Here is a 52,965-nt window from a genome sequence, read left to right on the forward strand (position 1 = left end):
GAGCGCGGCAATGTGAGAGCGATCCGCCGTCCCAAGCGCGGCTAAAGCATGATCCGGAAAAGTGCGAAGCGGTTTTCCGGAAAGATCATGCCTAAACAACAACCTAAAGCGCGATGACGATTTGTCCAAATCTCATCGCGCTTTAGTCTGACAAGATGGCCCGAACACGCGGCAACGGCACGATCGCGGCCGTTAACACATTCGCCCCAATTCCACCCCATCGGTGCGCTCTAGCGCCCTCCTCGCCCGCCCTGTAAAATCCCCGCCGGGGCGGCTTGGGGGATTGATGCGTCTGACATGGAATCTGAAGATTATCCTGATCGCCGTGGCGGTGCTCGCGGCGTCGTTCTTCATCAGCCTGAAGGCGATGGATTGGCTTTCGCCGCGCGCGACGAATTCGGCGCCGCCGGTCGCGCAGCTGCCGCCGCTGCCGCCGGTCGCGAAGAGCTCGATCGTCGTGGCCCCGGTCGCGATTGCGCTGTCGGCGATCCGCGAGCAGGCCGAGAAGGCCGCGCCGCGCAATTTTGCCGGCAAGGCCGACAACCCGATCTCGCAAATCCTGGAGAACGCCGACATCGGCTGGTCCGCCGTGCGTGGGCCGATGGCGGCCACCGGCGACAAGGACGTGCTGACGATCTCGACGCCGCTCAGCGGCAAGCTGAACGTGACGGGCTCGCTGTCGTCCAAGGCCACCGGCGCGCTCGGCGATGCGCTCGGCAGCGTGCTCGGCGGTGACGCGGCGAAACGGATCGGCGCGGTCAACATCAAGAACCTGAACGCCAGCGCCGAGATCAAGGGCAACGTGGTCGTCACCTCGCGCCCGAAGCTTGCCGCCGCCTGGCACCTCGAACCCAATCTCGGCGCCCAGGTCAATCTCGGCGACACCAACCTCAACGTCGCCGGCGCCAAGGTCAACGTGCCGGCGCAGGTGAAGCCGCTGATCGACAAGACCGTCGGCGAGCAGATCAACGCCGTCTCCGAGCGCATCCGCAACGATGGCTCGCTGCGGGAGAATGCGAAGCTGCAATGGGCCAAGGCCTGCCGCTCGATCCCGCTGCAGGGTTCGGGCAGCTCGGCTGCGCTGCCGCCGCTGTGGCTGGAGATGAAGCCGACCCGCGCCATCGCGGCGCAGCCGCGCGTCGATGCTCAGAACGTGACACTGCTGCTCGGCCTCGAGCTCGAGACGCGCGTCACCTCGACCTCGTCCAAGCCGGACTGCCCGTTCCCTGAGAAGATCTCGATCGTGCCGCCGACCGGCACCGGCGTGAACATCGGCGTGCCGATCGACGTGCCCTTCACCGAGATCAACAAGCTGATCGCGGCGCAGATGGTCGGTCACACCTATCCCGAGGACGGCTCGGGCCCGGTCGACGTCACCGTCAAAAGCGTCAACGTGATCCCGTCGGGCGACCGGCTGCTGATCTCGCTGCTGGTTCGCGCCAAGGAAAAGAAGAGCTGGTTCGGCCTCGGCGCCGAGGCGACCGTGCACATCTGGGGCCGGCCGATGCTCGACCAGGCGCAGCAGACGCTGCGGCTCGCCGACATCCAGCTCGCGGTGGAATCCGAAGCGGCCTTCGGCCTGCTCGGGGCCGCGGCGCGCGCGGTGGTGCCGCAGATGCAGCAGGCACTGGTGCAGAAGGCGACGCTCGATTTGAAGCCGATCGCCGCCAACGCCCGCGAGAAGATTGCAGCCGCGATCGCCGACTACCAGAAGAGCGAGGACGGCCTCAAGGTCGACGCCAAGATCGACAGCCTGACCCTCGCCGACATCGCCTTCGATGCCAAGACGCTGCGCGTGGTTGCGGAAGCCGGCGGCTCGCTCAACGTGTACGTGACCAAGCTGTCGGGGATGTAGCGCGCTGTGCGCGCCGGTCCCGCGCGCCTCCTCGTCGCTTGCGCCGCTGGCATTCTCGCCGGAGGATGCTAGTCTCGCAGCACTGTAGGGGACAACGCGAGGACAACATGGAAGCCGGCATGGTCACGCCCGCGCCGGCACTGGTGCGGTTTTCCGGCATTCAGAAGACCTATGATGGCGAGCATCTCGTGGTGAAGAACCTCGATCTCGACATCAAGAAGGGCGAGTTCCTCACGCTGCTCGGCCCATCGGGTTCGGGCAAGACGACCACGCTGATGATGCTGGCCGGCTTCGAGGTTCCGACCCAGGGCGAGATCTACCTCGCGGACCGGCCGATCAAGAATGTGCCGCCCCACAAGCGCGACATCGGCATGGTGTTCCAGAACTATGCCCTGTTTCCGCACCTGACGATCGCGGAGAACATCGCCTTTCCGCTCTCCGTTCGCAAAACCGGCAAGGCCGAAGCGCAGGAACGCGTCGGCGCGGCGTTGCGCATGATCAAGATGGAAACCATGGCGCAGCGGCGGCCCGGACAGCTGTCCGGCGGTCAGCAGCAGCGCGTGGCGCTGGCCCGCGCGCTGGTTTTCAATCCGCAACTCGTGCTGATGGACGAGCCGCTCGGCGCCCTGGACAAGCGCCTGCGCGAGCAGATGCAGCTCGAGATCAAGCAACTGCACGAGACGATGGGCATCACCATCGTCTACGTCACCCACGACCAGAGCGAAGCGCTCACCATGTCGGACCGCATCGCCGTGTTCAACGACGGCATCGTGCAGCAGATCGACAGGCCCGACGCGCTGTATGAGCGTCCGGTGAACAGTTTTGTCGCCCACTTCATCGGCGAGAACAATGTGCTCGCCGGTACCGTCGAGACGATCGACCAGACCTATTGCAGGGTTGCGCTGACTGGTGGCGGCGCCGTGACCGCACGCGCGGTCAACGTCTCAGGTGCGGGCGCATCGACCTCCCTGTCGGTGCGGCCGGAGCGGATCGCCATTGTCGCGGATGGCGCCGCCAACGACGGACCGAATCGACTGCCGGCCAGGGTGCAGAACACGATCTATCTCGGCGACCATGCGCTCGCCGTGCTCGATGTCTCAGGGAACGCCGAGTTCATGGTCAAGCTTCAGCCGGGTGCGCATGACAGCCTGACACAAGGCGAAAACGTCTTCGTCACCTTCCGCCCGGAGGACTGCCTCGCCCTCGATCCCGTCTGATCAGACGATCAACACTCGACGCAATGCACATGAAGAAGGAACAAGGACCATGCTGAAGCGCAAGACTGGCAAGATTGCTCTGGGGTTCGCGGCAGCGTTCAGCGCCAGCGCGGCACTGGCGACCGTCGCGCAGGCGCGTGACCTCACCGTTGTGTCGTGGGGCGGCGCGTATCAGGATGCGCAGAAGAAAGTCTATTTCGAGCCCTTCAAAAAGGCCACCGGCATTGCCATGAACGACGAGTCCTGGGACGGCGGCATCGGCGTATTGCGCGCCAAGGTGCAGGGTGGCGCGGCCACCTGGGACGTCGTTCAGGTCGAGAGCGACGAACTCGCGGTCGGCTGCGAGGAAGGCCTGTTCGAGAAGATGGACTATTCCCGGATAGGCGGCGAGGCCGCCTATATCCCGCCGTCGGTCAACGCTTGCGGCGTCGGCGCCATCCTCTACGATTTCGTGCTCGGCTACGACAAGGACAAGCTGAAGGAAGCCCCTAGCGGCTGGGCCGATTTCTTCGACACCAAGAAGATCCCCGGCAAACGCGCTTTGCGTCAGGGCCCCAAGACCACGCTCGAGATCGCGCTGATGGCCGACGGCGTCCCGCCGAACGACGTCTACAAGGTGCTGGCGACCGACGAAGGCATCGAGCGCGCCTTCAAGAAGCTCGACACCATTAAGGGCGACATCGTCTGGTGGAAGGCCGGCGCCCAGCCGCCGCAACTGCTTGCTTCCGGCGAGGTGGTGATGACCTCGGTCTACAATGGCCGCATCGACACCGCGAACAAGAACGAGAAGAAGAACTTCGGCATCGTGTGGAACGGTGCGCTCTTCACCCTCGATAGCTGGGTCATCCTGAAGGGCAGCCCGAACAAGGATGCCGCCTACAAGTTCCTGGATTTTGCCGGCAAGGCGGAGAACCAGTCAAAGCTGTCGGAGAACATTGCCTATGGCACCTCGAACAAGGACGCCGCCGGACGCCTTGCGCCCGCCGTCCTGAAGGACCTGCCGACGGCGCCTGACAACATCAAGAACGCGGTCGAGATCAACGTCGGCTTCTGGCTCGAGAACATCGACCGCCTCACCGAGCGCTTCAACAAATGGGCCGCGAAATAGCACCCGGCCGAGCCGGCATGCGGCGCGTGGAAAAACGTGGTGAATGGCGCCCCCGCGGCGCATCCTTCGAGACGCCCGCCTACGGAGGGCCCTCAGGATGAGGTCTGAGTTTGTGGCAGCGACTCTACAAGCACCGGTGTCGATGAGCCTCCTCCTGAGGAGACCGCCACCGGGTCCGCGCAAGGCGCGGCCCGATGACAGGCTCCGCGATCGTCTCGAAGGACAAGGCGCTTGCTCTGGCCGCTGCAAGGGGCTTCTCCCATGACGGTAGTCTCCCTGACCGGCGCCAATGCCGAGACCAACGTGCCGCTCAAGCGCCGATTGCGGCGGGCGGAGCGCGCACGACAGATCAAGGCGCTGGCGCTGATCCTGCCGCTGCTGCTGTTTCTGCTCTTCACCTTCGCCGGACCCATCATCGGCATGCTGTGGCGCGCGGTCGATGACCGGGAGGTGCGCCAGGTTCTGCCGCAAACCATCGCTGCCCTCGCCGACTGGGACGGCAAGGGCCTGCCTGACGAAAAGGCCTATGCGGCGCTGGCAAGCGACCTCCAGGCAGCGCGCGCCGCCGGCTCCACCGCCATCGCGGCCAAGCGGCTCAATTATGCCCTGAACGGCTTTCGCACGATCCTGACAAGCACGGCACGCAATCTCAAAGCCGTGCCCGAGCCAGGCACGGCAAAGGAGACGCTGAGCAAGCTCAACCCGGCCTGGCGCGAGCGCAGCACATGGACGACGATCAAGGATGCTGGCGGCCCGGTGACCGGCTTCTACCTTCTTGCGGCGCTCGACCTGACGCGGAACGCGGACGGCGCCATCATCGCGGCCCCACCGGATCAGGCGATCTATCGCGACATCTTTCTCCGTACCTTTCTCATCAGCCTCGGTGTCACCGCGCTCTGCCTGATCCTCGGCTTCCCGGTCGCATACCTCTTGGCGGTGCTGCCGCCGGGCCGATCGAACCTGCTGATGATCTTCGTGCTGCTGCCGTTCTGGACCTCGCTGCTGGTCCGCACCTGCGCCTGGATCGTGCTGTTGCAGAGCAAGGGTGTCGTGAACGACAGCCTGCACTGGCTCGGCATCATCGACGAGCCGCTCCGCCTGATCTACAATCGCTTCGGCGTCTGCGTGGCCATGACCCACGTGCTGCTGCCGTTCATGATCCTGCCGCTCTACAGCAGCATGAAGGCGATCTCGCCCGCTTACATGCGGGCCGCCGCCTCGCTTGGCGCGCCACCGAGCACCGCGTTCCTGCGGATCTATTTGCCGCAAACCCTGCCCGGCATCGGCGCGGGAAGCCTCCTCGTCTTCATCCTGGCGCTTGGCTACTACATCACGCCGGCCCTCGTCGGCGGAGCTGCCGATCAGATGATCAGCTATTTCATCGCGCTTTACACCACCGAGACGGCCAATTGGGGCCTTGCATCGGCGTTGGGCGCGGTGCTGCTGCTCGCCACGGTTCTGCTCGCGCTCGTCTATGGTAAGCTGGTGCAGGGCCAGCAGGTCACGGGAGGCATGAAGAATTGAGCGACACGCCCTCCCTCCGCACCGCCAGCCAGCGCATCGCATGGATCGCGACCATCGCCATCTCGACGATGGTGTTCATCTTCCTGATCGCGCCGATCCTCGCCATCATGCCGCTGTCCTTCAGCTCCGGCTCGTACCTCACTTATCCGCTGCCGGGCCTCTCCTTGCGCTGGTACGACGACTTCATCAATTCGCCGCGCTGGATGAATTCGCTGAAGAACAGCATGATCATCGGCTTCGCCTCGACGCTGCTGTCGATGGTGCTCGGCACGCTGGCAGCTCTTGGGCTCGCGCAGTGGAAGAGCCGGCTCAAACCGCTGGTCCTGGCTTTCGTGCTGTCGCCGGTCGTCGTGCCCGGCGTCATCACCGCGGTCGGCCTGTACTTCTTCTTCGCACCCATCGGGCTAACCGGCAGCTATCTCGGCCTGATCCTGGCCCACACCGCGCTGGCGACGCCTTTTGTGGTGATCACGGTCGGCGCGACGCTGCAAAGCTTCGACACCAACCTCGCACGCGCCGCCGCCTCGCTGGGTGCCTCGCCGCTTCAAGCGTTCCGCCGCGTGATCCTGCCATTGATCCTGCCGGGGCTCGCGTCGGGCGCACTGTTCGCCTTCGCGACCAGTTTTGATGAAGTGGTGATCGTGCTGTTCATGGCAGGGCCCGAGCAGCGCACCCTGCCGCGCGAGATGTTCAGCGGCATCCGCGAGAACATCAGTCCGACCATCACAGCCGCGGCCGTGGTCCTGACGACAGTCTCGATCATCCTGCTCGCTACCCTGGAAGGCCTGCGCCGGCGCAACGAGCGGCTCAAGGCCGGCCGCGCCTGATAACTTCTCCCTCTCCCCGCCCGCGGGGGGAGGCGAACGGAACACCGACCGCCCCTTCTGATTTTGCATCCCGCTATGGCGCGCACCGCTTAGCTGCCGCGATCGTTTGTCGCTACAACCGTGCCGCAACAAAACCCAAACAACAACGCTGAGGGAGAAACATATGCACAAACTCGTCGCCGCCACAGCAGTCGGTCTCGCGCTTGCCGCCACGTCAGGCCCTGCACAGGCGCAGATTTCCGACGACGTCGTCAAGATCGGCGTGCTCACGGATATGTCGAGCCTCTATGCGGACGCGACCGGCAAGGGCTCGCTCGCCGCGGTCGAGATGGCGGTTGCCGACTACGGCGCCAAGGTCGCCGGCAAACAGGTCGCGGTGGTCGCCGCCGATCACCAGAACAAGCCCGACGTCGGCGTCAACATCGCCCGCAACTGGTATGACAACGACAAGGTCGATGCGATCTTCGACGTGCCGACGTCCTCGGTCGCGTTGCCGGTCTCGGCGCTGACGCGCGAGAAGAACAAGATCCACGTCAATTCCGGCGGCGGCTCCTCCGACATCACCGGCCCCGCCTGCTCGCCGAACACGGTGCACTGGACCTACGACACCTATGCGCTGTCGAACGTCGCCGGCAAGGCGATGGTGAAGCGCGGCGAGGACACCTGGTTCTTCGTCACCGCCGACTACGCCTTCGGCATGGCGCTCGAGCGCGATGCCGCCAATGTCGTCAAGGAAAGCGGCGGCAAGGTGCTCGGCGACGTCCGCCATCCGCTCAACTCCTCGGACTTCTCCTCCTTCCTGCTCCAGGCGCAGGCCTCCAAGGCCAAGGTGGTCGCGCTCGCCAATGCGGGCGGCGACACCACCAATGCGCTGAAGCAGGCGGCCGAGTTCGGCCTGACCCAGAGCGGCCAGAAGATGATCGCGCTGCTCCAGGAGATCACCGACACGCATTCGCTCGGCATCAAGGCGACGCAGGGCCTGATCGTCACCGACGCCTTCTACTGGGACATGAACGAGGAGACGCGCGCCTTCTCAAAACGCTTCAACGAGAAGGTCGGGCACATGCCGACCATGATCCAGGCCGGCCTCTATTCGGCGACGATGCACTATCTCAAGGCGATCGACGCCATCAAGACCGACGAGGCGCCGAAGGTGATGGAGCAGATGCGCAAGATGCCCGTCAACGACTTCTTCGCCAAGAACGGCAAGATACGCATCGACGGCCGCATGGTCCACGACATGTATCTGTTCGAGGTCAAGAAGCCCGAGGACTCCAAGGGCGAGTGGGACCTCTACAAGCTGATCGCCACCGTGCCCGGCGAGGAGGCCTTCCGTCCGCTCGACAAGGGCGGCTGCCCGCTGGTGACGCACTGAGCGTCTCGTTCGATAGGAGCGGAGCCACCGCATCAGGAGGACGCCGAAGCTTCCACGACGTCACGGCATGCGGTGAAAAGACACGACAGCGCGCCCGGTGAAAACCGGGCGCGCTTCGTTTAGGCCATCACGCGAGCTGCGTTACTCCGAATACTTGAACTCGGGCATGTTCTTCAGCTCGTCCTTGCTGGCGTTGAACACGGCGTGGTCGGGATACCACTTCGACGAGGACGACGAGGACGTGGTCGTCGCGGTCTTGTCGGTGCCGGTCGCAGCGCCGGTGGTGGTGGTGGTCGACTTGTTCATCGTGCCGCCCGCGCCACTGGTGCCGGTATAGGCCACGGCCTCGTTGACGAACTTCAGCTTCTCATAGGGCACCGCGACCAGATGCTCACCCATGCCGAGGAAGCCGCCGACGCCGATCACGGCGATCTTGATGGCGCCGCTCTTGTCCATCAGGAGATCGTTGATCGAGCCGATGTTCTCGTTGGCCTCGTTATAGACCTTCAGGCCCGACATCTTCGAGGCACGCCACTCACCCGACGCGGTCGTCGTGGTGGCCGTGGCTGCAGGGGCCGCCTTGTCGGTGGTGGCGGTCGGCGATTGCGCGAACGCAACGGTCGCAAGAAGTGCCGTGCCGGCGAGGCCGGCGGCGATCGATTTCATCAGCATGTTGTCCTCTCCTTCCACAGAAAACTCGTGCGAAGAAAACAGCGCTGCTCACTCCCAGTTCCGTGCGCGCGGCAATTTCGTCGCGGGATGCGAGCACAAGAACGGCGACGGATTGTTCCTGCGTCACCCAGGAACAATTTTTTGCGGCGCACGGTTCCCCGCCGATGATCATGCGCCCCCGGCGGAAAGCACGATCGCGGCGAGGAACGCGCGGAGCTGCGTCGCTTTAGGTCGGCTCTTGCAGTCGATCGGAAGCGCGGAGAATCCGAATTGCAACCCTCGTCCAGAACGCGGTGCGGTTCGGCTCCGAGGTCACGATCCGCCTCGATGCATCGTCCAGCATGCGCGTCATCGACGTCGAGGACGACGGCTCCGGCATTTCGGACGCGCGCAAGCAGGAGATGCTGGAGCCGTTCGTGCGCGGCGACGAGGCGCGCACCATGGACGACTTCACCTCTCCCCGGCGGGGAGAGATGGGGACGAAGCGATCCGCAGCGATGCGCGTCAGGCCGCGAGCGGCGGGTGCTCGACTGCCATCTCGCCGTAGATCGCCACTGCCTCGAAGCGATATCCGCAGGCGCGGCAATTCCAGAGATAGGAGACGCGCCCCTCGCCCGGCTCGATCCAGTCCGGCTGGGGGATTGGCGTGCCGCACTGGGCACAGGGGTTGTGTCTAGGAACGTCGCCGATGTGTGCCTTGTTTGATTTTGTCATGGCACCCTCCCACTTCGCAGGCGTCTTCATACTCGCTTTCGCAAGCCGATGCCAATAGACAGGCGTGCTGTCGCGAGCCGGGGGTCGTTCGCCCCAAGGCGTCAGTTACGCCAGCTTTGCGTCATCACGGCGGCTCGGCGCCGCAAAAAACACGCGTGGCGGCGTTTGGTCACATCATCGCCGCGTTCCGCGCCTAACCGCGGCCGGGCGCAGGTCACTTCAAGGACCTCAGGAATATCTCATGAAGATTTTACGCATTGCCGTGCTGCTCGCGGCCGGACTGATCGTGCCGCAGGCCGCATTCGCGGGCGAAGCCGACTATGCCGAGATGGTCGCGACGCATGCGCGCGCCAACGGCGTGCCGGAGGCGCTGGTGCACCGCGTCATCATGCGCGAGAGCCGCTACCAGCCCGGCCTCATCGGCCGCGGCGGCACCATCGGCCTGATGCAGATCAAGCTCGCGACCGCGCGCGGGCTCGGCTACACCGGCGATGCCGCCGGCCTGCGCGATCCCAACACCAATCTCACCTACGCAGTCAAATACCTCGCCGGCGCCTATCACGCCGCCAATGGCGACCACGCGCGAGCCGTGCGTTATTTCGCGGGCGGCTACTACTACGTCGCAAAGCGGCAGCGCCAGGAGCAGCAGCAGGCGATGGTGCGTGAGGCCAGCACCGAAACCTGGCTGGAGCCCAATGGCAACCCGCAGCCGATGTTCGGCACCGCGCCGCCCAGGAAGCTGGCGCAAGGCGTCCGCAATGCGCGGGCGCAGGTTCTGTCATTCCGGGGCGACGCGCAGCGTCGAACCCGGAATCTCGAGATTCCGCGTTCGGCTCTTCGAGCCGCCCCGGAATGACTGGCCTGTGGCTAACGCGTTGACACCAGCTCCCACTGGCATACATTAGAGCCGTTCCGAGGGGTGCTCCGAGGAGGAGCTGAGATACCGCTAAATGGACAGGCCTGCACTTCAGCAAGCCGGCCCAGGACCGCGGTGACCCTTTGAACCTGATCCGGGTCATGCCGGCGAAGGGACAGGGATGTTGCAGACGACCAAGCGACCGGATTCACCGGTATCCATCATCGGCGCAGGCATTGCCGGCGCCTGGCAGGCGCTCCTGTTCGCGCAGGCCGGCCACGCCGTAACCCTACACGAGCGCGGTGACGCGGCGATGACCGAATCCACCAGCCACTGGGCCGGCGGCATGCTGGCGCCGTGGTGCGAGGCCGAGGTCGCCGAACCCGTCATCTCCAGGCTCGGCCAGCGCTCCCTCGACATCTGGCGCCGTGAGCTGCCCGACACACCCTTCAACGGCTCGCTGGTCGTCGCCCATCCGCGCGAGCGCAACGATTTCGAGCGCTTTGCCCGCATGACCGAGGGCCACCGACGGCTTGATGCCGCCGCGCTCGCCGAGCTCGAGCCGTCGCTGGAGGGCCGTTTTCGCGATGCGCTGTTCTTCGCGGCCGAGGGCCATGTCGAGCCGCGCCGCGTGCTGCCGAAGCTGCACGCGCGCATCAAAGCGGCCGGCGGCACCATCAAATTCGACAGCGACGTCAGCGCGAAAGATCTCGCAAACCTTAATCCTGGAGGCATCGTGATCGACTGCCGCGGCCTCGCCGCACGGGAGGACCAGCCCGAGCTGCGCGGCGTCAAGGGCGAGATGATCCTGATCGAGACGGACGAGGTGCAGCTGGCGCGCCCGGTGCGGCTGATCCATCCGCGCTGGCCGCTCTACGTGATCCCGCGCGAGAACAATCTGTTCATGCTGGGCGCGACCTCGATCGAGGCCGAGGACACCGGCGTCAGCGTCCGCTCCGCGCTGGAGCTTTTGGGCGCAGCCTATGCCGTGCATCCCGCCTTCGGCGAAGCGCGCATCGCCGAATTCGGCTCGGGCCTGCGCCCCGCCTTTCCCGACAATCTCCCCCGCATCGGCATTCGCGGCGAAGAGATCAGCGTCAACGGGCTTTACCGCCACGGCTTCCTGATCGCGCCGGCGCTCGCCGAGCTGACGCTTGCTTACGTCGAGCGCGGCCAGATCGACAATGAGGTGATGCAATGCGCTTGATCGTCAACGGCGAGCAGCGCGAGGTGAACGCGGCCAGCGTCGATGCGCTGCTCTCTGAGCTCGACTACGAGGGCACCCATTTCGCGATCGCGCTCAACTACGACGTCGTGCCGAAAAGCCGCTGGGCCGAGACCGTGCTGAAGGCCGGCGACGAGATCGAGATCATCACGCCGCGGCAGGGAGGGTGACAGCGATGGCACGCTCTCTTCGCGACGACGGCTGCATTGGCCCGTCATTCCGGGGCACGCGAAGCGTGAACCCGGAATCGCGCCGCAACTTCGAGATTCCGGATCGGTCCGCGTTCCGCGGCCCGTCCGGAATGACGGGGAATTCAAGATGGTGACCTTCTACGGCAAATCCTTCCCCTCCCGCCTCCTGATCGGCAGCGCGCTCTATCCCTCGCCCGCGATCATGCAGGCGGCGATCCGCGCCTCCGGCTCGAACATCGTCACGGTGTCGCTGCGCCGCGAATCCGCCGGCGGCAAGACCGGGGACGCGTTCTGGAAGCTGATCCGCGAGCTCGACGTCACCGTGCTGCCCAACACCGCCGGCTGCCGCAGCGTGCGAGAAGCCGTGACAACCGCAAAGCTCGCGCGCGAATTGTTCGGGACGTCCTGGATCAAGCTGGAGGTCATCGCCGACAACGACACGCTGCAGCCCGACGTCGTCGGCCTCGTCGAAGCCGCGACCATCCTGATCAAGGACGGTTTTGAGGTGTTCCCCTATTGCACCGAGGACCTCTCGGTCGCGAACCGCCTGGTCGATGCCGGCTGCAAGGTGGTGATGCCATGGGCCGCGCCGATCGGCAGCGCCAAGGGCATCACCAATCGCGATGCCTTGAGGCTGCTGCGCGAGCGGCTGCCCGACATCACGCTGGTGGTCGACGCCGGCATCGGGGCGCCGAGCCACGCGGCGCAGGCGCTCGAGCTCGGTTACGACGCCGTGTTGCTCAACACGGCGATCGCAAAAGCCGCCGATCCCGTCGCGATGGCCAACGCCTTTCGCCTCGGAATCGAGGCCGGCCGCACCGCTTTCGAAGCCGGGCTGATGAACGCCCGCGACTTCGCCTCCCCATCCACCCCTGTCGTTGGGACCCCGTTCTGGCATGCCGTATCCTGATCGCTTCTATCCCGTCGTCGACAGCCTCAAATGGATCGAGCGGCTGACCAAGCTCGGCGTCGGCACCATCCAGCTGCGCGCCAAAGAGCTGAATGACGCCGAGGCGCTGCAGATCGTCACCGACGCACTGGCGATCACGAACGGCACGCAAGCCAAGCTGGTCGTGAACGACTATTGGCGCGCCGCGATCGTCGCCGGCGCGAAATATCTGCATCTCGGCCAGGAGGATCTCGCCGAGGCCGACCTCAAGGCGATCCGCGAGGCCGGCCTGTCGCTCGGCATCTCCACACACGACGACGCCGAGCTTGCCACCGCGCTCGCCGCCAAGCCCGATTATGTCGCGCTGGGACCGATCTTCTTCACCACGCTGAAATCGATGCGCTTCGCGCCGCAGGGCATTCCGAAGATCACGGAATGGAAGAAGCGCATCGGCAACATCCCGCTGGTCGCGATCGGCGGCATCAAGTTCGAGCACGCCGCGGAGATCTTTGCCGCGGGCGCGGATTCGATTGCTGTCGTTTCCGACGTCACCCAGAACGCCGACCCCGATGCCCGCGTGCGGCAATGGCTCGGCCAGTCCGAGGAGGCGGCATGATGCTCACTCTCTCACCACGCCCTCAACTGTCATCGCCCGGCTTGACCGGGCGATCCAGTACGCCGCGGCCTAGCCACATCTCACCACCGCCTCTGGAATACTGGATCCCCGCCTTCGCGGGGATGACAGCGGTATTTGTCGCTCGCGCAGCGATGCCAACGAACTGAAGGAGGATCCCATGAACATCCGCTCCAATCCGCAACAGACCGTCCCCGCCGTCACCACCGGTCCCCTTCCCTCCTCGCGAAAGATCTTCGCGAGCCCCAACGCCGCACCGGACATCCGCGTGCCCTTGCGTGAGATCATCCTCTCTGAAGGCGCCGGCGAGCCGAACCTGCTGGTCTACGACACTTCGGGCCCCTACACCGACCCTTCCGTCACCATCGACGTCAATGCCGGCCTTGCCCGCAACCGCAAGCAGTGGGTGCTGGAGCGCGGCGGCGTCGAGGAATATGAGGGCCGGCAGATCAAGCCGGAGGACAATGGCAGCGTCTCCACCGACAAGGCCGCGCGCGCCTTCAGCGCCTATCACAAACCCTTGCGCGGCCTCGACGGCCACAAGGTGACGCAGCTCGAATTCGCCCGCGCCGGCATCATCACCAAGGAGATGATCTACGTCGCCGAGCGCGAGAATCTCGGCCGCAAGCAGCAGCTCGAGCGCGCGGAGGCAGCGCTGGCCGACGGCGAAAGCTTCGGCGCCTCGGTGCCCGCCTTCATCACACCGGAGTTCGTGCGCAGCGAGATCGCGCGCGGCCGCGCCATCATCCCCTCCAACATCAACCATTCCGAGCTCGAGCCGATGATCATCGGCCGCAACTTCCTCACCAAGATCAACGCCAATATCGGCAACTCGGCGGTGACCTCGTCGGTCGAGGAGGAGGTCGAGAAGATGGTGTGGGCGATCCGCTGGGGCGCCGACACCGTGATGGACCTCTCGACGGGCCGCAACATCCACACCACGCGTGAGTGGATCCTGCGCAACTCGCCGGTGCCGATCGGCACCGTGCCGATCTACCAGGCGCTGGAGAAGTGCAACGGCGATCCCGTGAAGCTCACCTGGGAGCTCTACAAGGACACGCTGATCGAGCAGTGCGAGCAGGGCGTCGACTATTTCACCATCCACGCCGGCGTGCGGCTGCAATACATCCACCTCACCGCCAACCGCGTCACCGGCATCGTCTCGCGCGGCGGCTCGATCATGGCGAAGTGGTGCCTCGCGCATCACAAGGAGAGCTTCCTCTACACGCATTTCGACGAGATCTGCGACCTGATGCGCAAGTATGACGTCTCGTTCTCGCTCGGCGACGGCCTGCGTCCGGGCTCGATCGCGGACGCCAACGACCGCGCGCAGTTCGCCGAGCTCGAGACGCTCGGCGAGCTCACGAAGATCGCGTGGGACAAGGGTTGCCAGGTCATGATCGAGGGCCCCGGCCATGTGCCGATGCACAAGATCAAGATCAACATGGATAAGCAGCTCAAGGAATGCGGCGAGGCGCCGTTCTACACGCTTGGACCGCTGACCACCGACATCGCGCCGGGCTATGACCACATCACCTCAGGCATCGGCGCGGCCATGATCGGCTGGTTCGGCTGCGCCATGCTCTGCTACGTCACGCCGAAGGAGCATCTCGGCCTGCCCGATCGCAACGACGTCAAGACCGGCGTCATCACCTACAAGATCGCCGCCCATGCCGCCGACCTCGCCAAGGGCCACCCCGCAGCCCAGCTGCGCGACGACGCCCTCTCCCGCGCGCGGTTCGAATTCCGCTGGACCGACCAGTTCAACCTCGGCCTCGATCCGGACACCGCGAAAAACTTCCACGACGAGACCCTGCCGAAGGAAGCCCACAAGGTCGCCCATTTCTGCTCGATGTGCGGCCCAAAATTCTGCTCGATGAAGATCACGCAGGACGTGCGGGACTACGCGGCGACGCTGAACGATCCGAACAGCGTGGGCATGTCGCTGAGCGGCACCGTCGAGGACGGCATGGCGAAGATGAGCGCGAAGTTCAAGGAGATGGGCTCGAGCGTTTATCTGGATGCGGAGAAGGTGAAGGAGAGCAACAAGGTATTGTGAGCGCCCTCCTGCTCGCCCGAGTTCACCTGCACCATTCAGAAAGTCGGGCAATTCGCCCGGCTTTCTTGCAGAAGCGTCGCTTCAAGAAACGGTCTTCTTCAGCAATGGCTGATCCGCTTTGACGGAGGACGAGCATTCCGGCTCCCAAGGGAACCGCCTGTTGACGTCCTGCCAAATGATCTGCAGGCAGGGGAAGGCAAGCCGCGATTTCCTGTAGAACCACATCGCGGTGCCGAGGTATTCGGGATAGGCCGCGAACGGAACATGCCAGAAGCCGAGCTTGTAGCCGTTCTCCAGCAACTCGTCGGCGATATCGCCGTCGACGAATTTATGCCCCGCCACGACACGATCGCGGACAAGGTTGATGATGGCCTGCGCGTTGGCGGCGCTTTGGCCGAAGATGATGAGTTCGGGGTGGCCATAGTTCAGAAACAGGCCGATTGAAAATGCAAATCGCGGATGGGCGTCGGGTATGCCCGTGATGTGGCAGCCATGGTTGCGGACGTTGCGCAACATGACCTTGTCGGCTTCGTGCTCGGGCTCCGGCCACTCGAAATGGTCCTGCATTCCTCCCCCCGACGGGTGCACGGCGTTCACCCCTCACAATAATCGACGGCAGATTCAGGCAAGAAGCAAGTCATTAGTCGCATCGACGATGTCCAAGATCGTTCACCGCCTTCCCGATCAGCTCCGCGCAAATCTCCGCCTCGTCTTCGTCGGCACCGCCGCGTCGACGCGCTCGGCCGAGCTCGGGCATTACTACGCCCATCCCGGCAACCGCTTCTGGCGCGCGATCCATGAGGCCGGGATCACGCCGCGGCGGTATCAGCCGGAGGAGTTCGCTTTGCTGATCGCGCTCGGGATCGGCTTCACCGATCTCTCCAAGTCGGGCGCCGGGATGGATCACCAGATCGCGGCGGAGATGATCGACGTGCCCGGCTTCAGGGCCAAGATGGAAGAGTACCGGCCGCGCACGATTGCGTTCACGAGCAAGAAGGCGGCGAGCCTGTTTTACGGCAGGCCGTCGAGCGCGATCGCACTGGGGCGGCAGGTGCGCGATGCGAGCCTGCCGGAGATTTTCGTGCTGCCGTCGCCGTCCGGCGCGGCGTCCGGGCATTGGACGATCGAGCCGTGGCGGGAGCTTGCGGCGTGGATTGCTAGCACGAGCTAAAGCATGAGCCGGAAAAGTGCGCAGCGGTTGTCCGAAAAGATCATGCTCAAACAACGACCCAAAGCGCGATAACGATTCGTCCCTATCTCATCGCGCTTTGGGCGGCTCAGGCTCGGATCGGTTCTGCTCTCGTGTCCCGGGCAAGCGCAGCGCAACCCGGGACCCAGGGGCTCCGGCACGGATGCAGCATGGGCCCCGGCTCTGCAGCGCATCACGCCGCAAGCGGCGCGCTGCACTGCGTCCGGGGCACATCCGTCCTCATCCCGTATACGCCCGAGCTTGGCGAATTCCGTGGGCCATTGCATCCATCTCGGCGCCCCTGCATGCTGGCCCGCCATCACAGGGGAGCCGCGCCATGCTGACCCTTTACTCCTACCCAGAACTGTTTGGCGTCGCCGACAACAACGGCTACGGCCTCAAGGTCTACGCCTTCCTCAAGCTCGCGGGCGTGCCGTTCGTGCACGAGCACATCTTCGATGCCGCCGCGGCGCCGCGCGGACAGCTGCCTTACATCGTCGACGAGGGCGAGACCATCGGCGACAGCGAGACCATCATCGCGCATGCGATCGCGAAATATCACCTGACGATCGATGCGGCGCTGTCAGCCGAGCAACGGCGGACCGATCATCTCGTCACGCGCATGCTGGATGATCTCTACTGGGTGATGTCCTATTCGCGCTGGAAGGACGAGCGGTTCTATCCGGCGTTCCGCGACGGCTTCATTGCTCAGCATCCGCAGATCAATGCCGAAGGATTCGAGAAGGCCAAGGCGTACAACGCGCAGCGCTATCATTTCCAGGGCATCGGCCGCTACGCGCCCGAGCAGGCCTACGCGCGAGGGCTCGCGGATCTGCAGGTGCTGGCCGAGATCGTGCCGGCGCACGGCTTCGTGCACGGCGCGGCGCCTGCCAGCATCGATGCCGGCATCTACGGCTTTGTCGCCGACATCTATTATTTTCCGATCGCGACGCCGCTGAAGGCGTTCGTCGATGCGCACGCAAATCTCGTCGCGCATTGCGAGCGGGTGCATGCGATGGTGAGTGGGTGGTCCGCGGTCCCGTAGGGTGGCAAAGCGAAAGCGTGCCCACCATCGATCGGCGATCGCGGCGTACAACCCTCATGGTGAGGAGGCGCGAAGCGCCGTCTCGAACCACGCAGGCCCGCGTCTTTCCGCAGTCATCCCTTCGAGACGGCTGCTTCGCAGCCTCCTCAGGATGAGGTCTGTATTTGCGGCGAGAGAGACGGTGGGCACGGCGCAAGTGCGCCTTTGCCCACCCTACGGCACCGAGCCCTGCCGCACGGCACCGAGCCCCCTACCGCATCGTGATCGCGAGCCCGCTGAGATCCGCATTCGCCATCAAGCCAACCTGCGTGCCGGTCAGCTCCAGCACCGCGCCCTTCTGGTTGGTCAGCACGATGGCGCGGGCGCCGCGGCCGAGGGCCAGCCCGGCACCGGCGGCGCCATAGACGCCGGCGACGTCGGAGGGGCGGTTGATGTTGGAGACGCGGCCGCGCAGCACGGTCTTGGAGCCGCCGAAGACGAGGCCGTAGTCGAGCCCGCCGGTGGAGAGCGGATAGGCGCGGCCGTGGAAGTTGAGGACCCCGGAGCCGCCCGAGCCGCCAATGATCCAGCCCGCCTTGTAGATCGTCAGCACCACGGTGCCGCCGTCGGCCCGTGCGACGGTCGAGAGGCCGGCCAGCGCGGCAACGGCAACCAGCGCGGCGCGGAAGGTGGATGCGATCTTCATGCGGAATCTCCGGGGGCTATTTTTCAAAGGGAAAGCGAATCAGAGGCGACGAATCTATCCGACCGATCGCGGCGGCAACATGATCGGGTGGGCGTGGGTTGCGAGCGATGTTGTCTCCGCTTGCACGGTCTGCTCCCTCCGCCCGTTCTTACGGGTAGAGGCGAACCATCGTGCACCGAGGCCGCCGCGATCATGCCATTCTGCCAGTGTTTTGCCCGACGCGTCAAGTTGAATTGCTGTATTTCCGAAACGCACTGACAAGTCGGGGCCTTTTCTACTGTGCATGGGGTTGTTTTCGAATTTTTGTTTTCGCCCTCTCACGCAATGCCGATTGCAACTGCCCCGCATGTCGCTAGGCTCATGCGACGACACGACTTTGAGGTGACCCATGCCGATCCAGCATTTCGCGCCCCCGCCGCACGTCAAGGCGCCGCCGCTGTCCTTTGCGACGCGGATCGGTGACCTCCTGTTCATTTCCGGCATTCCCGGCTTCGATGCTAATGGCGCGCTGCCCGAGGGCTTCGATGCGCAGTTCGCCAATGTCGTCGTCAACATCCGTCGCGTGCTCGACGAGGCCGGCGCAACGTTCCGCGACCTCGTCAAGGTCAACGTGCTGCTGACCCGCGCCTCAGATGTCGCCGCGATGAATGCGCTCTATGCCGGCGCGTTCGGCCCGCCGCCCTATCCGGCCCGCACCACTTGCGTGGTGCAGGCCCTGCCCGATCCGAAGATGCTGATCGAGATCGAGGCGGTGGCCTCGCTGGCGAAGTGAGACAGGCCTAAGGGCGTGTGGCTTGACGGGCACGCCGACAAACCAAGTAAGCCGCTGCGTCTGACATGTCCGTGAACGGCCGCTCTGCCCGGCTTGCAAAGGACCTGCTTTTACCGCACGAATTTTCCGCTCACTCTTCCCCACAAGGAGATACTTCATGCGTCGCGTTCTCGCCCTCTGTGCGATTGCCGGCATCGCCAGTTCCGTATTCGCCGTGCCCGCATCGGCGAAGGTCGGCTATTACGTGATCCGCTGGGACAACACCGGCATCTGCCAGGTCTGGAACGAAGATCTTAAGTACAAGCCGTTCCAGTGGGGGGTGTCGACCTACAAGGTCGTCAGCAAGCCGCTCCCGACTTTCACCGAGGCTTCCGATCTGCAGATCAAGCTGCGCGCCGAGCGCCGCTGCACGCTGTAAGCCTCACGCGACAGATCGCGCTGGAAAGGCGGATCGCAGCAAGCGGTCCGCCCTTTTGCTTTGCCGGCGCCCTCCTTTTTTCGAGCGAGACCAGGCGTTTCCCACGCGCACGCTTTGAACCTGCTCCGCGGATGGAACTACTCACATCTTGTCCGGGGCGCCTGCCTGAAAACGTCCCGCGTCCCCCCTCCCGTCATTCCGGGAGGCGCATCACATCTTTCATTTGAGGAGCTGATCATGCGTCGTATTTCCATGCTGTGCGCTGCCGCGGGTCTTGCCGTCACGGCCTTCGTTGCCGCGAGCCCTGCCGAAGCCAGCTATCACCTGATCCGCTGGCAGGACACGGGGTTCTGTCAGATTTGGGACGAGAGCATCCCGACCACGCCGTGGCCGGCCGGCTATCACCGCGCCAGCGCGACCGTGCCGACCTTCGTCGACGCGCTGATGCTGAAGGACCATGCGCTCAAGGCCGGTCACTGCGCCTGGTAGGATTCGATCGGCAGATGACAAGAGCCGGGCAAGGATGCGATGCCAGCATCCTTGCCCGCTCAAGGATGCGATGCCAGCATCCTTGCCCGCTCGCGTTTCTATCCTTCGGCTTTCGGATGGGCAAAGCGCAAGCGTGCCCACCACTTCCATCCATCATCGCGAAAGACGTGGGCACGGCGCGATGCACCTTTGCCTAGATCTCGATCTCACGCGTCCTTGTGCGCGCCGGGATGGATCAGGATGTCGCGCGCGGCGGCAAGATCGATGAAGGCCTCGGTGCTGCCGCCCTGGTCGGGATGCATGCCCTTGGCGGCGCGGCGATAGGCCTGGTTGATGTCCTCGCAGGTGAGCTGCACCGCGAGCGGCAAGCCGAGCATCTTGCGGGCCCGGTCCTCGCTGGAGAGTTTTTTCGGCGCGGCATTGCGGCGGCCGAAACGGGGCGCGGCAAGGTCATGGACGACATCGAGGACCACAGCGAGACGGCGCTGCGCCGCCAGCGTGACGCTGTGATCGTCATTGTCCACGGCCTGGCGCAGCACCGGAAGCGCCTGCTCGGCCGCCTGCCGCAGCACCGTGTCGGTGCTCATCCGCGCGATCTCAGCCACGAGCCGGCCCGCCTCGGCGAAGTCGGCCGACTGCGCCGAGCGCAGGCGTTCGAGGGCGAGTTTCCAGGAGTCCAGCCGTTCCATCATGCGCGCAACGTTTAGGAATGAAGATCAGTATGCCAAGGCCGCCGTTTCCGACCCCTTAATTTCGAGTTAGCCTTTCGTGAAACTTCGAAAAGAAATCGGGAGGAAATTGTCATGGCATTGCTCGCAAACCACATCGCGGTCGTCACCGGCGCCGGTTCCGGCATCGGCCGGGCGATCGCGGCCGGCTACGCCCGCGAGGGCGCGCAGGTGGTCCTGCTCGACGTCAACGCCGACACGGTCGCGGAAGCCGCGCAGGAGATCCGAAAAGCGGGCGGCAAGGCCGAGAGCTTTGCGCTCGACGTGACCCGGCGCGAGGACTGCTTTGCCCTCGCCAAGCAGGTGGCCGACAAGGTCGGGCAGGTCTCCATCCTCGTCAACAATGCCGGCATCACCCGCCGCAACGCCTTCACCGCCGAGACGGAGACGGTGGCGAAGGACTGGAACGACATCATCTCGCTCAACCTCAACGGCGTCTTCAACATGACGCAGGCCTTCCTCGCCCCCTTACGCGCCAGCAAAGGCCGCATCGTCAATATCGGGTCGATCCAATCCTTCGTGCATCTGCGCACGCCGAGCTCGGCGGCGTACACCACCTCCAAGCACGGCGTGCTCGGCTTCACCAAGGCGCTTGCGGTCGAGCTCGGCAAGGAAGGCGTGCGCGTCAATGCGATCGGGCCGGGCTTCATCGAGACCAACATCAACGCCCATGTGCGCGCGACCAATCCAGCGCTGGTGCAGGCCTTCGTCGATCACACCCCGCTCGCGCGCACCGGCAAGCCCGAGGACATCGTCGGCCCTGCGATCTTCCTCGCATCGGACCTGTCGGCCTACGTCACGGGCACGATCGTGATGGTGGATGGCGGATACAGGACGGTGTAAGGCGCGAGATCGTCCCGCATCACTATGCATCTCGTGCCAATCGCGGCACCTTCGCGGCATTCCTGAGGTCATCTGGTGCGATCGGGTTTGGTTAACCTTTCATTAACCAAACCCGCCCACCGTGGTTCTACGGCTTGGGGTTCGTTTGTTCTCGATCCGCTTCCAGCGAAGGAAGCGGGCGTTGATCGGGGTGTGTTGATGACCACTGTTCATGTCGCGGCGCCGCAGGACGCACAATTCCTCGCTCCGAACCAGATCGTTCCGCTGCTGATCGGCGCGACCGTCGACGAGGTCGAGCGCGAGCTCGTGCTTCAGACGCTCGCGCGCTGCGACGGCAACCGCACGCGCGCCGCGCGCGTGCTCGGCCTGTCGGTGCGCACGCTGCGCAACAAGATCAGGATCTACGCCGCGTCCGGCATCGAGGTGCCCGCGTACAACGACTAGTGCGCGCGTGACCATGCGAAGCGGATCATCTCGCCGCCGAGGACCGCAAGCGCGATCACGGCGACTGCGGACGCGATCAGCTCGATGGCGCGGAGCACGAAGGCCGTCATGACGGCCCACGACGATTGCGGCTCCTCGGCGAAGGCGATCGGCACGACGTCGGGCACCAGCAGACAAGCGAGGCCCAGCGCCGCCGCAAACATGACTGTGGACAGGCAGAATATCTTCCAGGCTGCGCACATCGGTTGCTCCCCGCACGCTCGTCGCCGCATGCCAGTCAATGGCACGGCGTGCCATTGCGCTGATTGATGTTGATCAAGCCCGCTGCGGGGGGGCGGGCGGAATTGCTGCTGTCGTCAAACGCCGCTAAGTAGCTTCCTTCCTCAGAGGGGAGTAGTGGCGTGGCAGACGATCAAGGACGGCAGGGACCTCCGGGGCCGCGCGGGCGGCAGGGCGAGCCGGGACGGCCGGGACCGCAGGGTCATCCAGGCAAGCGAGGGCCAGACGGCGCGCGCGGCAAGCCGGGGCCTCAAGGCAAGCCCGGTCCGACCGGAAAGGCCGGTCCTCAGGGCAAGCCCGGCCTGCCAGGTAAGGCCGGCGAAACCGGTGCGCGGGGACCGGTCGGGCCGCAAGGGCCACCGGGCCCACAGGGCCCGCGCGGCGAGGCCGGACCGCCCGGCCAGCTGCCGTCGATCGAGCAGGTCTTGCCTTGGCTCGATCAGCTGTTCGATGCCTGGGACGAACGCCGCCGCCAGCGCGAGCGTGAAGCCGCCGAGCGCGAAGCACAGGAAGCAGCCGAGCGCGCCGCACTGGAAGCCGCCGTGCAGGAGCCCGACGAGATGCACGGTGACGATCACGACGATAACGACGATCGCAAGAAAAAGAAGAAAAAGAAGAAGCACGGCCACAAGAACTAGCTGGCGAATCTAGTCCGTCCGGTCCTCACCTCGCGACAGCATGCCCATGCGCTCGAACTGCCAGCGCATGGCCCGGTACCAGAGATAGCCGACTGCCGCGCCGCACAAAGCGAGGATGACGATGTTCGCGCTCGAGAACGAGCCGCTCCACCACATCATCCACGCGGTCCACAGCAGCGTGAAGATGATGGCACCTGCTTTCAGCGGAAGAAGGGGGCGGCTCATGGTCGTGCTCCGGGCTGTCAAAACCCCGGCAGACATCCTCGCAGCCCGAGGCGGCTCCGACCGTGAGCCAGATCACGGAGTGGCTCAGCCGAACCGCAGCCGCGAGCGCTCCCTTGCTTTTTCCGCCTCGACCTCGCGGTCGCGCGCCGGTGCATGGGTGTGCAGCGAGGTCAGGAGTCTTCGCGCGGCTTCCGAGACCTCCGCCACCGCGCGGTCGAACACCTCCTCATTGGCCTGCGACGGTTTGTTGAAGCCGGACAGTTTGCGCACGAACTGGAGTGCGCTGGCATGGATCTCGTCCTCGGTCGCCGGCGGCTCGAAGTTGAATAGCGTCTTGATGTTGCGGCACATGCAGTCTCTCCCGGGGGTTTCCATAAGGACGATCGGCGGAAACGAAATCCTACATCCTCGAGCGCGGTTCTGCTAAGTTCCGCCGCAACGCGGCCGCTGATGACGAGCCGCAACGGGCAGTGGACGATGTAAGTCGAGCAGCTGGACAGCATGTCGAAGGCACGCTTTCGCAAGACCGCACTCGCGCTGCCCGGCGTAATCGAGGGCGCACATCACGGCCATGCCGACTTTCGTGCCGGCAAGCGCGTGTTCGCGACTCTGGGCTACCCCGATGACACGTGGGGCATGGTGAAGCTCACGCCGGACCAGCAGGCCGTGCTGGTCGACGCGGAACCAGAGATGTTTCGTCCGGTGCCGGGCGCCTGGGGCAAGAGCGGCAGCACGAATGTGAAGCTGGCGAAGATCGATCCGGTGACGCTGCGAAGCGCGCTCGAGATGGCTTGGCGCAATGTTGCGCCGAAATCGCTGCTCGCATCGCTCGAGACGCGATAGCGAAGATCATATCGCAATGCATCATGTGCGGCAGCTCTCACGCCGCATATTATTTGAGGATGCAATGCGCTGACAGCTCGGGCTTAATCGCAACAACGATACGAATCGAAGCGCGACGGAGGATCGCATGCACAGGCTCGCGCTGTGCGTCTCGCTGGCCGCGACGATTGCGCTGACAGGCGCGGCGTTCGCGTTCGACAACGGCCAGTATGAGCACATCCCGCCCGATATCCGCGCCTGGTTCAAGAGCGTGATTGCGCCGAATGGCGTGCCGTGCTGCGACATCTCGGATGGGCATCGCACCGACTACGATGTACGAGGCGGCGTCTATTGGGTACCGATCGAAGGACATTGGATGGAGGTGCCCGAGCGCGCCATCATCCGCGATCGCGGCAATCCGGTTGGACAAGCCGTGGTGTGGTACGTCCATCACCGCGGCGCTATTGTCATCAGCTGCTTCGTGCCGGCGGATGCGGTCTAGTGCCTCGTGGTGATTTAGTTGGCCGGAGGCGGCGCGATCGGCTAGTTTGACGACCAATTTTGATGTGGAGGCATGCCGTTGACCGATCTTTGCGCCGAAGACCTCGCCACCATCTATGCCAAGCCGAGCCCGCGGGTGATCGCGAAGGCACGTCCTGCGATCGACGCGCATGCGAAGAAGTTCATCGAGATGTCGCCTTTCTGCGTGCTGGCGACGTCAGGCGCTGACGGCAGCGTCGATGCCTCTCCGCGCGGCGGCAGCATCGGCTTCGTCCGCGTCGCCGGGCCCAACCAGCTACTGATGCCCGACCGCTCCGGCAACAACAGGATCGACAGCTTTCGCAACGTCGTCGAAGGCTCGGGCTTCGTGCACCTGTTGTTCTTTGTGCCGGGGATCGACGAGACGCTGCGCGTCGGCGGCCGCGGCACGCTGTCGGCCGATCCCGATCTGCTCGCCTCGATGGTGGAATTCGGCAAGCCTCCGCGCGCGGTGCTGAACGTCGCCGTCAGCGAAGTCTATTTCCACTGCGGCAAGGCGCTGATGCGCTCGAAGCTGTGGTCGCCGGAGAAGGTGCAGCGCTCGGTGATGCCGAGCATCGGCGAGGTCATTCACGATCAGACCGGGCTCGGCGAGCCGGAGAGCCAGGAGATCGTGGAAGCGCGCTACAAGATGCAGTTGTAGGCTGTAGCTCGCGCCGCAATCGCGGCGTCGTCCCGGGCGAGCGTAGCAAGGCGAAGCGCGAACCGGGACCCGTAACCACGAACGTCATTTGGCGAGGGCTCTTCCCTCGTGCTGCCATCGGCAACGATCGACACATTCCGCGGTATGGGTCCCAACTTTCGCAGGGACGACATCGGAGTGTGTGGTAGACGCCGAGGCTTAATGCCCCTCGCCCTCGAGCCCGCCGACGTGCTTCTGGGTGTAGAGCTCGAGGCCGATGCGGCCGATCAAATCGAGCTGGGTTTCCAGGAAGTCGATGTGGTGCTCCTCGTCGCTCATCAGCTTCTCGAACAGGTCGCGCGTGACGTAGTCCTTGACGCCGTGGCAGTAGGTCGCCGCTTCCTGATAAAGCGCGCGGGCGCTCATCTCGGCGGCGAGGTCGCACTCGATGATCTCCTTGACGTTCTGGCCGATTCGCAAGGGATCGAGCACCTGCATGTTCGGGAAGCCGTCGAAGAACAGGATGCGCGCGGTGAGCTTGTCGGCGTGCTCCATCTCCTCGATGGATTCCTTGCGCCACACCTTGGCCATGTCGAGGAGGCCCCAATTGTCGAGGAAGCGGTAGTGCAGCCAGTACTGGTTGATCGCAGTCAGTTCGTGACGCAGCGCCTTGTTGAGGTACTCGATGACTTTTGCGTCGCCCTGCATGATTCACTCCAGCTCTTGCAGTCCAAATCGGCCCTAACCGAATTTAGAACGCTTCTAAGTCAGTTTAAGGATGAGGGCAACCGGCTACGGGGGCGCAGCCGGGGAAAAGCTCAGCCGGAATTGCGAAAGCTTTCAGCAGGCAGCAAGGGCGAACTCGGCGGGCTCGGCCGTCTCGTCATTGGCGGCCACGGTGTGGCTGTGCGGGCAGCCCGCGCAGCAGGACTTGGCGCAGGGGCCGAGCGCTTCGTCGATGATGGTCTTGATCGTCCGCGCGCAGCGGCCGCATTCGGCACTGCATCCGAGGCATCCATAGACCTGCTTGGCATGACGCACGGCATCGTCGGACTCGGCGACGGCGGCGCGGATGTCGTCATCGCTCAGCACGTTACAAGAACAAACGATCATGGAAGCGGTAGGCCCTTCGGTGATGCGTCATCATCGATATTTAATGGGCCGTCCGGATGCAAAGGGAAAAACCGGTATTTGAAGCTATTCCAAACTAGCCCGGAAGCAGCCTAGAACGGCTCTAAAATACGGTATTGCGCTGGATCAAGATCAGTCGCCGCCGCCTCCACCACCATCGCCGCCGCCTCCACAATCCCCGCCGCTGCTGCCGCTATCGCTGCTCGAACAACTGTCGCTCGAGCCTGACGAGCTGTCGCTGGAAAACCAGCTCCCCAGCGGGAAGCCGTCGCTCGATCCGGAATAGCCGTCGCCGCCACTGCCGCCGTTCGTTCCGGCCGCTGCCCGCGAACGCCGGCCCCGGTTCTGGAGATAGCTGATCCAGCCGTAGCCGATCGCGACGATGACCCCGGCGGCAATCAAAGCATTGATCATCGCGCTACCCATCGTCGCCTCCTTTAGGTCGCCTCTTTGGCGGACCTGCGATCCACATCAATTGGTCGCACCCCGCAAAGATACCGTTCATCGATCGTTCAAATGGAGTATGGGACTTAGATCCCAAAGAGTTCCCTGAGTTGAAAGGCAACCAATGAAGAAGTCGCTCCTGGCAGTTGCTGCCGTCGCCATCCTGGCCTTGACGGCCGGAACACCCGCCTATGCACAGCGCGGCGTCGCCGCAGGCGTGGCAGCCGGGATCATTGGCGGCGCCATCGTCGGCGGCGCCCTGGCGTCTCCGTATTATTACGGACCTGGGCCCGGATATTATGAACCGGGCTATTACCCGCCCCGCTACTACGCGCCAGGTCCCGGCTATGTCGCCGACGACTATTACGGCGACGGCTGTGTCTGGCAGAAGCAGCGCTTCTGGGACGGCTACGCCTGGCGCGTCCGCCGCGTCCGAGTCTGCGGCTGAGGCGGGGCCTGAGCTGCGTGTGGCCGGTTCACTACGGATGCGCCGTTCATCCTGGGGCCTGAAAAAGACCGCTTTTTCTCGTCACAGCTCCGTGTGCGTTTACCGTGGATTGACCAATTGCGCGCTTCCTAGCTGCACGGTCGATTTCATTAGAGTGTGCGTGAACCTTTGACCCCCGGACGCTCCTAACAAGGGACGTCCATCTCCCAGGAGAGCCAAGAGCATGAAGAAGACTATTGTTGCCGTCCTCACGGTTGCGACGGTCGCCGGTTCGCTGGTGACCGCCGCTCCGTCCGCCAAAGCCGGTGACGGCGTCGGCGCCGGTATCGCAGCGGGCCTGATCGGCGGCGCCATCGTCGGCGGCGCCATCGCCTCGAGCCGTCCGGCCTATGGTGGGCCGGTTTACGTCGCCGAGCCCGGCCCGCCGCCCCCGCCCTGCTACTGGCAGCGTCAGCGCTATTGGGACGGCTACGGCTGGGTCGTTCGCCCGGTTCGCGTTTGCTACTGATCTGATCGCACGGCGCACATCGAGGCGCAGCGATCGAAGCCCGGCCGACACCATATCGGCCGGGCTTTTTCTTTTTGGCATGACATCTAGCGCGCCGCCTGGATCGAGCGCAGCACCTCTTCGCTCGGCCAGCAATCGACCTTCAGGCCCGCGGACTTCTGGTAAGCGCCGAGCGCAGCGCGCGTCTGCATTCCGGCCTTGCCGTCGATCTTGTCCTTGTAGAGCCCGATGCGCGTGAGCCCACGCTGCATGGTCTCGACATCCTTGGTGCGCAGCTGCTTCGAGGCGGCCCATGGTGTCGCGAACGGCAGCGGGCTCGTCATGCGGTCGCTGAGATGGCCGACGAACAGCACGTAGAGATCGGAGAAATTGTATTCCTTGATGACGAAGTAGTTCTTCGTGGTCAGGAACGACGGACCATAGATACCTTCCGGCTGGAGCAGCGACGCCGGCTGAGCTTGTTCGGCGGCGCTGAGCCTCGCGCCGCGCACCGGCACAAAGCCTTCGCGCAACCATTGGCCGATCGGCTTCGTCACCTCCGGCACGCCGATGGTGCAATCGATTTTCGCGGGCGCCTGCACCTCGTAGGCCCAACGCACGCCGCTCTGCCAGCCCTTGTTGACGAGCTGCTGCGCGGCCGAGGCCAGCGCATCCGGCACCGAGTGCCAGATGTCGATGCGGCCGTCGCCGTCGAAGTCGACGCCGTGGTTGTAGTATTCGGACGGCAGAAACTGCGTCAGCCCGGTGGCGCCGGCCCAGGATGAACGCATGTCCTTGCGCGTCACCACACCCTCGCCCAGAATTTTCAGCGAGAGGATGAACTCGTTGCGATAGGTGTCCTTGCGGCGGCCGACATAGGCCTGCGTCGCCAGGACGCGGACGAGATCGTAAGGCAGCGTGTAGCGGCCGTAATCAGTCTCGCGACCCCAGATCGCGAGCATGACGGTCGCCGGCACGCCGGACTTTTTCTCGATCTCGGTCAGTTGCGGACGATATTTCTGCAGCAGCCGCTGCCCCTCGCCGGCAAGCCGCGCGATCGAAGCTTCTTTCACGTAGTCGGCGGGCACCTGCACGAACTCGGCCTGCGACGGCGCGCCGGTCGCGGGCCGGCCCGGCAGGATCAGATCCGGCAGCTTGTAGTCAGGCTCGAGCCCGCGCGTCTGTTCATCGAACGTTGCGCGCGAGACGCCGGCGGCCTGCGCCTCCGGCCACAGCGAAGCGATGAACTGCGTGAACGCGGCGTCGGCAGCGCGGGCGGACGACCAGGTGCAGGTGACCATGATCACCGCAGCGATGAGCGCCCGACGCATCATGCCGAAATCACCGCGTCAGCTTCTTGTACTTCACGCGATGCGGGATGATGCTGTCCTGGCCGAGCCGGCGCATCTTGTCCTTCTCGTAATCCTGGAAGTTGCCTTCGAACCATTCGACATGGCTGTCGCCTTCGAAGGCCAGGATATGGGTCGCGATACGGTCGAGGAACCAGCGATCGTGGCTGATGATGACGGCGCAGCCGGCAAAGTCCTCCAGCGCCTCTTCGAGCGCGCGGAGCGTATCGACGTCGAGATCGTTGGTCGGCTCGTCGAGCAGCAGCACGTTCGCGCCGGACTTCAGCATCTTGGCGAGATGGACGCGGTTGCGTTCACCGCCGGAGAGCGCGCCGACCTTCTTCTGCTGGTCGGCGCCCTTGAAGTTGAACGCCGAGCAATAGCCGCGCGAGTTGACTTCCTTCTTGCCGAGCAGGATCAGCTCGTTGCCGCCGGAGATTTCCTCCCACACCGTCTTGTTGCCGTCGAGCGCGTCGCGCGATTGGTCGACATAGCCGAGATGCACGGTCTCGCCGATCGTGATCGTGCCCTTGTCCGGCGTTTCCTGCTTGGTGATCATCTTGAACAGCGTGGTCTTGCCGGCGCCGTTGGCACCGATCACGCCGACGATGCCGCCGGGCGGCAGCTTGAAGGTGAGATCGTCGATCAACAGGCGATCGCCATAGCCTTTGCTGAGACCTTCGAAGTCGACCACGTTGGCGCCGAGCCGCTCGGCGACCGGGATGATGATCTGCGCGGTCTGGGTCTGCTTCTCGCTCGCCTGCTTGAGCAGCTCCTCATAGCGCTGGTAGCGCGCCTTCGACTTCGCCTGGCGCGCCTTGGGTGAGGATGCGACCCACTCCTGCTCGCGGGCCAGCGTCTTCTGGTGCGCGGCCTCTTCACGGCCTTCCTGCTCCAGGCGCTTCTGCTTCTGCACCAGCCAGGACGAATAATTGCCCTCATAGGGGATGCCGCGGCCGCGATCGAGCTCGAGGATCCAGCCGGTGACGTTGTCGAGGAAGTAGCGGTCGTGGGTGACGATCAGGATCGCGCCCGGATAGTTGCGCAAATGACCTTCAAGCCAGGACACCGACTCAGCGTCGAGATGGTTGGTCGGCTCGTCCAGCAGCAGCAGTTCGGGCTGATCGAGCAAAAGGCGGCACAGCGCGACGCGGCGGCGCTCACCGCCCGAGAGTTTCGTGACGTCGGCATCGTCGGGCGGACAGCGCAGCGCGTCCATGGCCTGGTCGACCTTGCTGTCGAGATCCCAGAGGCCCTGGGCTTCGATCTCGTCCTGGAGCTTGGTCATCTCGTCCGCGGTTTCGTCCGAGTAGTTGACCGCCAGCTCGTTGTAGCGGTCGAGAATCGCCTTCTGCTTGGCGACGCCCTGCATGACGTTCTCGCGCACGGTGAGCTTGGGATCGAGCTGCGGCTCTTGCTCGAGATAGCCGACGCGGGCGCCCTCGGCGACCCAGGCCTCGCCGGTATATTCCTTGTCGAGGCCGGCCATGATCTTGAGCAGCGTCGACTTACCCGAGCCGTTAACGCCGAGCACGCCAATCTTGGCGTCCGGGTAGAAGCTCAGATGGATGTTATCGAGCACCTTCCGGGTCGGGTAGCTCTTGGTCAGGCCCTGCATGAAATAGATGAACTGGCGCGCCATCGGTCCCGTGAAACCTTCGATTTGAGGAAATTTGCTTGCCGCCGATGTAACGATCCCGCCCCGAAAGGGCAATGTTTTCCCTCCGTTCACCACGGATGAATACGGGACGGACACCATCCGGACCTGGATCCGGACAATTGAAACCTTTTTTTAATAAAGCGGGCCAAAGCTCGGTTTCGCGCGGCAACAGCGCCACCCGCTCAGAATGAACGGGAGAACAGCGAGACAGCGTCATGGCCTTGATCGAGACCCATTCTCTTCCTGTTCCGGCAGAAGCCAGGCACGTCTCTGGCGTCGTCTCGGAGATCAAGGGCTTCTGGAAGCGCTTCTTCGCCACCGCCTTCAACCCTTACCGGCCCGAGCTGCACTACATGCGCGGTCCCGGCCCCGCCTGGCGCGCCAAGCATGGCATGGATGCGCCGATCCGGCTGAAGCCTCGCGACCTCTAAGCGGCTCGCCTCCTATCGCATTTTTGAAGACGCAAGCTGCTTGCGCGCGAGGCTGATTGCGCGCAACCATGGCCCGGTTCCGACGACGGCGCCCATTGCCCAGCGCCGTCCCCTCTCGCCATGGATGACCGCCGATGAGCCGGCTGCGCTGCGCAATTCTCGACGACTATTTGAACCTCGCCCTCGACGTCGCCGAATGGCAGAAGCTGTCGGATCGCGTCGACGTCACCGCGTTCAGCCATCCCTTCGTCTCGGAGCAGGCTGCAGCCAGCGCGCTCGCGGACTTCGAGATTATTTGCGCGATGCGCGAGCGCACCGCGTTCCCGAAAAGCCTGTTCGACAGCCTGCCGAAGCTGAAGCTGCTGCTCACCTCGGGTATGCGCAATGCCGCGATCGACATGGAGGCCGCGAAAGCGCGCGGCGTCGCCATCGGCGGCACGCAATATTCGCGCGATCCGACCGCGCCGCTCGCGATGGGCCTGATCCTGGAGCTGACCCGCGGCATCGGCCGCGAGAATGCGCGAATGCATGCGGGTGAGCCCTGGCAGACATTTGTCGGCGTCGAGATCGAGGGGATGACGCTCGGCATCGTCGGGCTCGGCAAGCTCGGCAGCAAGATGGCGGGGATTGCGAAGGCGTTCGGCATGAACGTGATCGCCTGGAGCCCGAACCTGACGCCGGAGAAGTGCGCGGCAGCCGGCGTCGGTTACGCCACCAAGGAGGAGCTGTTCACCAAGGCCGATATCGTCACCATCCATGTGGTGCTGAGCGAGCGCTCGCGCGGCCTCGTCGGCCGCGCCGATCTCGCACGGATGAAGCCGACCGCCTTTCTCGTCAACACCGCGCGGGGACCCATCGTCGATGAGGCCGCGCTGCTCGAGGCCTTGCAGCAGAAGAAGATCGCAGGCGCCGGCCTCGACGTCTTCTCTGTCGAGCCGCTCCCGGTCGACCACCCCTTCCGCAAGCTCGACAATCTCGTGCTGACGCCGCATCTCGGCTACGCGACGGAGGACGGTTTGCGCATTCATTACGGTCAGATGGTCGAGGCGATCGACGTCTTCACCAAGGGCGGGGAGTTGCCGCGCAAGCTCGCCTGATCCTCAGGCCGCCGAGCGCTGGCTGATCGACTGTCTCGCCGCATCGGCAAAGCCGTCGCGCCAGGAGGGATGCGCCAGCAGCCAGCCGAGTTCGTCCTTTGCCTTGCGGTTGGACGCGCCTCGCACCTCGGTCATCATCGCAACCATGTGTTCGCCGGCCAGCAGGCGCCCGAGCCAAGCCGGAATATGGAGCGGTGGCTTGGCACCGAGCAGTTCGGCCAGCGTCGGCAACCAATCCCTGACCTGTGCCGGATGATCGTCGACGATGTTATAGATGCTGCCAGCGCGTCCGCGTTCGATCGCGGCAAGCGTGGCAGACGCGGCATCCTCGGTGTGAATGAACGACCATGTGCCGCCGCCATCGCCGATCACGGGAACACGCCGGTGGCGGAGCTGGTCGGTCATCGCCGGCGAGAGCGTGCCCGTGCCGGGTCCATAGAAGAATCCGTAGCGCAGCACGATACCCTCGGGCGTCGTTGACGCGGTGACGGTGCGCTCCAGATACTGGATTGCCTCGAGCGTGCGTCGCAGTTCCTGCGGCGGATGCGGGTCGAGTTCATCGGACTCGGTCTTCACCGTCCCACCCGTGCGGCTGAACGTCCAACCGCAGAAGCTCTGCGCAATGAAACGCTTGGCGCCGGCATCGCGGGCGGCGGCGAGCAGGATGTCGACTCCGTGGGTGCGAAGCTGATTGGTTCGCGCGAACGCCCGGTCGAAATGGCGAAGGTCGGTGGCGGCCGCGAGATCCGTCATCTGGTGGACGACCACGTCAGGTTTTGCCGCAGCGACGGCAGCGCGCATGCCGTCCGCATCGAGGCCGTCCGCGACGACAGGTTCCGCACCCAGTCGACGCACGAGGTCTGCCTTTGCCGCACTGCGTGTCGACCCGACCACGGAGTGACCCGCATCGAGCAACGCCGGAACAAGGTAATGACCGATCGCACCGGTCGCGCCCGCAACAAAAATGCGCATCGTGTGCTCCTCAAATTCGTTGCAATCCCTTGCGGACGTAGTCGAGGAGTGAAGCCGTTCAAGTGGGCAATGCGCGATGCGTCAAATGACTGCGGCGCGTGGCCGAAGGACACGCGCCGCAGTCACGTCATTCTTGCCGGCGAAAATCAACGCACGGTGACCGGCGCCGGCAGCGGGGGCACCACGGTCGGCTGCGTGCCCGGAACAGGACCGGCCTGGGCGGCCAACGGCGCCGGGCCGGGCGCAGGCGCGGCCGATGCGGTCGTCGTACCTGCCGGCGGATTGCCTGGCAGCACCACCACGCGGGTGCCGACCTTGACGCGATCGAACAGGTCGGAGACGTCCTCGTTCAGCATGCCGATACAACCCGACGAGACGAACTTGCCGATCGTCGAGGGCTGGTTGGTGCCATGGATGCGGTAGACGGTCGAGCCGAGATACATCGCGCGGGCGCCGAGCGGGTTGCCGGGGCCGCCGGCCATGAAGCGTGGCAGATAGGGCTGGCGCTCGATCATTTCCGTCGGCGGATGCCAATCCGGCCACTCCGCCTTGCGGGTGATCTTCTGTACGCCGGTCCAGGTGAAGCCGTCGCGGCCGACGCGGACGCCGTAGCGGATCGCACGGCCATTGCCGAGCACGTAATAGAGGTAGGTGTTGGGCGTATCGACCACGAGCGTGCCGGCCGGCTCCTTGGTCTGGAACGCGACCTCCTGGCGGCGCAGGTTCGGTGCGAGCTGCGCCGGCGCAGCATCGGGCTGCTCCTCCGGCGGCAGCGAAGCGATCGTCATCGGCCGGCCATCGGCGCCGACAGGCGGCTGGCCGGCCTGAACCGTTCCGGTCGCGGCGGGGCCGCCAACGGCCTCGGGCGGACGCAGGCCATCATTGGCGGGCGCGTGGGCCGGGCGATCGGCATAGATCACCGGTGGCGGGCCGGCAGGACGGCCGTAGCGCGGATCGTCGGGCGACATCACCGGGCCCTGCGGCTGTGCCGCTGAATACGCCGGGGCGCCGGCCGGGCGGCCATAACGCGGATCGTCGGGCGACATCACCGGCCCCTGCGGCTGTGCCGCTGAATACGCCGGGGCGCCGGCCGGGCGGCCATAACGCGGATCGTCGGGCGACATCACCGGCCCCTGCGGCTGCGCGGCTGAATACGCCGGCGCGCCAGCCGGGCGCCCGTAGCGCGGATCATCCGGCGACATGATCGGACCGCTGGGACCCGGCGGCGGCAGCGAGGCCTGCGGCATGACGTCGTCGTCATCGTCCAGCGCGTCGAAATTCGGGGTGCGGTCGCCGGGCCGATATTCGGCCGGCGCGCCATAGCTCGGCGCCTGCTGGACCGGATAGCTCTGAGCCTGCACGAGCGAGGTTCCCGCCGCAGCGACTGTTGCGGCAGCGCATATCGTCAGAAAGTGTTTGATCATCATCGCTCTTGTATAGCCCCCGGGCCCCGTCCGAGCCGTCAACGGCCAGATGACCGAAGATCGCGGCACATTCAAGACATATCAGGGTTATTTGCGCCGGATTTGCCGATTTGTGATCCGCAAGCCGACCGTTGCCCCGTTGCATCACGGGGCGGAAATCGCCTCACCCCGTCAATTGCCGGAGTCTTCCGCCCCGAATTTTAGGGAACGGCGCGGAGGCGTTGCGATATGGTCGAATCAGCCTGATTCGCCACCGCTTTGAGCTCCGATCCCGCGTGGCGAACGCGGCAATCAGTACCGTCACCGCGTTCAGATGGCTCATGGGCCCCGGCACCGCCGTCGGGGCGGAAATTCGCAACCCGTCCGATGCTTCCCGGCTTTCGCTTCCTGCTTGCCGCGATCCTGCTGTCAACCTCCATCCTGGTGTTCGGCCTAGGCGCCGCCGCGCTGCTGCGGGCGACCCATGAGCAATATGTCAGCAACCCCTCCTGGCGGAACGGCCCGCAGGAGAAGGTGTTCGCGCAAGCCTCCGAGCCCGCGCAGCCGGTGCTCGCGGTTTTGCGGGCCGAGCCGGAGCTGCCCGCCGAGACCACGCCATCGCTCCGCGACCAGGTTCCGACCATCGCTCTGCCCATGAGCGAGCCCGAACAGGTTGCCGCGCTGACGACCGCGCCCGACGTTCAGCCTGAGGCCGCCGCGCCCCCGGCTGAAGTGCCGGACATCGAGCCAGCCAAGCCCGAACCGACCGTGGCGGCCGCAACGCCGGCTTCCACCGACACGCTGACCCCCGCCGACACCACGGCCGCGATCCCCGAGGCCCAGCCTGCCGCAACCGCCAGCGAGCCGGCACCGGCTGACCCCGCCCTCGCGGCCTCGGCCATCGATGTCGCCTCCGCAAGACTCGCCGCGCTGAACGCCGCCGCGGCCACGAACGAAGCGCCGGCGAAGGCCAAGGCCGAGAGCAGCAAGTCGGACGGCAAGGCAACCAAGCGCAAGGCAAAGGCCAAGAAGCGCCACCGCGTGGTCCGGCGTCCGCCGCCTCAGCAGTTGCAGCAGCAGCTCGATCCGTTCCGTCAGCAGCAGCCGGCTTTCGCAACAACGACGACCGCACGCACGCGGTGATTTCTTCGCCTCTCCCCCGCAAGCGGGGCGAGGGAGCGTACCGTCATTGCGGCGTTACGCCGGCCCGGTCGCGATCGGCGGGCCGTTTTCCTGACCCCATTCCGACCATGAGCCGTCGTACAGCGCGGTGTCGGTGATCCCCAGGCGATAGAGCGCGAGTGTGAGCACGCCGGCGGAGACGCCGGAGCCGCAGCTCGTCACGATCGGCGCATCGAGCTTGACGCCGGCATTCGTGAAGGCGGCGCGCAGATCCTCGAGCGGCTTCATCTCGCCGGTCGCGGCATCGAACAGCTGGTTGTAAGGCACGTTGCGCGCGCCGGGGATGTGGCCGGAGCGGATGCCCGCGCGCGGCTCGGGCGCGCGGCCCTCGAAGCGGTCGGCGGCGCGTGCATCGATCACCTGCTCGGCGCGGCTTTCGACGTTGGCGACCAATTGCTGCATGCTGCGCACGCGCTTTGGATCGTAGCTCGCCTTGAAGGTTGCGGGCTTCGGCTTCACCTCGCCGCTCTCGACGGGACGCCCCTCGGCGCGCCACTTCTTCAGCCCGCCATTGAGGATGCGCACATTATTGTGGCCGAAGGCGAGGAACATCCACCAGGCGCGGGGCGCGGCAACCCAGCCGCCGGCATCGTAGAGCACGACGGTGTCGCTATTTCCGATGCCGAGATTGCCGATGTCGCGGCCGAACTGCTCGGCGCTCGGATACATGTGCGGCAGCGGATTGGAATGATCCGACACCGCATCGACGTCGAAGAAGACAGCCCCGGGCAGATGCGCGGCGAGATAGTCGTCCTTCGGCAGCGGCAGCACGCCCGGCAATTTGAAGCTGGCGTCGAGGATCCTGACGTCGGCGTCGCTGATGTGAGCGGCAAGCCATTCGGTGGAGACGAGGGGGTCGGTGGCGGTGGTCATTGGCTTTTCCTTGTCATTCCGGGCGCGCAGCGCGAGTGAGATTGAAGCAGCGCGCGTCAAACTCTGCGTCATCGTCCGGCTTGTCCGGGCGATCCAGTATTCCAGAGACGGTTGTGGTTGAGCCGAGAGGCCGCGGCGTACTGGATTCCCCGCTTTCGCGGGGAATGACAGCGGAGATCGGAGCGGCAGCGAAGCACCGCTCACCCCTTCTTCTTCGGCTCCCACGGCTCCGTCGGCCCGCCGGCATCGCGCCAGGCGGCGTAGCCGCCGGCGATGTGGGCGACGGGCTTTAAGCCCATGTCCTGTGCGGTCTTGGCGGCGAGCGCGGAACGCAAGCCACCGGCGCAGTGGAAGACGAACTTCTTGTCCTCCTGGAAGATCGGCTTCGCATAGGGGCTCTGCGGATCGATCCAGAATTCGAGCATGCCGCGCGTGCAGGCGAACGCGCCGGGAATGCGGCCGTCGCGCTCGATCTCGCGCGGATCGCGGATGTCGACGATGACGACGTCGCCATTCTTGGAGATCTCGATGGCGTCCTTGGCGGTGAGCGTCTCGATCTCCGCATTGGCCTCGTCGATCAGCGCCTTGATCCCGCGGGTGATGTTTTGGGGCATGTGGTTCTCCCTCTTGTTACGACGCCATTCCGGACGAGCTGCCGGAGGTGGAGGTTACCTCTCCCGCTTGCGGGAGAGGTCGCGGAGCGAAGCGACGCGGGTGAGGGCTCTCTCCTCTAGGGGAGCGTCGCTTGTGGAGAAACCCTCTCCCCGACCCTCCCCCGCAAGCGGGGGAGGGAGCGCAGTCCCGTCGCCGACAGAGCCGGACCTAAGTGTGCATCAGTGCGTCAATTCCTTCATCGCACTCTCCAGCCCCTCGATCGTGATCGGGTACATGCGGCCCGCGAAGATGCGCTTGATGATGGTGGTCGATTCCGAATAGTCCCAGTGCTTCTGCTGCACCGGGTTCAGCCACACCGCGTGCGGATAGGTGCGGATGATGCGGTCGAGCCAGATCGAGCCCGGCTCCTCGTTGACGTGCTCGACCGAGCCGCCGGGCACCATGATCTCGTAAGGCGACATCGAGGCATCTCCGACGAACACGACCTTGTAGTCGTGCGGGTATTTGTGCAGCACGTCCCAGGTCGGCGTGCGGTCGGTGAAGCGGCGCTTGTTCTGCTTCCACACGCCCTCATAGAGGCAGTTGTGGAAGTAGAAATACTCCATGTGCTTGAACTCGCTCTTTGCCGCCGAGAACAGCTCCTCGACCTGCTCGATATGGGCATCCATCGAGCCGCCGATATCGAAGAACACCAGGAGCTTCACCGCGTTGCGCCGCTCGGGACGCATGTGCACGTCGAGATAGCCGTGATTGGCGGTCTCGCGAATGGTGGTGTCGAGATCGAGCTCGTCGGGCGCACCGGTGCGGGCGAATTTGCGCAGGCGCCGCAGCGCCACCTTGATGTTGCGGATGCCGAGCTCGACATTGCCGTCGAGGTCCTTGAACTCGCGCTTGTCCCACACCTTCACCGCGCGGTTGTTGCGGTTCTTTTCCTGGCCGATGCGTACGCCTTCAGGGTTATAGCCGTGGGCGCCGAACGGCGAGGTGCCTGCCGTGCCGATCCACTTGGAGCCGCCCTGGTGACGGCCCTTCTGCTCCTCGAGGCGCTTCTTCAAGGTCTCCATGAGCTTGTCCCAGCCCATGGCCTCGATCTGCTTCTTCTCTTCTTCCGTCAGATACTTCTCGGCGAGCTTCTTCAGCCACTCCTCGGGGATCTCCGCCTTCTCCATGGCGTCGAGCAGGCTTTCCAGCCCCTTGAAGACCGTGCCGAAGACGCGATCGAACTTGTCGAGGTTGCGCTCGTCCTTCACCAGGGAGGCGCGCGACAGATAGTAGAAATTCTCGACCGTGTAGTCCGCGAGGTCAGCGTCGAGCGCCTCCATCAGCGTGAGGTATTCGCGCAGCGTCACGGGGACCTGCGCGTCGCGCAGAGAGGTGAAGAATTGCAGGAACATGGGTGACAGATTGCCCGTCAGGTGGCGAACGTCAAGGGGCGCAGCCTGCCGCCGAGGTCTGGACCGAGGAGCTTTTTGCTCTAGAATTGGACCTGATGAGCCTTGGTTTTGGGGGCATTTGCCATGGGAATTCTCGCAGCACTGATCATCGGCGCGATCGCCGGCTGGCTTGCCGGCAAGATTGTCCACGGGGCGGGATTTGGCCTGATCGGAAACATCGTGGTCGGCATCATCGGCGCGCTGGTCGCAAGTTGGGTGCTGCCGCAGCTTCACATCGAGCTCGCCACCGGCACGATCGGCGCCATCGTCGATGCCACGATCGGGGCAGTGATTGTGCTGGTGATCCTTTCGCTGATAAGACGGGCCTGAAAGCCTGACCGAACCAGGAACGGCCGCCGCGTGCGGCCGTTCCCATGTCGCGACCGGGGCCATGAAATTGGCCATGTCCCGGCCGACGACCAACAAGGACGCGCAATGAAATTTTCCGGCACCAAGGACTATGTTGCGACCGACGATCTCAAGGTCGCCGTCAACGCCTCGATCGTGCTCGAGCGCCCGCTGCTGGTGAAGGGCGAGCCCGGCACCGGCAAGACCGTGCTGGCGGAGGAAGTGGCGAAAGCGCTGAACGCGCCGCTGCTCACCTGGCACATCAAGTCCACCACCAAGGCGCAGCAGGGCCTCTACGAATACGACGCGGTGTCGCGCCTGCGCGACAGCCAGCTCGGCGATGCCCGCGTGTCCGACATCAGGAACTACATCAAGCGCGGCAAGCTGTGGGAAGCTTTCACCAGCGAGCAGCGCCCGGTGCTGCTGATCGACGAGATCGACAAGGCCGACATCGAATTCCCCAACGATTTGCTGCTCGAGCTCGACCGCATGGAATTCCACGTCTACGAGACCGGCGAGACGATCAAGGCCAAGCAGCGCCCGATCATGATGATCACCTCCAACAACGAGAAGGAGCTGCCGGACGCCTTCCTGCGCCGCTGCTTCTTCCACTACATCAAATTCCCCGACGCCGACACGATGAGCCGCATCGTCGACGTCCACTTCCCCGGCATCAAGAAGCGCCTGGTCGAGGAAGCCTTGCGCATCTTCTTCGAGGTGCGCGAAGTGCCGGGGTTGAAGAAGAAGCCATCGACCTCCGAGCTGCTCGACTGGCTCAAGCTGCTGCTCAACGAGGACATGAGCGCCGAGCAACTGCGCGAACGCGATCCGCGCAAACTGATCCCGCCGCTGCACGGCGCACTGCTGAAGAACGAGCAGGATGTGCATCTGTTCGAGCGGCTGGCGTTTTTGAGCCGAAGGGAAGTGTAGGCCGCTCATGTCCCGGACGCGCTGCAGCGTGAAACGCTGCTGCGCAGAGCCGACCCAGGGGCCACACGGTGCAATACAGCGACATGAGCCCCGGCTCTGCAGCGCACCGCAACGGCGCTGCGCTGCGTCCGGGGCACGAGAGTGGAATGTGACGCACACGCTCTCTCCACGTCATTGCGAGCACAGCGACTTCGTCGCGAGGGCTCCTCGCAATGACGGAGCAAGCGGCATCGCGACCGTTCTCCAACTCGCACCAGAATCACAGACACACCTTCGCGGCCTCGCGGCGCATCACGCCCGAGCTTTGCTTCATCTCTCGCTCCCTCTGCAAACAGGAGGGCGCAGGGAAGGCCGGGTGCCGGCGGCACCCGCGGTCTGCTGTGCGCGTGTAGCGCAAAAGAGACCGCACAACAGCATACAGGTGAAGCCGAACACACGGCCTTCCCTGCGCAGTGGTCGGACGGCTTATGCCGTGCTCTCCCGGGAGCCGAATTCCCTCTGGCCTCCCTCACCCTCACAGAAGTCGCCGGCAGCGCGCCGGTTGACGCGACTGCCGCATCCGCAAGAGCTTGACCGTAGCAACGACGGCCAGGACCACACGGTTTTGCCGTACGCGTTCAGCGCCGCTCGTCCGCACGAAGCCTCGGGCTCACGGAGAGCAATCCGCCCTGCCCCTGACATCTCGCACACGACGCTGCCGCATCCACCGCAACCCGGCCCGCGTTTCGAACGACTCGCGAACCGCCCCTCTTCGTCGGGCCGGGCTGCCGCATCTTATGCTTCAATTCCGAATTTCGGTAAAGCGGAATATTTTTGCGGGAAGGGGTTGACGGCGTGCGGGGTGTTTTGCCCGACGGGACCACGGCTCGGCACACTCTCGTGTCCCGGACGCGCTGCAGCGTGCAACGCTGCTGCGCAGAGCCGGACCCAGAGGCGACATGGTACAATGCGGTGACATGGGCCCCAGCTCTGCAGCGCACCACGCCGCGAAGAGGCGGCACGCTGCGCTGCGTCCGGGGCACGCGAGCGCAGGGTACCGGCCGACTTTGGCCTCACGCTACCGCGGTGTCCGGAATCCTTGCGGCTTCCATCGGTTGCTTGCCCCGGATCAAATCCGAGGCGCGGTCGGCGATCATCATCGTCGACGCGTTCAAATTGGCCGAGATCATCCGCGGCATCACCGAGGCGTCGATGACGCGAAGGCCTTCGAGGCCATGGACGCGGAGGTGGTCGTCGACGACGGCCCAGGTCGAGTCCGCCGGGCCCATGCGGCAGGTGCAGCCGGGGTGGAAGGTGGTGGTGCCGCGCTGGGTGGCGGCTGCTAAGAATTCGTCGTCGGTGTTGACGTTGGGGCCGGGGAAATCCTCATAGGCGTAATAGGGCGAGAGCGGCGCGGACTTCAAAAGGCGACGCGCGAGCTTCATGCCGGCAACGATGACGCGGCGGTCGAGCTCGGCGTCGAGATAGTTGGTCTGGATGATCGGCGGCGCGAACGGATCGTTGGAGCGGATGCGGACATAGCCGCGGCTCTCCGGGCGCTGCTGCCAGGAGGCCACGGTCATGCCGGGCTCGTCCTCGAGCTGGCCCTGCACGCCCTCCTTGTAGGACGCCGGCGTGAAGGTGAGCTGGAGGTCGGAGCTCTCCGCGCTCTCGCCGGAGTGCCAGAAGCAATAGACCATGGTCGGCGAGAGCGACAGCAGGCCGCGGCGCGCGGTGGCCCATTTCATCGCCTCGACCCAGAGACGCCAGCCGCGACGGAGCTCGTTGATGGTCTTGATATCCTTGACTCGCGCCACCGTGCGCGGGGCGTAATGGTCCTGCAGGCCCTCGCCGACCGGAAGCGCGTGACGTACCGCGATGCCGTGCTGCTGCAACAGATCAGGCGAGCCTATCCCGGAGAGCTGCAGGAGCTGCGGCGAATTGTAGGTGCCGCCGGAAAGGATCACTTCCTTGTTGGCACGCACTTCCACCGGCTGGCCGCCGCGGCCACCCTTGCTGTAGCGCACGCCGACGGCGCGCTTGCCTTCGAAGACGATCTCGGTCGCGTGCGCATGCGTATGCACATGCACATTGGGCCGCTTCATCGCGGGCCTAAGGAACGCGGTCGCGGCGGAGACGCGCAGGCCGTTGTTGATGGTGCGCTGGCAGTAGGAAACGCCTTCCTGGGTCTTGCCGTTGTAGTCGGGGTTGCGGGGAATGCCGAGCGAGACCGCGCCTTCCATGAAGGCCTCGCAGAGCGGATCGCGCCAGTCCATGGTGGTGACCGTGAGGCTGCCCTCGCGGCCGCGATAGAGCGCCTCGCCCTCGCCGACCCGCCTCTCCAGCCGGCGGAAGTAAGGCAGCACGTCGGCATAGCCCCAGCCGCGATTGCCCATCTGCGCCCAGGTGTCGAAATCCATGCGCTGGCCGCGATTGTAGATGTGGCCGTTGATCGAGGACGAGCCGCCGAGCGTCTTGCCGCGCGGCGCATAGATGCTGCGGCCGCCGGTGTAAGGGCCGGGCTCCTGCTGGTAGGCCCAGTTGATGCTCTTCATGTGGAAGGTCTTGATGAAGCCGGCCGGCAGATGGATGTAGGGATGCCAGTCGGAAGGGCCCGCCTCGAGCACGCAGACGCTGACATTCGGATCTTCGCTGAGCCGGCTGGCGAGCACGCAGCCGGCAGAGCCCGCGCCGACGATCACATAGTCGAATCTATCCATGGTGCCTCGGCCGCTCCTAGCGCGGCTTTTCATTGAGTTGATAGTTCAAATGCGTTTTCACCGTCGGCCATTCGGCGGCGGTGATGCTGTAGACCACGGTGTCGCGCAGCGTGCCGTTCGGCGCCACCTGGTGGCTGCGCAAAATGCCGTCCTGCTTGGCGCCGAGACGCTCGATGGCGCGGCGGCTCTGGTGGTTGAAGAAATGCGTGCGGAACTCGACCGCAATGCAGCTGAGTGCCTCGAAGGCGTGGGTGAGCAGCAGCAGCTTGCATTGGGTGTTGAGCGGGCCACGCTGCGCGCTCTTCGCGTACCAGGTCGAGCCGATCTCGACGCGTCGGTTGGCGGCATCGATGTTCATGTAGGTGGTCTGGCCGACGATCCTGCCGGCGGCATCGAACACAGTGAAGGGCAGCATCGAGCCCGCGGCCTGGAGACCGAGACGGCGGTCGATCTCCTTGGCGACGTTCTCCGGCGTCGGGATCGCGGTGTACCAGATCGTGTAGAGTTCGCCGTCCTTCACGGCCTCCATCAGCCCTTCGCGATGCGCGTGCGACAGCGGCTCGAGACGGGCGTGCTGTCCACGCAGGGTGATGGGATCAGGCCAGGGCATTGAAACTTTCTCCTACGTCATTCCGGGATGGTCCGAAGGACCAGACCCGGAATCTCGAGATTCCGGGCTCGATGCTTCGCATCGCCCCGGAATGACGATTGCGCAAGGCGCAATCGTCATTTATTCAAAAAGTTCAACGGCAAACCGCCGCGGGGCCAGTCCATGGCGATCAGCTCGCCTCTGCCCGACAACGTGATGTAGGCGGTCTTCAGCTCGGGGCCGCCGAAGGCGATGTTGGTGGTGACGCGGTCGCCGGTCGGGACCTGCTCGACCAGGGTGCCATCGGGCGCGATCACTGAGATGCAGCCGGAAACGAGCGTGGCGACGCAAACATTGCCGTTGGCTTCGACCGCGAGCGAATCGAACATCTGGTAGCCGCCGAGGCCGCAGATCGGCTTGCCCCGCTCGCCGCGATAGATCGCGTCGCGCGGCTTGAGCGTGCCGGGCGCGGACAGCTCATAGGCCCAGAGGCGGCCCGTCGGCGTCTCCGCGATATAGACCGTGTTCTCGTCTGGCGACAGCCCGATGCCGTTGGCCGGCAGCACGCCGTGCACCACCTCGACGATCTCGCTCATGCCGGGCTTGAGATAATACATGCCGCCGACATCCATCTCGCGCGCGCGGCGCTTGCCGAGATCGGAGAACCAGAGGCCCCCCTGCTTGTCGAACACAAGATCATTCGGCCCGCGCAGATCGTGCTCGCCGCATTTGGTCACGACGGTCTCGACCTTGCCGGATTGCAGGTCGACGCGCTGGATCGAGCCGCCGAGATAATCGGCAGGCTGCGGGCCCGGCATGATCATGTTGCGGGTCGGGATCCAGGAGAAGCCGCCATTGTTGCAGATGTAGATCTTGCCGTCGGGGCCGAGGGCGGCGCCGTTCGGGCCGCCCGGCACCTTGGCGACGACCTCCTTGCGGCCGTCGGGATAAATGCGCGTCAGCCGCTGGCCGCGGATCTCCACCAGCACCACCGAACCGTCCGGCATCACGACCGGCCCTTCGGGAAATTCGAGATCGGTGGCGAGAACGCGGACGTCAGACATGGGCTACCCTCCCGGCTTGCTTGTTATGGCTTGCACGGGATGTCCGGCCTCGGCCCCTCATGCAAGGTTTGCCTGAGGTTATGGCAAAGTCACCCGGGCTTGCCAAGCAAGCGGGACGGTATGCCAGCGTTGCGTGTTACTCTCGCACCGGTATCCAGATTTCGAAGCCGCCATGGCCGGTCGCGGGATCGAATTTCTCGTCATAGCGCTCGAAGTTCGGCGCGTCCGCGGCTTTCAGACCAGAGGCCGGCAGCCATTGATTCCAGATCGTATTGACGGTGCGCCGGATCGAGGCGACGTGGTCCTTGTGCGTGAACACCGCATAACGCTGCTCGGGAATGCGGATGCGACCGAAACGGCGCGGCAGGTCGGAGAAATCGGTGACCTCGACGCCGGCGATGTAGTCGAAATTGCCGGCATCATCGCCATTGCAGCAGATGCCGTAGGCGACGTTCCCGATGCGCGAGGGAATGTCGGCGACCTCCCGATTGAAGCGCTGCCACAGACCGGGGATCATGGCGCCGTTGTCGCAGGCGATGCGCTCGGCGAGACCGGCGACGAGGAAGGCTTTTGCGGTCTCGAAACGCGGCGGGGCGAGATGGTCGAGCATGGTGGAATCCATGAGGATCGGCTCCTGAAGCTTGAGGTGGCTGACACATGTCGCGGCCCGGACTGCTTCGGGCGTGGTGCCGAAATGGTCGCGGAACGCGCGGGTGAAGGCTTCGTGCGAGCCGTAATCCGCCTCCAGCGCCAGGCTGAGAATGTCCGGCGCGCCGTTCGCAAGACTGCGCGCCGCCTCCGTCAGCCGGCGTGCGCGCACGTAGCGCATCACCGGCAAGCCGGTGGCTGCGGCAAACGCGCGCACGATATGGAACCGCGACACGCCTGAGATCGCGGCGATCTCGTCGAGCGTCATCGGCTCGGCGAGATGACTCTCGATGTACCAGAGCGCGCGCTGGGCTGGGTTCATGGGTTACGGCTCTCATTCGAAGCGTGGCGATGGTGCACCGGTCACCGCTGCCCCGCTTGATCGGCATTGCTGTCCCCACATGAGGATAGTCCGGGAATAGCCACTGGCAACGTCATCGTGTTCACGGCTACACTCGTTGAAACCGCTCACCAGAAAGGGGAACCGCGTCATGGAAATCACCGATGTGCGGGCGCACCATATCCGCATCCCCTATGACGCCGGCGTCGCGAGCTTTCGCCAGGGCGCCTCCGCCATCTCCGCGCTCGACATGGTGCTGGTCGAAGTCACGACCGATGCCGGGCTGACCGGCTGGGGCGATGCCTTTGCCTATGTCTGTCCGCGCACCACGCGCAGCGCCGTCGAGGAGATGATCGCGCCGCAGGCGCGCGGGCTGAAGGTGCCCAATGCGGACGGCATCCCGGCGGCGATGGAGCAGATCCAGCGCAATCTGCATCTGTTCGGCCGCTACGGCATCACCATGTTCGCAATCTCAGGTCTCGACATCGCGCTGTGGGACCTCGCTGCGAAGATCGAGGGCGTGCCGCTGCATCGCCTGCTCGGCGAGACCAGGCGCGCGAACATTCCCGCCTATGCGAGCCTATTGCGGATCGGCTCGCCCGAGAACATCGCCGGCGAATGCAGGAAGGCGCTCGCGCTCGGCTATGGCGCCATCAAGCTGCACGAGACCACGACGCCTGCAGTCTTCGCCGCGCGCGAGGCGATCGGCCCCAACATTCCGCTGATGGTCGACATGAACTGTCCGCTCTCAGGCGAACAGGCGATCGCGTTCGCCAGGGCATGCGCGGACGCACGGCCGATGTTCCTGGAGGAGCCGGTCTGGCCGCCGGAAGACTTCGCCACGCTCGCCGACGTGCGCAGCCAGGGCGGGCTCGGCGTCGCCGCCGGCGAGAATGCCTGCACCGAATATCAATTCCGCCAGATGATGAACGCCGGCGCGGTGAGCCACGCCCAGCCGTCGGTGACGAAGGTCGGCGGCATCACGGAATTCCGCAAGGTCGCCGCAGCGGCCGACCAATTCGGTGTCAAGATCGTCCCGCACTCTCCCTACTTTGGCCCCGGCCTGCTGGCGACGCTGCATCTGCTGGCGACCCGCGACGACGGGCTGATCGAAATGTTCTATCTCAAACGCGAGGCCTGCCTCTGGGGCGGCCGCGCTGATGCCGATGCCACCGGTCATGTCGCGGTGCCGACTGGCCCCGGACTTGGTTATGAGCCCGATCGCGCGGTGATCGAACGCTATCGCTTAGCGTGATCGCGGCGGCTATTTCGCCGCATCCTTCGGCGGCGGTGCGTCCTGCTTCTTCGTCACATCCTCGGCGATCTTGCTCTGCGCGGCCTGGAGATCGCCGAGCGTCTTCTGCAGGCCGGCGAGGCTCGTCTTCAGCGCGTCGATCTGACGATTTGCCGCATCGAGCTTCTGCTGATGATCGAGGATGAGCTTGGTGATCGTCTTCTGAAGGAAGTCGACATTGCTCTGCAGGCAGCTGGTGCGCCGCTCCATGCTCTTCTCGACTGTGCAGATCTCGATACCGGGCACGTCCTGCGCGCCGGCCGGCGCAATCGCCAGCGCGGCGAGCAGCAAGATCGCGAAACAAACGCCGGCATTTCGATGCAGCATGAAAGGTTCCTATCAAATCGATCACGTCAATGTGCGCTGTTTGCGCGCGGCCGCGGGACGCTACCACACTCGTACCGCATTCTCGCGTTGAGCTTACGTCTGTTCCCTCGGACGGGAACGATGATCCGCGCGCGGAGGAAGTGGGCGCTCTTTCGCGGCTTTGTTTAGGGGAGATTTTTCGAATGGCAACGCGCGATAGACGTCTGGCGGAATTCGACGGCGCCGGAGAACCGCCACCCGGCCTGCCGGTTGAAGTCTTGTGCGAGGACCACAGCGGAACGTATCAACTGCCGTTCGCCTGCCGCTACGTCGAGGGACGCTGGCAGAACCATGAGGCCGGTATCGCGGTGGAAGCCACCGTGATCGGCTGGCGCCTGCCACGCGTGAAGCATAGCGGCGTGGCCTGACCGGACCGCGCCTGTCTCAAAACGCAACGGGGCCGCGCTCCGTTTTTAACCAACGGAACGCGGCCCGAACGAATCACGTCCGAATCAGCTGAAAGGTTCCGTACGCAGCTGTTCACGGCTAGATGTCGCATTCAGCCCGAACCGGTATACAACATCTGCGCAACGCGTAGGCACCGCCGAGCTGATGGCAGGCGCCAAACGTTAACGGCTTCAAGGACATGACCGCCAGAGGGCGGTAGCTTGGCCCTCGCCCCCAAAACAGGCAGGGCGCCGCCGCTCCTGCCTAATATTCGACCTCGAGCTCCTCGATCTCGGCCGGCTCTTCCCGCGCCGCCGCGATCCATTCCTGCATCTCGGGCATGGCCATGATGGTATCGGCATAGGCCTTCAGCTGCGGCTCGAGCTTGACGTCATAGGTGACGAAGCGCGTCACCACGGGAGCGTACATGGCGTCCGCCATGCTGCGCCGCTCGCCGAACAGGAACGGCCCGCCGGATTTCTCCAGGCAGTCGCGCCAGATGAACCAGACGCGGTCGATGTCGGCCTGCGCGCGTGACCAGATCTTGAAGCCGGGGAAGTGCCCTTTCAGATTGACCGGCAGCGAGGCGCGCAGCGTCGTGAAGCCGGAATGGATTTCGCCCGAGATCGAGCGGCAATGCGCGCGCTGGACACGGTCGGCAGGCAATAGGCCAGCATCCGGCATCACCTCGTTGAGATATTCGGCGATCGCCAGCGTGTCCCAGACGGTGGCGCCCTCGTGCCGCAGGCACGGCACCAGGATCGAGGACGACAGCAGCAGGATCTCCGCGCGCGCCGACGGATCGTCGGGTGCGGTGACGATCTCCTCGAAATCGAGGCCGGAGAATTTCGCCAGCAGCCAGCCACGCAGCGACCACGACGAATAGTTCTTGCTGCTGATGGTCAGTGTCGCCTTCGCCATAGAGCCCTTCCCTCACGCCTGATCGCGGGCACCGCGCGGGCGTGCGCATTGCCTGTGCTTGCCGCGAAAAGAGCAGCAAGCGACGTGCCAATTTCGGGGACGGCCGCGTCCCGCTTGGCGTCGATATTGCATAGCAATAGGGGGCAACCGGGCTTTCAGTATGATGTCGATGTATTATCAGGCCTTCCAGAACCATATGGACCTGACGGCGCCGTGGCGGGCGGGGGCCTCGTCCGCGCTCAAATTCCTCAATCTGGTGCCGCAGGGCCTGTCGGATCAGGTGGTCGGCCGGCTCTCGGCGGCGCTGGAGCTGATCTCGCGCGCCACCCTCACCTATGACCGCCCGGCCTACGGCATTGACAGCGTGATGGTGGGCAACCGCGAGATCGGCATCACCGAGGAGATCGCCTATGGGACGCCGTTCGGCTCGCTGCTGCATTTCAAGAAGGATGGCGCGCCCGAACAGCCGCGCATGCTGCTGGTGGCGCCGATGTCCGGCCATTTCGCCACGCTCTTGCGCGGCACGGTGAAGACGCTGCTCCAGGACCACGACGTCTACATCACCGATTGGCACAATCCGCGCGACATTCCGCGCAAGGAGGGCCGCTTCGGCCTCGACGACTACACCGAGCATCTCATCGACTTCCTGGGACAGCTCGGTCCGCGCCCGCATATGGTCGCGATCTGCCAGCCGTCGGTCTCTGCGCTCGCGGCCGCCGCGATCATGTGCGAGGACAATCACCCGTCACGTCCGGCGACACTGACGCTGATGGCCGGCCCCATCGACACGCGGATCCAGCCGACCAGGGTGAACGAGTTCGCCAAGAGCAGGCCGATCGACTGGTTCGAGCAGAACCTGATCAACTACGTGCCGGTGCAATGCCGCGGCGCGCTGCGCAAGGTCTATCCCGGCTTCGTGCAGCTCACCGCCTTCGTCTCCATGAATCTCGAGCGCCACATCAAGCAGCACATGGATCTCGCCAACCACATCGCCAAGGGCGAGAAGGAGAAGGCGGCGAGCATCAAGACCTTCTACGACGAATATTTCGCGGTGATGGACCTGCCTGCGGAGTTCTACATCGAGACCGTGCGCGACGTGTTCCAGGAGCATCTGTTGCCGCAGGGCAAGCTGATGCATCGGGGGCGTCCGGTGAACACCAAAGCCGTGAGCCGCATGGGCCTGATGACGGTCGAGGGTGAGAAGGACGACATCTGCTCGATCGGCCAGACGCTCGCCGCGCAAGACCTCTGCACCAGCGTGCGCGCCTATCGCCGCGTCCACCACATGCAGGCCGGCGTCGGCCATTACGGCGTGTTCTCCGGCAAGCGCTGGAACAACGAGATCTATCCGCTGCTGCGGGACTTCGTGCACGTTAATTCGTAAAGGGAAGCAGCAGGGTGTGCATTCTGTCCGGCGCGCTGCGGCGCCATACAACCTTGTGAGGCAGCCCGAACTCTGAGATTATGGGCCGCATGCATGACAGATCGCCATCACGACGGCAAAAGACTTCGGAAGGGCCCGCAAGCGAGGCCGCCATCTCCCGCAAAGCTCCGCCGAAATCCAAGGGCTCGGCGCGGACCGTTCGCGCTGGCGACGATGCGCTGATCGTCGAGCTCGGCAGCCGCGTGAAACGGCTGAGGACGCAGGCCGGCCTGACCCTGGAAGAATTTGCGGCGCAATCCGGCGTCAGCCGCGCGATGCTGTCCAAGGTCGAACGCGGCGAGAAGAGCCCGACGCTGGCGATCATCGTCCGGATCGCAAAGGGGCTCAACGTCTCGATGTCCACCCTGATGGGTGCCGAGCCCGATGCCGCCCAGGTTGCCGTCATCCGCAAGGCCAATCGCCTGGCCTTCAAGGACCCCGAGACCGGCTTTGAACGTCACAATTTGTCGCCGTCGCACCTCGACAACGACCTCGAATTCCTGCTGCACCGGATTCCGCCGGGCGAATCCTCGGGCGAGCTGCCGCCCTACAAGGCCCCGACCGAGAAATATCTTGTCGTCCACGAGGGCGAGTTGACGGTGCAGATGGGCGAGGCCAATTACGTGCTCGGGACCGGCGATTCCTTCTACTTCGACGTGCGCGAGCCCTACCGCTTCATCAACGCCGGCACAACGCCGTGCGCCTACTATCTTGTCATCCGCCGCCGCCGGGTCTGAGCCGGCTCTCTGCTACTGCAACGTGAATGGATTGGAGATCGCGGGCGTCGGATTGATGAAGACGCTCTTGGCCTCCAAGTATTCGTATATCGCCTCGAGCCCGTTCTCGCGACCGAGACCGGACTCCTTGAAGCCGCCGAAGGGCGACAGATAGCTCACCACGCGATAGGCGTTGACCCACACCGTGCCCGCCCGCAGCCGCTTCGGCAGCGCAAGCGCACGGGCGAGATCGGTGGTCCAGAGCCCCGCAGCGAGGCCAAACGGCGTGTCATTGGCGAGCGCCACCGCCTCGTCGTCGGAATCGAATTTGATCACGCTCAGAACCGGTCCGAACACCTCCTCGCGCGCGATTCGCATATCGTTGGTGACGTCGGCAAAGATGGTCGGCTCGACGAACCAGCCGTCGCCACATTCGGGCCGGCTCGCGCGCCGGCCGCCGAGCACGCAGCGCGCGCCCTCGGCGCTGGCGAGCTCGATGTAGTCGAGCACCTTCTGCAATTGCTGCTCGGTCGCAACCGGTCCGACATCGGTCTCGGGGCTGTTGGGATCGCCGAGGCGGGCTGCCTTCATCACCTCGACGAGACGCGCGAGAAAGACATCGTGGATCGAGGAATGCAGCAGCAGCCTCGAGCCCGCCATGCAGGTTTGCCCGCTGGCGGCGAATATCCCGGAGATGACGCCCTTGACCGCGTCTTCGATGCTGGCATCGCCGAAAACGATGTTCGGTGATTTGCCGCCGAGTTCGAGCGAAACGCGCTTGAACTGCCGCGCCGCCGCTTCATAGATGGTGCGGCCTGCCAGATTGCCGCCGGTGAAGGCGATCCGGTCGACGAAGGGATGCTCGACCAGAGTCTCGCCCGTTTCTGAGCCGAGCCCGGTCACCACATTGACCACGCCCTTGGGAAAACCGGCCTGCTCGAACAGCTCCACCAGCGCGAGCAGGGAGGCGGAGGCGTATTCGGAGGGTTTGATCACGACGCAGTTGCCGGCGGCGAGCGCAGGCGCGAGCTTCCAGACGGTGAGCAGCAGAGGCGAATTCCACGGCGTGATCGCGCCGACGACGCCGACCGGCTCGTAGGAGACGTAGTGCAGCATGCCCTTCTTGTCGGTCGGCGGCATCCGGCCTTCGATCTTGTCGGCGAGCCCACCGTAATACTGGAACCAGCGCGGCAGATATCTCATCTGCCCCAGCATCTCGACCTTGAGCTTGCCGTTGTCGCGCACTTCCAGCTCGGCCAGACGCTCCGCATTGGCCGCGATCAAGTCGCCGAGGCGATGCAGCAACAGGCCGCGATCGCTCGGATGCATGCGGGCCCAGGTCCCGCCGACAAACGCACGATTGGCGGCCTGCACGGCGCGATCGACATCCTGCGCATTGCCGCGCGGGATCACCGCCCAGGCCTTGCCCGTATAGGGGTTCTTGCTCTCCAGCCAGCGTCCCGACGCCGACTCGCACCATTCGCCGTCGATGTACATCTTGAACGCCTCGAGCTGAGGCGCGGCATCAGCTTGCGCCCCGCCTGACGAGGCCGATAAGCCTTCCGCATTCATGTGGTAACCTCGACTTCCATCCATGTCCCGGTCCTACCTCACCGCGAGGTAAGGACAGCCGCTCTTCTCGGCCGGCACGAACAGGCCATCGCCCGGCAAGGTCGCCATCAGCTTGTAAAGGTCCGCGGGGCCCTTCGAGTCCTGCGGGCTTTTGACTTCGAAAATGTGCATGTCCGACACGACGCGGCCGTTGGCCTGAATATGCGCATGCTGGATCAGATTGCCCTCGATCGGCTGTTGCAGCATCTTGGCCTGCACCTGCGCAGCCTCGTCGCTGCCGATTGCGGCCACCGCTTTCAGGTAATGCGTGGTGGCGAGATAGGCGAGCACATGACCCATGGTCGGCACGGCGTTGCCGCTGCGGGCCATGAAGCGTTTCGACCAGGCGCGCGTCTCATCGTTCAAGTCCCAGTAGAAGGACGCAGCGAGCCGCAGGCCCTGCGCGGTCGACAGGCCGAGCGCCGTGACGTTGTTCTCGAACACCAGCATGGTCGCGAGCTTGGCGCTGACGCCGAACTCTTTCGCCTGCTTGATGGCCAGCACGAGGTCGGGACCGGCATTGGCAAGACCGATCACCTCGGCACCGGACCCCTGCGCGGCGAGAAGCTGCGAGGCGAGATCGGTGACGTTGAGCGGATGCAACACCTGCCCGACAACCTGGCCCCCGGCGGCCTTCACGGTCTCGCCGGCGTCGGACGCCAGGTTCTTGCCGAACACATAGTCGGCGACGATGAAGAACCATTTGTTGCCGCCGGCATCGACGATGCCCTTGGCGATCGTCTTGGACAGCTCGCTGGTCGACGGCGCCCATTGCGTGCCATAGGGCGAGCACCCGTCGCCGCTGAAATTCGAGGCGTACCCGCCGCTGACAAGCGTCGTCTTCTTCAAAGAGCGGGCGATCGCCTGCACGGCCAGCCCAACCGAACTCGCGCCACCGGGAATGATCGCGCTGACGCCCTGCTGCTCGATGAATTGGCGCGCCAGCGCCGCGCCGATATCGGGCTTGCTCTGGTGATCGGCCGAGACCACTTCGATCGGGCGGCCCAGCACCTTGCCGCCGAAATCCTCCACCGCCATCTTGGTCGCGAGCACCGTGCCGGGTCCGCCATTGCCGGAATAAATCCCCGACATGTCGTCGATCACGCCGATGCGGAACGGTGCATCCTCGGCGAACGCTGCGGCAGGAACGACGCCGAGCAGCACCGAGATAGACGCCGCGCGAAGCAGTGACACAATCATGATCTCCTCCCAAGTGGAT

General features: G+C 64.8%; 61 protein-coding genes, 1 pseudogene and 1 riboswitch (1 of these 63 running past the window's edge). Of the genes and pseudogenes, 36 read left to right on the forward strand and 26 right to left on the reverse strand.

Annotated elements, in window-relative coordinates; genetic code table 11:
• From AC5V87_RS31460 to AC5V87_RS31490, 7 genes are all read left to right on the forward strand, one after another.
• A protein-coding gene (locus tag AC5V87_RS31460) for a Vgb family protein (RefSeq protein WP_495368812.1) crosses the window boundary here: on the forward strand, positions 1-45 show its 3' end. Its footprint begins 594 nt before the window's first position; the window shows 45 of its 639 coding nt (coding positions 595-639); the start codon falls outside the window, past its left edge; the stop codon is at positions 43-45.
• Between the two features lie 241 nt (positions 46-286).
• A complete protein-coding gene (locus tag AC5V87_RS31465) occupies positions 287-1,855 on the forward strand; it encodes a DUF4403 family protein (RefSeq protein ID WP_495368813.1) in 1,569 nt (522 codons plus the stop codon).
• 107 nt (positions 1,856-1,962) lie between these two features.
• Positions 1,963-3,072, forward strand: coding sequence for an ABC transporter ATP-binding protein (locus tag AC5V87_RS31470; protein ID WP_495368814.1), 1,110 nt, complete (start codon positions 1,963-1,965; stop codon positions 3,070-3,072).
• A gap of 49 nt (positions 3,073-3,121) precedes the next feature.
• A complete protein-coding gene (locus tag AC5V87_RS31475) occupies positions 3,122-4,180 on the forward strand; it encodes an ABC transporter substrate-binding protein (RefSeq protein WP_495368815.1) in 1,059 nt (352 codons plus the stop codon).
• A 261-nt stretch (positions 4,181-4,441) separates the two neighbouring features.
• The gene (locus AC5V87_RS31480; protein ID WP_495368816.1) at positions 4,442-5,704 is read left to right on the forward strand and encodes an ABC transporter permease; all 1,263 of its coding nucleotides are present in this window, start codon (positions 4,442-4,444) and stop codon (positions 5,702-5,704) included.
• Positions 5,701-6,531 carry an ABC transporter permease gene (locus tag AC5V87_RS31485; protein WP_456843201.1) on the forward strand — a complete coding sequence of 277 codons (831 nt, stop codon included), beginning with the start codon at positions 5,701-5,703 and terminating at the stop codon, positions 6,529-6,531. Before AC5V87_RS31480 ends, AC5V87_RS31485 begins: the two co-directional genes overlap by 4 nt.
• A 163-nt stretch (positions 6,532-6,694) precedes the next feature.
• Positions 6,695-7,906, forward strand: a complete 1,212-nt coding sequence (locus AC5V87_RS31490; protein ID WP_495368817.1) for an ABC transporter substrate-binding protein — start codon at positions 6,695-6,697, stop codon at positions 7,904-7,906.
• A gap of 141 nt (positions 7,907-8,047) precedes the next feature.
• Here AC5V87_RS31490 and AC5V87_RS31495 read toward each other — a convergent pair whose 3' ends face one another.
• A complete protein-coding gene (locus AC5V87_RS31495; RefSeq protein ID WP_495368818.1) occupies positions 8,048-8,578 on the reverse strand; it encodes a PRC-barrel domain-containing protein in 531 nt (176 codons plus the stop codon).
• Between the two features lie 269 nt (positions 8,579-8,847).
• On the opposite strand from AC5V87_RS31495, the pseudogene AC5V87_RS31500 reads away from it, so the two are divergent.
• Positions 8,848-9,033, forward strand: a pseudogene (locus AC5V87_RS31500) (ATP-binding protein); the annotation flags it as partial.
• A gap of 49 nt (positions 9,034-9,082) precedes the next feature.
• Here the strand turns inward: AC5V87_RS31500 and AC5V87_RS31505 are convergent.
• Positions 9,083-9,292 (reverse strand): hypothetical protein, encoded by a 210-nt coding sequence (locus AC5V87_RS31505; RefSeq protein ID WP_456843198.1) that lies wholly within the window; start codon positions 9,290-9,292, stop codon positions 9,083-9,085.
• Between the two features lie 241 nt (positions 9,293-9,533).
• On the opposite strand from AC5V87_RS31505, the gene AC5V87_RS31510 reads away from it, so the two are divergent.
• The 6 genes from AC5V87_RS31510 to thiC all read left to right on the forward strand — a co-directional run bounded on the left by AC5V87_RS31510 (position 9,534) and on the right by thiC (position 15,146).
• Positions 9,534-10,148 (forward strand): transglycosylase SLT domain-containing protein, encoded by a 615-nt coding sequence (locus AC5V87_RS31510; protein WP_495368819.1) that lies wholly within the window; start codon positions 9,534-9,536, stop codon positions 10,146-10,148.
• A 49-nt stretch (positions 10,149-10,197) separates the two neighbouring features.
• A riboswitch (TPP riboswitch) is annotated at positions 10,198-10,342 on the forward strand.
• Complete coding sequence (locus AC5V87_RS31515; protein ID WP_495368820.1) at positions 10,330-11,355, forward strand: FAD-dependent oxidoreductase; 1,026 nt, start codon at positions 10,330-10,332, stop codon at positions 11,353-11,355. Its footprint overlaps the riboswitch before it by 13 nt.
• On the forward strand, positions 11,346-11,543 hold the full coding sequence (gene thiS, locus AC5V87_RS31520) for a sulfur carrier protein ThiS (RefSeq protein ID WP_456843195.1): 198 nt from the start codon (positions 11,346-11,348) through the stop codon (positions 11,541-11,543). The genes AC5V87_RS31515 and thiS overlap by 10 nt, the downstream gene beginning before the upstream one ends.
• Positions 11,544-11,691: 148 nt before the next feature.
• Positions 11,692-12,474: a thiazole synthase gene (locus AC5V87_RS31525; protein WP_456843194.1), complete on the forward strand. Its 783-nt coding sequence runs from the start codon at positions 11,692-11,694 to the stop codon at positions 12,472-12,474.
• A complete protein-coding gene (locus AC5V87_RS31530; RefSeq protein WP_495368821.1) occupies positions 12,461-13,069 on the forward strand; it encodes a thiamine phosphate synthase in 609 nt (202 codons plus the stop codon). The genes AC5V87_RS31525 and AC5V87_RS31530 overlap by 14 nt, the downstream gene beginning before the upstream one ends.
• Positions 13,070-13,247: 178 nt before the next feature.
• Entirely contained in the window at positions 13,248-15,146 is a 1,899-nt protein-coding gene (gene thiC, locus AC5V87_RS31535) for a phosphomethylpyrimidine synthase ThiC (RefSeq protein ID WP_495368822.1), read from the forward strand.
• A gap of 81 nt (positions 15,147-15,227) precedes the next feature.
• On the opposite strand, the gene AC5V87_RS31540 is transcribed toward thiC, so the two are convergent.
• Entirely contained in the window at positions 15,228-15,743 is a 516-nt protein-coding gene (locus AC5V87_RS31540) for a DUF4262 domain-containing protein (RefSeq protein ID WP_495368823.1), read from the reverse strand.
• Positions 15,744-15,801: 58 nt separating this feature from the next.
• Here AC5V87_RS31540 and AC5V87_RS31545 point away from each other — a divergent pair, with 58 nt between their 5' ends.
• Both AC5V87_RS31545 and AC5V87_RS31550 read left to right on the forward strand, forming a co-directional pair.
• On the forward strand, positions 15,802-16,317 hold the full coding sequence (locus AC5V87_RS31545; RefSeq protein WP_495368824.1) for a mismatch-specific DNA-glycosylase: 516 nt from the start codon (positions 15,802-15,804) through the stop codon (positions 16,315-16,317).
• A gap of 355 nt (positions 16,318-16,672) precedes the next feature.
• Positions 16,673-17,380 carry a glutathione S-transferase family protein gene (locus AC5V87_RS31550; protein WP_495368825.1) on the forward strand — a complete coding sequence of 236 codons (708 nt, stop codon included), beginning with the start codon at positions 16,673-16,675 and terminating at the stop codon, positions 17,378-17,380.
• A 250-nt stretch (positions 17,381-17,630) separates the two neighbouring features.
• Here the strand turns inward: AC5V87_RS31550 and AC5V87_RS31555 are convergent, their stop codons facing one another.
• Positions 17,631-18,065 (reverse strand): hypothetical protein, encoded by a 435-nt coding sequence (locus AC5V87_RS31555; protein ID WP_495368826.1) that lies wholly within the window; start codon positions 18,063-18,065, stop codon positions 17,631-17,633.
• A 388-nt stretch (positions 18,066-18,453) separates the two neighbouring features.
• Between AC5V87_RS31555 and AC5V87_RS31560 the strand changes: the two genes are divergently transcribed.
• From AC5V87_RS31560 to AC5V87_RS31570, 3 genes are all read left to right on the forward strand, one after another.
• Positions 18,454-18,837 (forward strand): RidA family protein, encoded by a 384-nt coding sequence (locus AC5V87_RS31560; RefSeq protein WP_456843188.1) that lies wholly within the window; start codon positions 18,454-18,456, stop codon positions 18,835-18,837.
• A gap of 157 nt (positions 18,838-18,994) precedes the next feature.
• Positions 18,995-19,255 (forward strand): hypothetical protein, encoded by a 261-nt coding sequence (locus AC5V87_RS31565; RefSeq protein ID WP_456843187.1) that lies wholly within the window; start codon positions 18,995-18,997, stop codon positions 19,253-19,255.
• Between the two features lie 237 nt (positions 19,256-19,492).
• Positions 19,493-19,744 (forward strand): hypothetical protein, encoded by a 252-nt coding sequence (locus AC5V87_RS31570; RefSeq protein WP_456843186.1) that lies wholly within the window; start codon positions 19,493-19,495, stop codon positions 19,742-19,744.
• A 206-nt stretch (positions 19,745-19,950) separates the two neighbouring features.
• On the opposite strand, the gene AC5V87_RS31575 is transcribed toward AC5V87_RS31570, so the two are convergent.
• A complete protein-coding gene (locus tag AC5V87_RS31575) occupies positions 19,951-20,436 on the reverse strand; it encodes a J domain-containing protein (RefSeq protein ID WP_495368827.1) in 486 nt (161 codons plus the stop codon).
• A gap of 111 nt (positions 20,437-20,547) precedes the next feature.
• On the opposite strand from AC5V87_RS31575, the gene AC5V87_RS31580 reads away from it, so the two are divergent.
• The gene (locus tag AC5V87_RS31580) at positions 20,548-21,315 is read left to right on the forward strand and encodes an SDR family NAD(P)-dependent oxidoreductase (RefSeq protein WP_456843184.1); all 768 of its coding nucleotides are present in this window, start codon (positions 20,548-20,550) and stop codon (positions 21,313-21,315) included.
• Positions 21,316-21,513: 198 nt separating this feature from the next.
• On the forward strand, positions 21,514-21,759 hold the full coding sequence (locus AC5V87_RS31585; protein ID WP_456843183.1) for a helix-turn-helix domain-containing protein: 246 nt from the start codon (positions 21,514-21,516) through the stop codon (positions 21,757-21,759).
• Here AC5V87_RS31585 and AC5V87_RS31590 read toward each other — a convergent pair.
• Positions 21,756-22,001 carry a hypothetical protein gene (locus tag AC5V87_RS31590; protein ID WP_456843182.1) on the reverse strand — a complete coding sequence of 82 codons (246 nt, stop codon included), beginning with the start codon at positions 21,999-22,001 and terminating at the stop codon, positions 21,756-21,758. The genes AC5V87_RS31585 and AC5V87_RS31590 overlap by 4 nt on opposite strands.
• Positions 22,002-22,160: 159 nt before the next feature.
• Here AC5V87_RS31590 and AC5V87_RS31595 point away from each other — a divergent pair, with 159 nt between their 5' ends.
• A complete protein-coding gene (locus tag AC5V87_RS31595) occupies positions 22,161-22,676 on the forward strand; it encodes a collagen-like triple helix repeat-containing protein (protein WP_495368828.1) in 516 nt (171 codons plus the stop codon).
• A 9-nt stretch (positions 22,677-22,685) separates the two neighbouring features.
• On the opposite strand, the gene AC5V87_RS31600 is transcribed toward AC5V87_RS31595, so the two are convergent.
• Both AC5V87_RS31600 and AC5V87_RS31605 read right to left on the reverse strand, forming a co-directional pair.
• The gene (locus tag AC5V87_RS31600) at positions 22,686-22,901 is read right to left on the reverse strand and encodes a hypothetical protein (protein ID WP_456843180.1); all 216 of its coding nucleotides are present in this window, start codon (positions 22,899-22,901) and stop codon (positions 22,686-22,688) included.
• An 84-nt stretch (positions 22,902-22,985) separates the two neighbouring features.
• Positions 22,986-23,252 carry a DUF2277 domain-containing protein gene (locus tag AC5V87_RS31605; protein ID WP_456843179.1) on the reverse strand — a complete coding sequence of 89 codons (267 nt, stop codon included), beginning with the start codon at positions 23,250-23,252 and terminating at the stop codon, positions 22,986-22,988.
• Between the two features lie 150 nt (positions 23,253-23,402).
• Between AC5V87_RS31605 and AC5V87_RS31610 the strand changes: the two genes are divergently transcribed.
• The 3 genes from AC5V87_RS31610 to AC5V87_RS31620 all read left to right on the forward strand — a co-directional run bounded on the left by AC5V87_RS31610 (position 23,403) and on the right by AC5V87_RS31620 (position 24,906).
• Positions 23,403-23,744 carry an MmcQ/YjbR family DNA-binding protein gene (locus AC5V87_RS31610; RefSeq protein ID WP_495368829.1) on the forward strand — a complete coding sequence of 114 codons (342 nt, stop codon included), beginning with the start codon at positions 23,403-23,405 and terminating at the stop codon, positions 23,742-23,744.
• Between the two features lie 127 nt (positions 23,745-23,871).
• Positions 23,872-24,225 carry a hypothetical protein gene (locus AC5V87_RS31615; protein ID WP_495368830.1) on the forward strand — a complete coding sequence of 118 codons (354 nt, stop codon included), beginning with the start codon at positions 23,872-23,874 and terminating at the stop codon, positions 24,223-24,225.
• 78 nt (positions 24,226-24,303) lie between these two features.
• A complete protein-coding gene (locus AC5V87_RS31620; protein ID WP_495368831.1) occupies positions 24,304-24,906 on the forward strand; it encodes a pyridoxamine 5'-phosphate oxidase family protein in 603 nt (200 codons plus the stop codon).
• Positions 24,907-25,104: 198 nt separating this feature from the next.
• Here the strand turns inward: AC5V87_RS31620 and bfr are convergent, their stop codons facing one another.
• The 3 genes from bfr to AC5V87_RS31635 form a co-directional block, all read right to left on the reverse strand.
• A complete protein-coding gene (gene bfr / locus AC5V87_RS31625) occupies positions 25,105-25,593 on the reverse strand; it encodes a bacterioferritin (protein WP_235544219.1) in 489 nt (162 codons plus the stop codon).
• 132 nt (positions 25,594-25,725) lie between these two features.
• Positions 25,726-25,998: a (2Fe-2S)-binding protein gene (locus AC5V87_RS31630; protein ID WP_456843175.1), complete on the reverse strand. Its 273-nt coding sequence runs from the start codon at positions 25,996-25,998 to the stop codon at positions 25,726-25,728.
• 150 nt (positions 25,999-26,148) lie between these two features.
• Complete coding sequence (locus AC5V87_RS31635; protein ID WP_456843174.1) at positions 26,149-26,442, reverse strand: hypothetical protein; 294 nt, start codon at positions 26,440-26,442, stop codon at positions 26,149-26,151.
• Between the two features lie 142 nt (positions 26,443-26,584).
• On the opposite strand from AC5V87_RS31635, the gene AC5V87_RS31640 reads away from it, so the two are divergent.
• Positions 26,585-26,908 carry a hypothetical protein gene (locus AC5V87_RS31640; protein WP_495368832.1) on the forward strand — a complete coding sequence of 108 codons (324 nt, stop codon included), beginning with the start codon at positions 26,585-26,587 and terminating at the stop codon, positions 26,906-26,908.
• Between the two features lie 223 nt (positions 26,909-27,131).
• On the forward strand, positions 27,132-27,416 hold the full coding sequence (locus AC5V87_RS31645) for a hypothetical protein (protein WP_456843172.1): 285 nt from the start codon (positions 27,132-27,134) through the stop codon (positions 27,414-27,416).
• Positions 27,417-27,502: 86 nt separating this feature from the next.
• Here the strand turns inward: AC5V87_RS31645 and AC5V87_RS31650 are convergent, their stop codons facing one another.
• Together AC5V87_RS31650 and ettA are read right to left on the reverse strand one after the other, a co-directional pair.
• Positions 27,503-28,729, reverse strand: a complete 1,227-nt coding sequence (locus AC5V87_RS31650; protein ID WP_456843171.1) for a lytic murein transglycosylase — start codon at positions 28,727-28,729, stop codon at positions 27,503-27,505.
• A gap of 7 nt (positions 28,730-28,736) precedes the next feature.
• Complete coding sequence (gene ettA / locus AC5V87_RS31655) at positions 28,737-30,386, reverse strand: energy-dependent translational throttle protein EttA (protein WP_495368833.1); 1,650 nt, start codon at positions 30,384-30,386, stop codon at positions 28,737-28,739.
• A gap of 233 nt (positions 30,387-30,619) precedes the next feature.
• On the opposite strand from ettA, the gene AC5V87_RS31660 reads away from it, so the two are divergent.
• Both AC5V87_RS31660 and AC5V87_RS31665 read left to right on the forward strand, forming a co-directional pair.
• Entirely contained in the window at positions 30,620-30,835 is a 216-nt protein-coding gene (locus tag AC5V87_RS31660) for a hypothetical protein (RefSeq protein ID WP_495368834.1), read from the forward strand.
• Between the two features lie 134 nt (positions 30,836-30,969).
• Positions 30,970-31,932 (forward strand): D-2-hydroxyacid dehydrogenase family protein, encoded by a 963-nt coding sequence (locus AC5V87_RS31665; protein ID WP_495368835.1) that lies wholly within the window; start codon positions 30,970-30,972, stop codon positions 31,930-31,932.
• Between the two features lie 3 nt (positions 31,933-31,935).
• Here AC5V87_RS31665 and AC5V87_RS31670 read toward each other — a convergent pair whose 3' ends face one another.
• Both AC5V87_RS31670 and AC5V87_RS31675 read right to left on the reverse strand, forming a co-directional pair.
• Positions 31,936-32,904 carry an NAD-dependent epimerase/dehydratase family protein gene (locus tag AC5V87_RS31670; RefSeq protein ID WP_456843168.1) on the reverse strand — a complete coding sequence of 323 codons (969 nt, stop codon included), beginning with the start codon at positions 32,902-32,904 and terminating at the stop codon, positions 31,936-31,938.
• A 146-nt stretch (positions 32,905-33,050) separates the two neighbouring features.
• Complete coding sequence (locus tag AC5V87_RS31675) at positions 33,051-34,328, reverse strand: L,D-transpeptidase (protein ID WP_495368836.1); 1,278 nt, start codon at positions 34,326-34,328, stop codon at positions 33,051-33,053.
• Positions 34,329-34,694: 366 nt separating this feature from the next.
• On the opposite strand from AC5V87_RS31675, the gene AC5V87_RS31680 reads away from it, so the two are divergent.
• Positions 34,695-35,450, forward strand: a complete 756-nt coding sequence (locus tag AC5V87_RS31680) for a hypothetical protein (protein WP_495368837.1) — start codon at positions 34,695-34,697, stop codon at positions 35,448-35,450.
• A gap of 54 nt (positions 35,451-35,504) precedes the next feature.
• Here the strand turns inward: AC5V87_RS31680 and sseA are convergent, their stop codons facing one another.
• From sseA to AC5V87_RS31695, 3 genes are all read right to left on the reverse strand, one after another.
• Positions 35,505-36,362 carry a 3-mercaptopyruvate sulfurtransferase gene (gene sseA / locus AC5V87_RS31685; RefSeq protein ID WP_495368838.1) on the reverse strand — a complete coding sequence of 286 codons (858 nt, stop codon included), beginning with the start codon at positions 36,360-36,362 and terminating at the stop codon, positions 35,505-35,507.
• Positions 36,363-36,562: 200 nt separating this feature from the next.
• Complete coding sequence (locus AC5V87_RS31690) at positions 36,563-36,976, reverse strand: rhodanese-like domain-containing protein (protein ID WP_456843164.1); 414 nt, start codon at positions 36,974-36,976, stop codon at positions 36,563-36,565.
• 219 nt (positions 36,977-37,195) lie between these two features.
• Positions 37,196-38,371, reverse strand: a complete 1,176-nt coding sequence (locus tag AC5V87_RS31695; protein WP_495368839.1) for a vWA domain-containing protein — start codon at positions 38,369-38,371, stop codon at positions 37,196-37,198.
• 123 nt (positions 38,372-38,494) lie between these two features.
• On the opposite strand from AC5V87_RS31695, the gene AC5V87_RS31700 reads away from it, so the two are divergent.
• Positions 38,495-38,740 (forward strand): GlsB/YeaQ/YmgE family stress response membrane protein, encoded by a 246-nt coding sequence (locus AC5V87_RS31700; protein ID WP_237865832.1) that lies wholly within the window; start codon positions 38,495-38,497, stop codon positions 38,738-38,740.
• Positions 38,741-38,845: 105 nt separating this feature from the next.
• Positions 38,846-39,688: an AAA family ATPase gene (locus tag AC5V87_RS31705; RefSeq protein ID WP_456843162.1), complete on the forward strand. Its 843-nt coding sequence runs from the start codon at positions 38,846-38,848 to the stop codon at positions 39,686-39,688.
• A gap of 1,052 nt (positions 39,689-40,740) precedes the next feature.
• Here AC5V87_RS31705 and AC5V87_RS31710 read toward each other — a convergent pair.
• From AC5V87_RS31710 to AC5V87_RS31725, 4 genes are all read right to left on the reverse strand, one after another.
• Positions 40,741-42,387: a GMC family oxidoreductase gene (locus AC5V87_RS31710; RefSeq protein WP_456843161.1), complete on the reverse strand. Its 1,647-nt coding sequence runs from the start codon at positions 42,385-42,387 to the stop codon at positions 40,741-40,743.
• 16 nt (positions 42,388-42,403) lie between these two features.
• Positions 42,404-42,997, reverse strand: coding sequence for a GNAT family N-acetyltransferase (locus AC5V87_RS31715; RefSeq protein ID WP_456843160.1), 594 nt, complete (start codon positions 42,995-42,997; stop codon positions 42,404-42,406).
• Between the two features lie 116 nt (positions 42,998-43,113).
• Entirely contained in the window at positions 43,114-44,040 is a 927-nt protein-coding gene (locus AC5V87_RS31720) for an SMP-30/gluconolactonase/LRE family protein (protein ID WP_456843159.1), read from the reverse strand.
• Positions 44,041-44,176: 136 nt separating this feature from the next.
• Positions 44,177-45,010: a GyrI-like domain-containing protein gene (locus AC5V87_RS31725; RefSeq protein WP_495368840.1), complete on the reverse strand. Its 834-nt coding sequence runs from the start codon at positions 45,008-45,010 to the stop codon at positions 44,177-44,179.
• A gap of 169 nt (positions 45,011-45,179) precedes the next feature.
• On the opposite strand from AC5V87_RS31725, the gene AC5V87_RS31730 reads away from it, so the two are divergent.
• A complete protein-coding gene (locus AC5V87_RS31730) occupies positions 45,180-46,283 on the forward strand; it encodes a mandelate racemase/muconate lactonizing enzyme family protein (RefSeq protein WP_495368841.1) in 1,104 nt (367 codons plus the stop codon).
• 9 nt (positions 46,284-46,292) lie between these two features.
• Here AC5V87_RS31730 and AC5V87_RS31735 read toward each other — a convergent pair whose 3' ends face one another.
• Positions 46,293-46,649, reverse strand: a complete 357-nt coding sequence (locus tag AC5V87_RS31735) for a hypothetical protein (RefSeq protein WP_495368842.1) — start codon at positions 46,647-46,649, stop codon at positions 46,293-46,295.
• A 182-nt stretch (positions 46,650-46,831) separates the two neighbouring features.
• Between AC5V87_RS31735 and AC5V87_RS31740 the strand changes: the two genes are divergently transcribed.
• Positions 46,832-47,056, forward strand: coding sequence for a hypothetical protein (locus AC5V87_RS31740; RefSeq protein WP_011089440.1), 225 nt, complete (start codon positions 46,832-46,834; stop codon positions 47,054-47,056).
• Between the two features lie 283 nt (positions 47,057-47,339).
• Here the strand turns inward: AC5V87_RS31740 and AC5V87_RS31745 are convergent, their stop codons facing one another.
• Entirely contained in the window at positions 47,340-47,996 is a 657-nt protein-coding gene (locus AC5V87_RS31745; protein WP_456843155.1) for a glutathione S-transferase family protein, read from the reverse strand.
• Positions 47,997-48,156: 160 nt separating this feature from the next.
• Here AC5V87_RS31745 and AC5V87_RS31750 point away from each other — a divergent pair, with 160 nt between their 5' ends.
• Both AC5V87_RS31750 and AC5V87_RS31755 read left to right on the forward strand, forming a co-directional pair.
• The gene (locus tag AC5V87_RS31750) at positions 48,157-49,380 is read left to right on the forward strand and encodes a polyhydroxyalkanoate depolymerase (RefSeq protein WP_495368843.1); all 1,224 of its coding nucleotides are present in this window, start codon (positions 48,157-48,159) and stop codon (positions 49,378-49,380) included.
• Between the two features lie 89 nt (positions 49,381-49,469).
• A complete protein-coding gene (locus AC5V87_RS31755; protein ID WP_495368844.1) occupies positions 49,470-50,156 on the forward strand; it encodes a helix-turn-helix domain-containing protein in 687 nt (228 codons plus the stop codon).
• Positions 50,157-50,168: 12 nt separating this feature from the next.
• Here the strand turns inward: AC5V87_RS31755 and AC5V87_RS31760 are convergent, their stop codons facing one another.
• Both AC5V87_RS31760 and AC5V87_RS31765 read right to left on the reverse strand, forming a co-directional pair.
• Positions 50,169-51,707 (reverse strand): aldehyde dehydrogenase, encoded by a 1,539-nt coding sequence (locus tag AC5V87_RS31760; RefSeq protein WP_456843152.1) that lies wholly within the window; start codon positions 51,705-51,707, stop codon positions 50,169-50,171.
• A 33-nt stretch (positions 51,708-51,740) separates the two neighbouring features.
• Positions 51,741-52,946 carry an ABC transporter substrate-binding protein gene (locus AC5V87_RS31765; RefSeq protein WP_495368845.1) on the reverse strand — a complete coding sequence of 402 codons (1,206 nt, stop codon included), beginning with the start codon at positions 52,944-52,946 and terminating at the stop codon, positions 51,741-51,743.
• Positions 52,947-52,965 lie beyond the last annotated feature (19 nt).

Source organism: Bradyrhizobium sp. SOJA106, assembly GCF_059448745.1.

What these genes read in the sequence shown, in the direction of transcription:
- AC5V87_RS31465 (WP_495368813.1), top strand. Translation starts at nt 287, where the DNA reads ATGCGTCTGACATGGAATCTGAAGATTATCCTGATCGCCGTGGCGGTG.
- AC5V87_RS31470 (WP_495368814.1), top strand. Translation starts at nt 1,963, where the DNA reads ATGGAAGCCGGCATGGTCACGCCCGCGCCGGCACTGGTGCGGTTTTCC.
- AC5V87_RS31475 (WP_495368815.1), top strand. Translation starts at nt 3,122, where the DNA reads ATGCTGAAGCGCAAGACTGGCAAGATTGCTCTGGGGTTCGCGGCAGCG.
- AC5V87_RS31480 (WP_495368816.1), top strand. Translation starts at nt 4,442, where the DNA reads ATGACGGTAGTCTCCCTGACCGGCGCCAATGCCGAGACCAACGTGCCG.
- AC5V87_RS31490 (WP_495368817.1), top strand. Translation starts at nt 6,695, where the DNA reads ATGCACAAACTCGTCGCCGCCACAGCAGTCGGTCTCGCGCTTGCCGCC.
- AC5V87_RS31495 (WP_495368818.1), bottom strand. Translation starts at nt 8,578, where the DNA reads ATGCTGATGAAATCGATCGCCGCCGGCCTCGCCGGCACGGCACTTCTT.
- AC5V87_RS31505 (WP_456843198.1), bottom strand. Translation starts at nt 9,292, where the DNA reads ATGACAAAATCAAACAAGGCACACATCGGCGACGTTCCTAGACACAAC.
- AC5V87_RS31510 (WP_495368819.1), top strand. Translation starts at nt 9,534, where the DNA reads ATGAAGATTTTACGCATTGCCGTGCTGCTCGCGGCCGGACTGATCGTG.
- AC5V87_RS31515 (WP_495368820.1), top strand. Translation starts at nt 10,330, where the DNA reads ATGTTGCAGACGACCAAGCGACCGGATTCACCGGTATCCATCATCGGC.
- thiS (WP_456843195.1), top strand. Translation starts at nt 11,346, where the DNA reads ATGCGCTTGATCGTCAACGGCGAGCAGCGCGAGGTGAACGCGGCCAGC.
- AC5V87_RS31525 (WP_456843194.1), top strand. Translation starts at nt 11,692, where the DNA reads ATGGTGACCTTCTACGGCAAATCCTTCCCCTCCCGCCTCCTGATCGGC.
- AC5V87_RS31530 (WP_495368821.1), top strand. Translation starts at nt 12,461, where the DNA reads ATGCCGTATCCTGATCGCTTCTATCCCGTCGTCGACAGCCTCAAATGG.
- thiC (WP_495368822.1), top strand. Translation starts at nt 13,248, where the DNA reads ATGAACATCCGCTCCAATCCGCAACAGACCGTCCCCGCCGTCACCACC.
- AC5V87_RS31545 (WP_495368824.1), top strand. Translation starts at nt 15,802, where the DNA reads ATGTCCAAGATCGTTCACCGCCTTCCCGATCAGCTCCGCGCAAATCTC.
- AC5V87_RS31550 (WP_495368825.1), top strand. Translation starts at nt 16,673, where the DNA reads ATGCTGACCCTTTACTCCTACCCAGAACTGTTTGGCGTCGCCGACAAC.
- AC5V87_RS31555 (WP_495368826.1), bottom strand. Translation starts at nt 18,065, where the DNA reads ATGAAGATCGCATCCACCTTCCGCGCCGCGCTGGTTGCCGTTGCCGCG.
- AC5V87_RS31560 (WP_456843188.1), top strand. Translation starts at nt 18,454, where the DNA reads ATGCCGATCCAGCATTTCGCGCCCCCGCCGCACGTCAAGGCGCCGCCG.
- AC5V87_RS31565 (WP_456843187.1), top strand. Translation starts at nt 18,995, where the DNA reads ATGCGTCGCGTTCTCGCCCTCTGTGCGATTGCCGGCATCGCCAGTTCC.
- AC5V87_RS31570 (WP_456843186.1), top strand. Translation starts at nt 19,493, where the DNA reads ATGCGTCGTATTTCCATGCTGTGCGCTGCCGCGGGTCTTGCCGTCACG.
- AC5V87_RS31575 (WP_495368827.1), bottom strand. Translation starts at nt 20,436, where the DNA reads ATGATGGAACGGCTGGACTCCTGGAAACTCGCCCTCGAACGCCTGCGC.
- AC5V87_RS31580 (WP_456843184.1), top strand. Translation starts at nt 20,548, where the DNA reads ATGGCATTGCTCGCAAACCACATCGCGGTCGTCACCGGCGCCGGTTCC.
- AC5V87_RS31585 (WP_456843183.1), top strand. Translation starts at nt 21,514, where the DNA reads ATGACCACTGTTCATGTCGCGGCGCCGCAGGACGCACAATTCCTCGCT.
- AC5V87_RS31590 (WP_456843182.1), bottom strand. Translation starts at nt 22,001, where the DNA reads ATGTGCGCAGCCTGGAAGATATTCTGCCTGTCCACAGTCATGTTTGCG.
- AC5V87_RS31600 (WP_456843180.1), bottom strand. Translation starts at nt 22,901, where the DNA reads ATGAGCCGCCCCCTTCTTCCGCTGAAAGCAGGTGCCATCATCTTCACG.
- AC5V87_RS31605 (WP_456843179.1), bottom strand. Translation starts at nt 23,252, where the DNA reads ATGTGCCGCAACATCAAGACGCTATTCAACTTCGAGCCGCCGGCGACC.
- AC5V87_RS31610 (WP_495368829.1), top strand. Translation starts at nt 23,403, where the DNA reads ATGTCGAAGGCACGCTTTCGCAAGACCGCACTCGCGCTGCCCGGCGTA.
- AC5V87_RS31615 (WP_495368830.1), top strand. Translation starts at nt 23,872, where the DNA reads ATGCACAGGCTCGCGCTGTGCGTCTCGCTGGCCGCGACGATTGCGCTG.
- bfr (WP_235544219.1), bottom strand. Translation starts at nt 25,593, where the DNA reads ATGCAGGGCGACGCAAAAGTCATCGAGTACCTCAACAAGGCGCTGCGT.
- AC5V87_RS31630 (WP_456843175.1), bottom strand. Translation starts at nt 25,998, where the DNA reads ATGATCGTTTGTTCTTGTAACGTGCTGAGCGATGACGACATCCGCGCC.
- AC5V87_RS31635 (WP_456843174.1), bottom strand. Translation starts at nt 26,442, where the DNA reads ATGGGTAGCGCGATGATCAATGCTTTGATTGCCGCCGGGGTCATCGTC.
- AC5V87_RS31640 (WP_495368832.1), top strand. Translation starts at nt 26,585, where the DNA reads ATGAAGAAGTCGCTCCTGGCAGTTGCTGCCGTCGCCATCCTGGCCTTG.
- AC5V87_RS31645 (WP_456843172.1), top strand. Translation starts at nt 27,132, where the DNA reads ATGAAGAAGACTATTGTTGCCGTCCTCACGGTTGCGACGGTCGCCGGT.
- AC5V87_RS31650 (WP_456843171.1), bottom strand. Translation starts at nt 28,729, where the DNA reads ATGATGCGTCGGGCGCTCATCGCTGCGGTGATCATGGTCACCTGCACC.
- ettA (WP_495368833.1), bottom strand. Translation starts at nt 30,386, where the DNA reads ATGGCGCGCCAGTTCATCTATTTCATGCAGGGCCTGACCAAGAGCTAC.
- AC5V87_RS31660 (WP_495368834.1), top strand. Translation starts at nt 30,620, where the DNA reads ATGGCCTTGATCGAGACCCATTCTCTTCCTGTTCCGGCAGAAGCCAGG.
- AC5V87_RS31665 (WP_495368835.1), top strand. Translation starts at nt 30,970, where the DNA reads ATGAGCCGGCTGCGCTGCGCAATTCTCGACGACTATTTGAACCTCGCC.
- AC5V87_RS31670 (WP_456843168.1), bottom strand. Translation starts at nt 32,904, where the DNA reads ATGCGCATTTTTGTTGCGGGCGCGACCGGTGCGATCGGTCATTACCTT.
- AC5V87_RS31675 (WP_495368836.1), bottom strand. Translation starts at nt 34,328, where the DNA reads ATGATCAAACACTTTCTGACGATATGCGCTGCCGCAACAGTCGCTGCG.
- AC5V87_RS31680 (WP_495368837.1), top strand. Translation starts at nt 34,695, where the DNA reads ATGCTTCCCGGCTTTCGCTTCCTGCTTGCCGCGATCCTGCTGTCAACC.
- sseA (WP_495368838.1), bottom strand. Translation starts at nt 36,362, where the DNA reads ATGACCACCGCCACCGACCCCCTCGTCTCCACCGAATGGCTTGCCGCT.
- AC5V87_RS31690 (WP_456843164.1), bottom strand. Translation starts at nt 36,976, where the DNA reads ATGCCCCAAAACATCACCCGCGGGATCAAGGCGCTGATCGACGAGGCC.
- AC5V87_RS31695 (WP_495368839.1), bottom strand. Translation starts at nt 38,371, where the DNA reads ATGTTCCTGCAATTCTTCACCTCTCTGCGCGACGCGCAGGTCCCCGTG.
- AC5V87_RS31700 (WP_237865832.1), top strand. Translation starts at nt 38,495, where the DNA reads ATGGGAATTCTCGCAGCACTGATCATCGGCGCGATCGCCGGCTGGCTT.
- AC5V87_RS31705 (WP_456843162.1), top strand. Translation starts at nt 38,846, where the DNA reads ATGAAATTTTCCGGCACCAAGGACTATGTTGCGACCGACGATCTCAAG.
- AC5V87_RS31710 (WP_456843161.1), bottom strand. Translation starts at nt 42,387, where the DNA reads ATGGATAGATTCGACTATGTGATCGTCGGCGCGGGCTCTGCCGGCTGC.
- AC5V87_RS31715 (WP_456843160.1), bottom strand. Translation starts at nt 42,997, where the DNA reads ATGCCCTGGCCTGATCCCATCACCCTGCGTGGACAGCACGCCCGTCTC.
- AC5V87_RS31720 (WP_456843159.1), bottom strand. Translation starts at nt 44,040, where the DNA reads ATGTCTGACGTCCGCGTTCTCGCCACCGATCTCGAATTTCCCGAAGGG.
- AC5V87_RS31725 (WP_495368840.1), bottom strand. Translation starts at nt 45,010, where the DNA reads ATGAACCCAGCCCAGCGCGCGCTCTGGTACATCGAGAGTCATCTCGCC.
- AC5V87_RS31730 (WP_495368841.1), top strand. Translation starts at nt 45,180, where the DNA reads ATGGAAATCACCGATGTGCGGGCGCACCATATCCGCATCCCCTATGAC.
- AC5V87_RS31735 (WP_495368842.1), bottom strand. Translation starts at nt 46,649, where the DNA reads ATGCTGCATCGAAATGCCGGCGTTTGTTTCGCGATCTTGCTGCTCGCC.
- AC5V87_RS31740 (WP_011089440.1), top strand. Translation starts at nt 46,832, where the DNA reads ATGGCAACGCGCGATAGACGTCTGGCGGAATTCGACGGCGCCGGAGAA.
- AC5V87_RS31745 (WP_456843155.1), bottom strand. Translation starts at nt 47,996, where the DNA reads ATGGCGAAGGCGACACTGACCATCAGCAGCAAGAACTATTCGTCGTGG.
- AC5V87_RS31750 (WP_495368843.1), top strand. Translation starts at nt 48,157, where the DNA reads ATGATGTCGATGTATTATCAGGCCTTCCAGAACCATATGGACCTGACG.
- AC5V87_RS31755 (WP_495368844.1), top strand. Translation starts at nt 49,470, where the DNA reads ATGCATGACAGATCGCCATCACGACGGCAAAAGACTTCGGAAGGGCCC.
- AC5V87_RS31760 (WP_456843152.1), bottom strand. Translation starts at nt 51,707, where the DNA reads ATGAATGCGGAAGGCTTATCGGCCTCGTCAGGCGGGGCGCAAGCTGAT.
- AC5V87_RS31765 (WP_495368845.1), bottom strand. Translation starts at nt 52,946, where the DNA reads ATGATTGTGTCACTGCTTCGCGCGGCGTCTATCTCGGTGCTGCTCGGC.